Source organism: Acidovorax sp. KNOB132, assembly GCF_057541515.1.
Genome location: NZ_BAAJYT010000020.1, coordinates 1 through 40895, shown reverse-complemented (window position 1 = coordinate 40895; position 40895 = coordinate 1). Strand labels below are relative to the sequence as shown.

Annotated in this window: 48 protein-coding genes, 2 tRNA genes and 5 pseudogenes; 42 read left to right on the top strand and 13 right to left on the bottom strand. The window is 63.2% G+C overall.

Annotated elements, in window-relative coordinates; translation table 11 throughout:
* On the top strand, window positions 1-214 hold a 214-nt coding region (locus tag AC27IO_RS05710), incomplete at its 5' end, for a hypothetical protein (RefSeq protein ID WP_498737793.1).
* A 108-nt stretch (window positions 215-322) separates the two neighbouring features.
* Here the strand turns inward: AC27IO_RS05710 and AC27IO_RS05705 are convergent.
* The 4 genes and pseudogenes from AC27IO_RS05705 to AC27IO_RS05690 all read right to left on the bottom strand — a co-directional run bounded on the left by AC27IO_RS05705 (window position 323) and on the right by AC27IO_RS05690 (window position 2522).
* Entirely contained in the window at window positions 323-1123 is an 801-nt protein-coding gene (locus AC27IO_RS05705; protein WP_498737791.1) for a hypothetical protein, read from the bottom strand.
* Window positions 1117-1533: a hypothetical protein gene (locus tag AC27IO_RS05700; protein ID WP_498737799.1), complete on the bottom strand. Its 417-nt coding sequence runs from the start codon at window positions 1531-1533 to the stop codon at window positions 1117-1119. Before AC27IO_RS05700 ends, AC27IO_RS05705 begins: the two co-directional genes overlap by 7 nt.
* A gap of 297 nt (window positions 1534-1830) precedes the next feature.
* Window positions 1831-1977: pseudogene (locus AC27IO_RS05695) on the bottom strand (helix-turn-helix domain-containing protein); the annotation flags it as partial.
* A 38-nt stretch (window positions 1978-2015) separates the two neighbouring features.
* On the bottom strand, window positions 2016-2522 hold the full coding sequence (locus tag AC27IO_RS05690) for a phage regulatory CII family protein (RefSeq protein WP_498737789.1): 507 nt from the start codon (window positions 2520-2522) through the stop codon (window positions 2016-2018).
* 154 nt (window positions 2523-2676) lie between these two features.
* Here AC27IO_RS05690 and AC27IO_RS05685 point away from each other — a divergent pair, with 154 nt between their 5' ends.
* A complete protein-coding gene (locus tag AC27IO_RS05685; protein ID WP_498737787.1) occupies window positions 2677-2892 on the top strand; it encodes a hypothetical protein in 216 nt (71 codons plus the stop codon).
* Between the two features lie 56 nt (window positions 2893-2948).
* Here the strand turns inward: AC27IO_RS05685 and AC27IO_RS05680 are convergent, their stop codons facing one another.
* A complete protein-coding gene (locus AC27IO_RS05680; protein ID WP_498737785.1) occupies window positions 2949-3203 on the bottom strand; it encodes a helix-turn-helix domain-containing protein in 255 nt (84 codons plus the stop codon).
* Between the two features lie 73 nt (window positions 3204-3276).
* Here AC27IO_RS05680 and AC27IO_RS05675 point away from each other — a divergent pair, with 73 nt between their 5' ends.
* The 5 genes from AC27IO_RS05675 to AC27IO_RS05655 all read left to right on the top strand — a co-directional run bounded on the left by AC27IO_RS05675 (window position 3277) and on the right by AC27IO_RS05655 (window position 7125).
* Entirely contained in the window at window positions 3277-3972 is a 696-nt protein-coding gene (locus AC27IO_RS05675; RefSeq protein ID WP_498737783.1) for an XRE family transcriptional regulator, read from the top strand.
* Complete coding sequence (locus tag AC27IO_RS05670; protein ID WP_498737781.1) at window positions 3948-4418, top strand: hypothetical protein; 471 nt, start codon at window positions 3948-3950, stop codon at window positions 4416-4418. The genes AC27IO_RS05675 and AC27IO_RS05670 overlap by 25 nt, the downstream gene beginning before the upstream one ends.
* A 356-nt stretch (window positions 4419-4774) precedes the next feature.
* Window positions 4775-5224 carry a hypothetical protein gene (locus AC27IO_RS05665; protein WP_498737779.1) on the top strand — a complete coding sequence of 150 codons (450 nt, stop codon included), beginning with the start codon at window positions 4775-4777 and terminating at the stop codon, window positions 5222-5224.
* A 27-nt stretch (window positions 5225-5251) separates the two neighbouring features.
* A complete protein-coding gene (locus AC27IO_RS05660) occupies window positions 5252-6094 on the top strand; it encodes a DNA/RNA non-specific endonuclease (RefSeq protein ID WP_498737777.1) in 843 nt (280 codons plus the stop codon).
* A 125-nt stretch (window positions 6095-6219) separates the two neighbouring features.
* Window positions 6220-7125: a BstA C-terminal domain-containing protein gene (locus AC27IO_RS05655; protein ID WP_498737775.1), complete on the top strand. Its 906-nt coding sequence runs from the start codon at window positions 6220-6222 to the stop codon at window positions 7123-7125.
* Window positions 7126-7135: 10 nt separating this feature from the next.
* Here AC27IO_RS05655 and AC27IO_RS05650 read toward each other — a convergent pair whose 3' ends face one another.
* Entirely contained in the window at window positions 7136-7807 is a 672-nt protein-coding gene (locus AC27IO_RS05650; RefSeq protein WP_498737773.1) for an SOS response-associated peptidase, read from the bottom strand.
* Between the two features lie 192 nt (window positions 7808-7999).
* Between AC27IO_RS05650 and AC27IO_RS05645 the strand changes: the two genes are divergently transcribed.
* From AC27IO_RS05645 to AC27IO_RS05600, 10 genes are all read left to right on the top strand, one after another.
* Entirely contained in the window at window positions 8000-8401 is a 402-nt protein-coding gene (locus AC27IO_RS05645; protein ID WP_498737771.1) for a hypothetical protein, read from the top strand.
* A gap of 5 nt (window positions 8402-8406) precedes the next feature.
* Window positions 8407-8613, top strand: coding sequence for a hypothetical protein (locus AC27IO_RS05640; protein ID WP_498737769.1), 207 nt, complete (start codon window positions 8407-8409; stop codon window positions 8611-8613).
* 790 nt (window positions 8614-9403) lie between these two features.
* Window positions 9404-9979: an Lcl C-terminal domain-containing protein gene (locus AC27IO_RS05635; protein ID WP_498737768.1), complete on the top strand. Its 576-nt coding sequence runs from the start codon at window positions 9404-9406 to the stop codon at window positions 9977-9979.
* 42 nt (window positions 9980-10021) lie between these two features.
* Window positions 10022-10432, top strand: coding sequence for an Lcl C-terminal domain-containing protein (locus AC27IO_RS05630; RefSeq protein ID WP_498737766.1), 411 nt, complete (start codon window positions 10022-10024; stop codon window positions 10430-10432).
* A 27-nt stretch (window positions 10433-10459) separates the two neighbouring features.
* Window positions 10460-10921 (top strand): four helix bundle protein, encoded by a 462-nt coding sequence (locus tag AC27IO_RS05625; RefSeq protein WP_498737764.1) that lies wholly within the window; start codon window positions 10460-10462, stop codon window positions 10919-10921.
* 236 nt (window positions 10922-11157) lie between these two features.
* Window positions 11158-12186: an RNA-directed DNA polymerase gene (locus AC27IO_RS05620; protein WP_498737762.1), complete on the top strand. Its 1029-nt coding sequence runs from the start codon at window positions 11158-11160 to the stop codon at window positions 12184-12186.
* Window positions 12187-12227: 41 nt separating this feature from the next.
* Entirely contained in the window at window positions 12228-13010 is a 783-nt protein-coding gene (locus tag AC27IO_RS05615) for a YfbR-like 5'-deoxynucleotidase (protein ID WP_498737760.1), read from the top strand.
* Entirely contained in the window at window positions 13007-13228 is a 222-nt protein-coding gene (locus tag AC27IO_RS05610; protein WP_498737758.1) for a hypothetical protein, read from the top strand. Before AC27IO_RS05615 ends, AC27IO_RS05610 begins: the two co-directional genes overlap by 4 nt.
* A 102-nt stretch (window positions 13229-13330) precedes the next feature.
* Window positions 13331-14287, top strand: coding sequence for a recombination-associated protein RdgC (locus AC27IO_RS05605; protein ID WP_498737757.1), 957 nt, complete (start codon window positions 13331-13333; stop codon window positions 14285-14287).
* A 287-nt stretch (window positions 14288-14574) separates the two neighbouring features.
* Window positions 14575-14925, top strand: coding sequence for a hypothetical protein (locus AC27IO_RS05600; protein ID WP_498737755.1), 351 nt, complete (start codon window positions 14575-14577; stop codon window positions 14923-14925).
* Here the strand turns inward: AC27IO_RS05600 and AC27IO_RS05595 are convergent.
* On the bottom strand, window positions 14922-15632 hold the full coding sequence (locus AC27IO_RS05595) for a hypothetical protein (protein ID WP_498737753.1): 711 nt from the start codon (window positions 15630-15632) through the stop codon (window positions 14922-14924). The genes AC27IO_RS05600 and AC27IO_RS05595 overlap by 4 nt on opposite strands.
* Before the next feature lie 106 nt (window positions 15633-15738).
* On the opposite strand from AC27IO_RS05595, the gene AC27IO_RS05590 reads away from it, so the two are divergent.
* The 11 genes from AC27IO_RS05590 (at window position 15739) to AC27IO_RS05540 (ending at window position 22439) form a co-directional block, all read left to right on the top strand.
* Window positions 15739-15927 carry a hypothetical protein gene (locus AC27IO_RS05590; protein WP_284415086.1) on the top strand — a complete coding sequence of 63 codons (189 nt, stop codon included), beginning with the start codon at window positions 15739-15741 and terminating at the stop codon, window positions 15925-15927.
* Between the two features lie 194 nt (window positions 15928-16121).
* A complete protein-coding gene (locus tag AC27IO_RS05585; protein ID WP_498737751.1) occupies window positions 16122-16856 on the top strand; it encodes a hypothetical protein in 735 nt (244 codons plus the stop codon).
* A complete protein-coding gene (locus AC27IO_RS05580; protein WP_498737749.1) occupies window positions 16849-17613 on the top strand; it encodes a hypothetical protein in 765 nt (254 codons plus the stop codon). The genes AC27IO_RS05585 and AC27IO_RS05580 overlap by 8 nt, the downstream gene beginning before the upstream one ends.
* On the top strand, window positions 17610-17828 hold the full coding sequence (locus AC27IO_RS05575; RefSeq protein ID WP_498737747.1) for a hypothetical protein: 219 nt from the start codon (window positions 17610-17612) through the stop codon (window positions 17826-17828). The genes AC27IO_RS05580 and AC27IO_RS05575 overlap by 4 nt, the downstream gene beginning before the upstream one ends.
* Window positions 17829-18104: 276 nt before the next feature.
* A complete protein-coding gene (locus AC27IO_RS05570; RefSeq protein ID WP_498737745.1) occupies window positions 18105-18860 on the top strand; it encodes a hypothetical protein in 756 nt (251 codons plus the stop codon).
* 220 nt (window positions 18861-19080) lie between these two features.
* Complete coding sequence (locus AC27IO_RS05565) at window positions 19081-19488, top strand: hypothetical protein (RefSeq protein ID WP_498737743.1); 408 nt, start codon at window positions 19081-19083, stop codon at window positions 19486-19488.
* On the top strand, window positions 19485-19811 hold the full coding sequence (locus tag AC27IO_RS05560) for a phiTE_015 family protein (protein ID WP_498737741.1): 327 nt from the start codon (window positions 19485-19487) through the stop codon (window positions 19809-19811). Before AC27IO_RS05565 ends, AC27IO_RS05560 begins: the two co-directional genes overlap by 4 nt.
* A 31-nt stretch (window positions 19812-19842) precedes the next feature.
* Complete coding sequence (locus AC27IO_RS05555; protein ID WP_498737739.1) at window positions 19843-20100, top strand: hypothetical protein; 258 nt, start codon at window positions 19843-19845, stop codon at window positions 20098-20100.
* Window positions 20101-20563: 463 nt separating this feature from the next.
* A complete protein-coding gene (locus AC27IO_RS05550; RefSeq protein ID WP_498737737.1) occupies window positions 20564-21124 on the top strand; it encodes a hypothetical protein in 561 nt (186 codons plus the stop codon).
* Window positions 21121-21342: a DUF4224 domain-containing protein gene (locus tag AC27IO_RS05545; RefSeq protein WP_498737735.1), complete on the top strand. Its 222-nt coding sequence runs from the start codon at window positions 21121-21123 to the stop codon at window positions 21340-21342. The genes AC27IO_RS05550 and AC27IO_RS05545 overlap by 4 nt, the downstream gene beginning before the upstream one ends.
* Window positions 21342-22439 carry a tyrosine-type recombinase/integrase gene (locus AC27IO_RS05540; protein WP_498737733.1) on the top strand — a complete coding sequence of 366 codons (1098 nt, stop codon included), beginning with the start codon at window positions 21342-21344 and terminating at the stop codon, window positions 22437-22439. The genes AC27IO_RS05545 and AC27IO_RS05540 overlap by 1 nt, the downstream gene beginning before the upstream one ends.
* Before the next feature lie 74 nt (window positions 22440-22513).
* Here the strand turns inward: AC27IO_RS05540 and AC27IO_RS05535 are convergent.
* Window positions 22514-22590: transfer RNA gene (locus tag AC27IO_RS05535), tRNA-Ile, on the bottom strand.
* A 19-nt stretch (window positions 22591-22609) separates the two neighbouring features.
* Window positions 22610-23614, bottom strand: coding sequence for a heat-inducible transcriptional repressor HrcA (gene hrcA / locus AC27IO_RS05530; RefSeq protein WP_284402300.1), 1005 nt, complete (start codon window positions 23612-23614; stop codon window positions 22610-22612).
* A 28-nt stretch (window positions 23615-23642) separates the two neighbouring features.
* Between hrcA and AC27IO_RS05525 the strand changes: the two genes are divergently transcribed.
* Genes AC27IO_RS05525 through rapZ form a run of 3 tightly spaced genes read left to right on the top strand, consistent with a single transcriptional unit; the run spans window position 23643 to window position 27075 of the window.
* A complete protein-coding gene (locus AC27IO_RS05525; RefSeq protein WP_498737731.1) occupies window positions 23643-24539 on the top strand; it encodes an NAD kinase in 897 nt (298 codons plus the stop codon).
* Complete coding sequence (gene recN / locus AC27IO_RS05520; protein WP_498737730.1) at window positions 24540-26207, top strand: DNA repair protein RecN; 1668 nt, start codon at window positions 24540-24542, stop codon at window positions 26205-26207.
* A 4-nt stretch (window positions 26208-26211) separates the two neighbouring features.
* A complete protein-coding gene (gene rapZ, locus AC27IO_RS05515) occupies window positions 26212-27075 on the top strand; it encodes an RNase adapter RapZ (protein WP_498737728.1) in 864 nt (287 codons plus the stop codon).
* Window positions 27076-27115: 40 nt separating this feature from the next.
* On the opposite strand, the gene mutY is transcribed toward rapZ, so the two are convergent.
* From mutY to mutM, 3 genes and pseudogenes are all read right to left on the bottom strand, one after another.
* A complete protein-coding gene (gene mutY / locus AC27IO_RS05510; protein ID WP_284429211.1) occupies window positions 27116-28156 on the bottom strand; it encodes an A/G-specific adenine glycosylase in 1041 nt (346 codons plus the stop codon).
* Window positions 28153-30113, bottom strand: a pseudogene (locus AC27IO_RS05505) (dynamin family protein). The gene mutY and the pseudogene AC27IO_RS05505 overlap by 4 nt, the downstream one beginning before the upstream one ends.
* A gap of 108 nt (window positions 30114-30221) precedes the next feature.
* Window positions 30222-31036: pseudogene (gene mutM, locus AC27IO_RS05500) on the bottom strand (bifunctional DNA-formamidopyrimidine glycosylase/DNA-(apurinic or apyrimidinic site) lyase).
* A 29-nt stretch (window positions 31037-31065) separates the two neighbouring features.
* On the opposite strand from mutM, the gene AC27IO_RS05495 reads away from it, so the two are divergent.
* The 7 genes and pseudogenes from AC27IO_RS05495 (at window position 31066) to pth (ending at window position 36916) form a co-directional block, all read left to right on the top strand.
* The gene (locus AC27IO_RS05495; protein WP_498737726.1) at window positions 31066-32856 is read left to right on the top strand and encodes a tetratricopeptide repeat protein; all 1791 of its coding nucleotides are present in this window, start codon (window positions 31066-31068) and stop codon (window positions 32854-32856) included.
* Window positions 32856-33398 carry a lipoprotein insertase outer membrane protein LolB gene (locus AC27IO_RS05490; protein WP_498737797.1) on the top strand — a complete coding sequence of 181 codons (543 nt, stop codon included), beginning with the start codon at window positions 32856-32858 and terminating at the stop codon, window positions 33396-33398. Before AC27IO_RS05495 ends, AC27IO_RS05490 begins: the two co-directional genes overlap by 1 nt.
* A gap of 5 nt (window positions 33399-33403) precedes the next feature.
* Window positions 33404-34268 (top strand): annotated as a pseudogene (ispE, locus tag AC27IO_RS05485) (4-(cytidine 5'-diphospho)-2-C-methyl-D-erythritol kinase).
* Between the two features lie 24 nt (window positions 34269-34292).
* A tRNA-Gln gene (locus AC27IO_RS05480) sits at window positions 34293-34369 on the top strand.
* Window positions 34370-34414: 45 nt separating this feature from the next.
* A complete protein-coding gene (locus AC27IO_RS05475; protein WP_272548852.1) occupies window positions 34415-35389 on the top strand; it encodes a ribose-phosphate pyrophosphokinase in 975 nt (324 codons plus the stop codon).
* Between the two features lie 147 nt (window positions 35390-35536).
* Window positions 35537-36172: a 50S ribosomal protein L25/general stress protein Ctc gene (locus AC27IO_RS05470; RefSeq protein WP_272564888.1), complete on the top strand. Its 636-nt coding sequence runs from the start codon at window positions 35537-35539 to the stop codon at window positions 36170-36172.
* Between the two features lie 135 nt (window positions 36173-36307).
* Window positions 36308-36916: an aminoacyl-tRNA hydrolase gene (pth, locus tag AC27IO_RS05465; protein WP_284424693.1), complete on the top strand. Its 609-nt coding sequence runs from the start codon at window positions 36308-36310 to the stop codon at window positions 36914-36916.
* Window positions 36917-36976: 60 nt separating this feature from the next.
* On the opposite strand, the gene AC27IO_RS05460 is transcribed toward pth, so the two are convergent.
* The gene (locus AC27IO_RS05460; protein WP_498737722.1) at window positions 36977-37246 is read right to left on the bottom strand and encodes a YfhL family 4Fe-4S dicluster ferredoxin; all 270 of its coding nucleotides are present in this window, start codon (window positions 37244-37246) and stop codon (window positions 36977-36979) included.
* A 311-nt stretch (window positions 37247-37557) separates the two neighbouring features.
* On the opposite strand from AC27IO_RS05460, the gene AC27IO_RS05455 reads away from it, so the two are divergent.
* The 4 genes and pseudogenes from AC27IO_RS05455 to AC27IO_RS05440 all read left to right on the top strand — a co-directional run.
* A complete protein-coding gene (locus tag AC27IO_RS05455; RefSeq protein WP_498737720.1) occupies window positions 37558-38520 on the top strand; it encodes an ABC transporter permease in 963 nt (320 codons plus the stop codon).
* Between the two features lie 63 nt (window positions 38521-38583).
* Window positions 38584-39408, top strand: coding sequence for an ABC transporter permease (locus AC27IO_RS05450; protein WP_498737795.1), 825 nt, complete (start codon window positions 38584-38586; stop codon window positions 39406-39408).
* A 28-nt stretch (window positions 39409-39436) separates the two neighbouring features.
* Window positions 39437-40454, top strand: a pseudogene (locus AC27IO_RS05445) (ABC transporter ATP-binding protein).
* Window positions 40451-40895 (top strand): ATP-binding cassette domain-containing protein (locus AC27IO_RS05440; protein ID WP_498737719.1); only part of this gene is annotated, 445 nt, incomplete at its 3' end. The pseudogene AC27IO_RS05445 and the gene AC27IO_RS05440, both read left to right, overlap by 4 nt.

Below are 40895 nucleotides of genomic sequence, written 5' to 3'. Positions count from 1 at the left end.
CCGGCGCGTCTTGCCCTTGAAGGTCTTCTTCCGGCGGTGGAACCGGCCGAAGTCCCGCCTCGGGCGCGCACTTGATGTGGTCCGGGTTGCAGCAGGTCCGCTCATCGCACGTCCCGAAAACCCTCCAGCCTTCGGGCACAGCCTTACGGTTGACGATGTGCCAGACGGCGCGCAGCCCGCACTGGGTTGTCATTCCGCCATGGCCCGGGTGTAGTCCGGGCCATAGATGTTGGGGGCGGCCACCCTCGCGCCGCCCCACGGCGGAACAGCCAGTGGCCGTCATCGGTGATGCCGCAATGCGACTTGATCTCTTCCAGGGTCTTCATGCATTCGCTCCGGCATGGTTGGTATGTTTTTCCCGCAGGGCCTGGTCCACGCGGCGCTGCGCTTCGGCCTTGCGACGCTGCAGCTCCTGCTCCTCCGCCCGTTGTCGCTGCTCATGGCCGAGCCGCCGGCGCTCGGGCGCCGAGGCGAGCTCCTCACGGAGTTGCGCCAACCGCTCGCGCACGTCGGGCGGTGCGTCGATCGCGGCCTGTACATCGCCGGCAAGCAACGCGATCGGCTGAAAGCCGGGCGTGAAGCCCAGGGCGGGCATGTGCTCGGCAGCCTTGTCCGCTGCGAGGTAGCCGAGCTGCACAGCCTTCTCGATCGCTGGCGCTCGCAGCTCGCCATCCCATCCGACCGAAACCGTCACCTCGGGCAGCCGCCGCTCCTCGCGGGCGGTCCGCACCAACCGCTCGTAGGCGCCGATGAAAGCCATGCGCGCGCCGACCAGATCGCCCTCAGCCGCGATCCCGCGCGCCACACCCCAGGCCTCGGACATCTCCACAGTCCACACAACCGTTTTGCGCTCGTCCAGGGCGTCCAGCGCCATGGCCCAGGCCTCATTGGCGCCAGGGCGGCCCATGGCTTCATCGATGCGATCGAGAATGGCCTTCGGCGTGAGGCGGCCGGTGTGCTCCGTGCGCACGCGGGACAGGGCCCGCGCCAGCACGTCGCGCGGGAAGCTGCTCAGGTCATCGGCCAGCATGGCAGCCGCCGTGGGCGACACCTGCTGGCCCAGCAGTTCGGAAGTCCCGATCAGCTGCTTGATCAGCCAGTCCAGGTCGTGATCGCTCAGCATGCCGATGCCTCCGCCCGGCGCTGGCGCAGGATGGCCATGGCCTCGTCCGCCGCGTCGAAGTTGGACTGGGATTGGTCGATCTGCTGGGCACGGGTGCCGGTCATCGCCGCGCCAGCGAACCACTGCGTGCGGTAGCCCTCGGCACCGGACAGCAGCAGGCCCACGTCGTGCATCTTGCGCACCACGAACGCCTCGCTCACGCGGTCCACGTAGAACGCGGCCACCAGTGGCGACTCCTCGAAGCCGATGCGCTGGACGAACTGCTTGATCTTGCTGTTCACCGCTTGGTTGCGCACGGGCTTGGAGCGGTAGCGGCGCTCGTAGGCGTTGCTGTACGCCGCCCAGGTGTGCTTGCAGGCGGCCTGCAGGGCGGTCTCCCTCTCGTCGACAGGCTCGGACTTGACCTTCACAGCGGATGGCGAAGCCGGCCGCAATGGTTCACTGACGGTTCCCTGATGGTTCAACTGATGATTTGGGTGCGCCATCTGCACCTCTGGAGGTGCGCCATTTGCACCACCCGGTGCGCCATTTGCACCACCCGGTGCGCCATTTGCGGGGGGTGCGCCATCTGCACCCGGTGCGCCATTTGCACCCCTGGCTCTGGCCCGAGAGCGGGGCTCGGGCGCCTTCGATGGATCGAAGCGCGATGGGCTGATGGTGTAGCTTGTGCTCGTGTTGGCCCGGTAGGTTCTGAAAATCAAGCCGACCGCCTGCAGCCACGCCAGGGCGTCCTGCACCGCGCGCTCGGAGAGACAGGTGCGCTTTGCGATGGTGCCTATGCCGGGCCAGCACACGCCATCGTCGCTCGCCTGGTCAGCCAACGAGACGAGCACGGCCTTCTGCGAGGCTGACATTCCCGTTAGCGGCCAGCAGGCCGCCATGATGATGGTGCTCACAGAACCCCCGCGATTACCGGCAGCACCAGGTGGTCGCGCGGCTTGCTGGCTGCGTTGACTGCCCGCGCCGCGGTGCGCAGGCGCTGCAGGACCAGCTCCGCCTGGTTGCACTCCCGCTCGATGCGGGCCAACTCGTTGTCGGTCACAACTCCGTCCTGCATGGCCTCGATCACGACCGACGTGACATCGGAGGTCTCGCGCATCAATTCAGACACCCGCTGTACCGGGTCCCGATGGCCATCGGCCACCGCGGCGTGCGCTTCGAACCGGCCACCGCACTCCGATGCGACGTAGGACGCGTAGTCCTGGGCATGCGCCGTGCCGGCCTCAATGCACAGCACCGCAATGCCCAGGGCATCCACAGCCCCCAGTTTGTGGGTGCTCGCGCCAGAGAGCTCCTTGCGCAGCACCTCGTCTGTCTTGCCCATGCGGACTGCAACGACGGCCCGGCCGCCAGGGAATTGGTCAACAGCGCGCCGCAGCGCATCAAGGATGGTGCTCATGTCCGACTCCAGGATTTATGGACGTTGCTGCATCGCAGCAGCGGAAGGAAGATGGCGGCCATGAGGGAGAACTACATGACCAAACAAAGGGGCGCCCGCCCTCACTGCCTTACGATGGAAGTCGCTTACACAACCATCAACAGAAAGGGCAGGCATGAACACGAAACTGACAATCGAGAACTTGGCCAGTGGCACGCTGCTGTGCACACTGGAAGTTCCCATGGGGAAAACCGAGGCCATCCGCCTCACCCTGGAGCATCCAAAGGATCTGAGGCGGACGACGTCTCAGCTGGAACTGCAGTTGCTGCAGGCCGCCCGGGACAGGCTGAGCGAGATGTGCAGCCAACATCCCGAGAGCAAGGGAACCTGACGGAGTCCTCTTCCAAAAATTGGAACGAGAAGCAAGGGATGGGTTGTTTCAGCTGCTCATCCATGGCTCACCTCCGTCTTGGAGGGGGCCTGCTCCGCGCAGGGGGCGGTGGTGCGACGCGGTGCCGTGGCCTGTGCCAGATCAATGCCGGACAGCTCCTTCCGCTTGGTGGCGCGGAGGAACATCATTCGAGCCGCTGGGATGCCATCCTTCTTCCAGTCGCTCACGCTCGGCATGGCAACTTGAAACAGGCGGGCCACGGCGGCCGTGCCGCCCAAGGCTTCGATGACTTTGGTTGCTTGGCTGTTCATCTTGCCAATTATTAGGACAAGCTAAGTGCATGTCAATAGCCAGTCCTAATTCGCAAACTGTTAGCCTTTCCTAATGACTCTTGCAGACAGACTTTCCGCCGCGATGGAGCATGCAGGGATGAGCCAAGCGGCTCTTGCTCGAGCTTGCAAGGTGTCAGCGCCCAGTGTGAATGGTTGGCTCAGTGGCAAGTCCAAATTTCTGCGCGGGGAGAATTTGCTTTGCGCCGCATCCGCCCTTGGGGTAAGGCAGCAGTGGCTAGCAACAGGTGACGGGCCAATGCTGCCCGGTGAAATGGAAAAAATAGGCCCCGCCAGGGATAGCGATTACCTCCCTGGCTTCGAGCAACTCAGCATTCCTCTATTGGCCAATTCCGGCTCAATGGGATCAGGCGACGACCAACTACATGATGAAGTGGTCGTTGGCCGACTCACTGTGTCGCCACAGTGGGTGCAGCGCACATTGAAACCGCTCACAAAGCCCGAAAACCTGCGCTTCATCCACGGCTGGGGGGACTCAATGGACCCTACCTATGCTGACGGAGACATCTTGCTTGTTGATATTGGAGTCGTCTCGCCGAAGATCGACGGGATTTACGTCCTTGAGGCGAATGACCGGATCTACATCAAGCGGGTTCGCCAGCGCATGGATGGGAAGTTTGAAGTGAGCAGCGACAACCCGACAGTCAAGACAGTGGACGTATTGGATGGCAATCATCCGGTTGCAATTCGCGGCCGAGTTGTGTGGTGCTGGAACGGCAAGAAGATCTGAAGGAGACAGGGATGCGGATTCACCTATGGGCGCTGCTGCTCTGCCCAGCTATTCTGTTCGCTCAGCCGGCAGATGGCGCAAAATACGCCAGCTGCGCTGGCAGCTTGGAGCTTCAGAAGTGCAAGGCCCGAATTGACACCTTGGCGAGCGAGACCCCGCAAGCCAAGCGCGCACGCATCGAAGCGCTTGAGCGGGACCGCCGCGCATCAGCCGAAGAGGTGGCCAAGATTCCAATCACTGCCAAGCAGCCCACGCAAAGGGCTGTGGCGACAGATCCAGCGATTGGGATGACCCAACAAGAAGCTGTTCAGACCCTGTGGGGCCAGCCTGAGTCGAAAACCCGTACAGTCACCGCGTCCGGCAGTAGGGAACAGTGGGTGTATGGCGAAGGGCGATACCTCTACTTCGACAACGGCCGAGTTTCAGCGATTACAAGCCGGCCCTGAACGTCGGATCGCAATGTCAGAGTCACGGGGGCGGTACTGCCGCTAGGCAGGTGGCATCCGGAGTAGTCAACATAGGGGGGGAGATCAGATGAGTAGCTTTGCATTGCTGCTTGAAGGCGAGCCAGGTGTGGCGGCTCAGGAGCGCACATGCCGATACGGCCATGGGCGGCTAACCCTTATCGATAAGCTAGAAGGTCGCCAGAGTTTTCTCGCTATCGCATGGGGCTTCGTTGATGCAACTCATGCAGCTCCGAAGTGGGTTGGCCCGCTCCAGTGGCACCTTTGCAGCACCTGCGGCTACATGGAACTTATCGACCCTACCCCCACAGGCTCAATCAAGCATATGGATGCACCTCATGGCTGAGATCGTTTCCCTGAAGCCAGCAGCTTCTATGGAGGGCATGGGGTCAGGATTTTGGGAGCCGCCCCATAATGAGGGCATGAGCGCCGTAACCCGCGAAGAACTGGACGCAAAGCTTGATGCCCTGCGCAGCGATATGCGCGCGGGCAATGCTGAGTTGCGCGCCGACTTCCATGCAATGCGCGCGGATGTGGCCAACACTCGAACAGCCATGGCGCAAGAACTTGCCAGTGTCGCGACCACAGTGGGAGAGCTCAAGGGATCCATCGACGGGGTGAAGACCGGGCTGACCACAGTTCAATGGCTCGTAGGGACCTTGATGGCAGCCGCCGCGCTCTATGTGGCAGTGGCGCAGTTTCTCGCGCCGCCCCCTGCGCCCGCTCAATCTCCCCCTGCCACCACCGCCGCGCCGGCCGCCGCGACGCCGGCGCAGCCAGCAAAGTAGCCCCGTCATCCGGGTTCTAATCCCCGGATGACATCGAAGCGCAAGAAGAAGCCGGCCCGAGCGCCGGCAGCCACCCTGATACATCGCACCTCCGGCAAGGCTCGGAGGTTCCTGATTTCCCTGTTCACCGCCGGCGTGGTCGGCATGCAGGTCACCAGCTGCGGCGTGGCACCGGGCGTAGCGCCCGCCCAGGCCCGGCCACCATCCTCTACCGGCACCGGCTTTGCGGCCTGCCCCCAGCATTTCGCTGGCGGCGTGCCGCCCGTCACCCCGGCAGCGCCCAAGCTGCGCGAGCTGTGCTTCGACTCCTTCGCCGTGCTGCACTCGGGCAACACGAAGACCCCAGTGTATGTGGCGCAGAGGCTCAACCGAGAGATCCTCGGCGCAAAGGGAGTCAAGCGGACGGACCGGTTTTACGCTGAGGCTCGCCTCCCAGCGGACGAGCGCTCGACGCTGGCCGACTACAAGGGCTCCGACTGGACCAAGGGCCACATGGCCCCGGCGGGCGACATGCGCACGCCGGAGGCAATGGCACAGTCGTTCAGCCTGGCCAACATGGTGCCCCAGGACCGTGCGCAGAACAGCGGGCCGTGGGCGAAGATCGAAGAGGACACGCGGCGCTATGTCATGCGCGCGCGGGGCGACGTCTACGTGATCACCGGGCCGGTGTTTGAACCTCCCTACAACTACATTGGGGTTGGCAAGGTCGCTATTCCATCGCACCTATTCAAGCTGGTTTACGACCCGATGACGGGGAAGAGTTGGGCGCACTGGCAGCAGAATTCGCTGGATGCTCAGGTGGGACGACCGATCTCCGCCGCAGAACTGGCGACGCGAACGGGAATCAACATGCTGCCCGTAGTGCATTGATGAGTCGGGCAAACCCTCGATGAACCACCGATACGGAAGAGTACATTAAAACCGCAGAGGGACGGCAAAAAGTCAGGTTTGGGCCCACCCTCGAATCCTTATAAATCAAGCACTTAGGAGGGAAAATGGCATCTTTGGTCCCGGCCCAGCAACAACTTTTCCAAGTTGAAAAGCAGATTGAATTCGATGGCGTGGAGATGGGGGTTCTTGAGAATGGACTTCCTTTTCTTTCCGAGTCTGGGCTTGCAAGAATGTGCGGCATTGATCGGAAGGTGCTAAATAGACTGGCAATCAATTGGCTTGAGGAACGACATAAGCCAAGAGGAAAACAAATAATTCAGCTTCTGCAATTGCTGAATTACCATGACGATTCTCTTTTCTTAAAATGCCAACACAACGGCAGCCAAGTAAACGCGTATACCGAACCTGTATGCCTTGCCTTGCTTGAATATTATGCATTCATATCAGAAGAAAAAAGGCAAGAAGCTCAGCATGCATTTCGAACGTTAGCACGCACAACATTCAGAACATTCATATATCAAGCGGTTGGCTACTCCCCAGAACAGAAGGCGCTTGATAGTTGGAAGCACTTCCACGACCGGATTGATATCACTGCATCTGCGGTCCCACAGGGATATTTCGGAGTTTTCCAGGAAATCGCAGTGATGATTGTTCCCATGATCAGGTCTGGAATATTGATTAGCGATCGAGTAGTCCCAGACATATCTGTAGGGAAAGCTTGGAGCCAGCACTGGGAAGGACAGGGTTTTACCGGTCGATTCGGAGAGCGAGTTAAGTACCCACACTCCTACCCGGACTACTATCCGCAAGCGAAGTCAAATCCTCAGCCATCATATGCTTACCCGATACAAGCGCTGGGTGAATTTAGAAACTGGCTGCAATCAAACTATATTACCTTGAAGTTTCCCAAATATCTTACCGGGCAAGCCAGCAAGGGAAATTTAGACCCAAACACCGCCACCCTGGCCCTCAGTTCGTTCGGCGTGACGCAAATAGGAGTGAAAAAGTAGGCGTGCTTTTTCACGCCTCCACAGGCCCAGCGTCGTAAACCTCAGCCGGCGCAAGCCTAAGCAGCGCCTGCGCGTCCTTCACAGTGCCGGCCAGCCACTGGTCGTAGTCGGCGGGGTCCAGCGGGATGACGCTCCGCTTGTCCTGCTGGTCGGCCGGCTTCTTCGGGTTGGGTTTGTGCATGCGGCTCATGAGCGGGTCGGCATCGGCGTTGATGGTGAGCATCGTGTAGCTCTCGTGCATCTCGCCCGTGGCTGGGTCGCTCCAGGTGTTCCAGAGGCCGGCCAGGCCCCACAGCTGTCCGTCGGCGCGCCGGAAGCGCCACCAGACATTCCGCCCGGTCTCCCAGTTGGGCTCGTCGAATGATTCGGCCGGGATGATGCAGCGCTGGCCGCGGGCCCAGGGCTGCTTGTAGCTGGCCTTGGCCGCCATCTCCTCTGACCTGGCGTTGTTGGTGGGGTACGGCAGCTTGGCAGCCTTGGCAAACCAGGGGATTAGGCCCCACTGCCCCACCACCAGCTCGCGCGAGTAGCCAGCGTCCTCGCGGCCGCGCCGCAGGAATGGGCCCAGGCCGCGCGGGTACAGCACGTCATCCCACCATCGGCCGTTTCCTCGGCCATTGCTGATCTCCCAGCCCTGCTCGATCGCCTTCAGGTCCGCGGGTGGCTTGTAGGTGTTGCACATGTGGGCAGCATGCCGCCGCTCGCCCGCGCCGCCTGTCGGATCATGCGCACTTTCCACGCTTCAAGTTTCGGAGCATCGACCAACGGGCGCCACACGCTTGGCCCTCGATTTCGCCCCCAGCCCGGCATATCGCCACCCCTTGCCCACACCCCAAACCACTGTTTAAATTAACAGTGTTTATGGGAGTCATAGGTGATTGTGCAGGTCTATCGGATGCGGCAGGAAGGGCGGCGGATGTACCGCTGCAACCAGCAGTTGATGCAGGGGGTTGAGGGCTGGCTGGCGTTTCGGCTCGATGACTGGAGCCGGACGATGCGCGCCCACCTCCTCTCTGGGCCTGGAAGCCACAGGGAACTGCTGCCCACGCTGCTACGCGCCCGCATCCTGCGCATCGAGGGTGCTATCCATATCGTCGGCACCGAGTATGTGGGGCGGCCCAGCACCAAGGCCCGTGCGACGGCCTACCGCCAATCCTGGCTGTGCGCCAGCACCGCCGAACAAGCCCATGCGCTGCTACAGCGCATCCCAGTCGTTGACCCGGAGGCAGACCCCATGGACGACGACGTGACCCCAGACCCCGAACTCGACATATGACCGCCATGGCACAGCAACACCCAACCCTGCTCAACATGCCCCAGTGGGGCTTCCAAATCCCCTCGGTGGAAATCCTGCCCCTGCCCGCTGACGCGTACGAGGTGCGCCAAGTGCAGACCGATTGGTTCGAGGTCCGGGAGCGCGAGAGCGACCGGCTGATCTGGTCAGGCATCGGACCAGTCAGCGTCGAGGTTTCGCCGGCGCCTTTCTGACATTTCAACGCTGTCTAATAGAAAAGTTAGCTTCTCCTATTGACACAAAACTTAGCTAGTCCTAATATTTACCCATCGCTCCACAGAAGCCACCGCGGCCGAGTTGAGCGATGGGGCCAATCCATCGAGAGCCGCCCGACAAGCTCATGCAGCAGGCACGGCTGGTTAAACACAGATCCCTCGCGGGTGGAAGCGGGAAACAAAAGACCACAGGCGCTCTACTGCTGACCAGCCACCCCGGACGGGGAATCGCGCGAAGGCTGAGATCCGGGAAAGGCCCCTCTAAATCCATCCGCTGGGATCAATACGGCGGTGAGGCATTCAGGGAGGCCAAGAACAGAAACGCCCAGCGCGCAAGCGCTGACCACCTCGGGAAAGAAGCGAGGACCATCAAGCGCAGGCACTGCAAAGCACGAGGGTGGCGACCCCGTTGGACCCCGGTAGAGCCGGGCAAATTCGCGTCAGTGCCTGCCCTTGATGGTGAATGCGCTGTGCAGCGGGTTGGCGCCGCTGCTCACCAAAAACCTGCACCGCTGCCCCATGCGAGCCAGCGCATTCGCCTCAACCTTTTCAGCCGGGCTTGGGACTTTCCTCCTCCCTCCCTCTCTTGCTTCCCCAGGCACGCCCGCACGGGCGCCGGCTCCTTTTTCCGCCGCGTCAGGCAAGCCGCAGGAACTCCAGTCACCACCCGCACTGGCTTTCGCCTGACATGCCCCACGGGGCAGCGGCCTCTCTTCAGCCCACCAGCCACCTCCGGGTGGCTTTTTTTCGTCCTCAACCAGGAGCAGCCATGCACATCACCATCAACAATCCGGTCTTCAACTTCCACACAGCGCAGCATGCCATGGCAACCGCACTCTTCGCATCGCTGCTGCGCGACGGAGAGGATGAGCCATCAGCCACCGAGGGCCCAACCAGCCGCCCCTCCATCGGCGAGTACTGGGCTGGCCAGGGCGGGATCTACGCAGGCGACTTCCGCGGCGACGACGGCGTGACCTTCGGCCTGATCGTCGCTGCGGAGCAGGACGTTGGCCGGGCCCGGTGGGCGCCCGATGGCGAACGGGACCTGTCCGACTGGGACGGGCTGGAGAACACGAAGCGCATACGCAAGGAGTGCCCCGCCGCAGACCTGGCCGCCAAGTACGAGCGCGATGGCCACAGCGACTTCTACCTGCCCGCGCGGCGCGAACTGAATTTCGCCGGCGCCACGCTGCACAGCAGCTTCGGGAAGGACAGCTGGTACTGGACCAGCACGCCGTACTCCGAGAGCTACGCGTGGGCGGTCGATTTCGAGGGCGGCAGCGCGAGCCACGGCGTCCGGGGCCGCGAGTTCCGGGTCCGCCCCTTCCGCAGATTCATTTATTGATCCCTTCGTCCCTTTTCTTTACCACTCCACAGGAGCATGCAAATGGAAGCAGCAGTACAGACCGGCGTTCCCGCCATCAACCAGCCGTGGCCCGCTCAGGGCGGCATCTACATCGGCTCACGCCTCATCAACGGCGTTGTGCACCACGTCGTCATTCCCGGCGGCGTGGAGTTCGACCACGTTGATGTGCCATTCAGCCGCGTTCAGAAAGTCGTGGCCGAGGGCGATGAGCTGAACGGATTCAGCGACTGGCGAGCCCCAGACCAGGAAGACCTGATGCTGGCCTACATCAATGCGCGTGAGCACTTCGCTCCCGAGTACTACTGGAGCCGCAGCGAGCACCACGGCTATCCGTGGGCGGTCGATTTCGAGCACGGCGACACGAACTGCAACGGCCGGGACGACGAGTTCCGGGTCCGCCCCTTCCGCAGTTTTCCCGATTCACCCCTTTAACCATTCGCGGGCGTAGCCCGCCTCGGCATGGCACTGCACACCGACACTGAGATTTACAAGGCGACCTATGACCTGTGCAAACTGGTCACGGAGTACGTCGCCAACATGGAGCGGAAGTACAAGGCGGACTTCGGCGCCGAGCTTCGCAAGCGCTGCATGGCCCTGGTCATGCGCACCTACGAGGCCAACACCGCCGAGGACAAGCCGCCCATCCTCTGGCGCATGCGCCAGGAGGTGGAGGCGGTGAATCTTGCCCTCCGCCTCGCGGTCGATCTCCGGCAGATCTCGGTCAAGCAGTACAGCAGAGCCATAGCCCTGACAGGGAGCATCGGGAAACAAGCCACAGGGTGGCAGAAACATTCGGAGAGTGCGCTTGCCGCCGGTCTGTCAAGGCAGTCCGACCAACGCGCCATGGAATCTGGTCGAGCCGCTGGGCCACAAGCCCACCGACAGGCGCAACAGGGATATCGGCGGCAAGGGCCGCAGTGATCCCGCGCAGTTTTCCCGCTGAGCCATTCGGCGAGCCGACGTGACAAGTTCGATAGACCGTGGGCGGTCGATTTCGAGAACGGCAACACGAACAACAACAACCGGAACAACGAGTTCCGGGTCCGCCCCTTCCGCAAAATCCACCGAGAGTTTTTATGGATCCTGGCTATTCATTCGAAAAGCTGGTGCAGGCGTATTACGACTGCCGCCGGCACAAGCGCACTACGGCGAGCGCCTTGCGTTTCGAGCAGGGCCTGGAGCACAACCTACTGGCTCTGCATGAGGAACTGGAAAGCGGCAGCTACCGCCCGGGTCCATCGATCTGCTTTGCCATCAGCCGGCCCCGGCCGCGGGAGGTGTGGGCCTCTGGCTTCCGCGATCGGGTGGTGCACCACCTGCTTTACAACCAGATCATGGATCGGTTTCACGCCCGGTTCATCGCAGACTCGTGCGCCTGCATCCCAGGCCGGGGCACGCTCTACGCCGCCGAACGTCTGGAGGCCAAGGTGCGCAGCCAGACGCAGAACTGGAGCATCCCCGGTTATTACCTGAAGGCCGATCTCGCCAATTTCTTCGTGTCCATCGACAAGCGCGTGCTGTGGCCACTGCTGATGCGGCACATCCCGGAGCGCTGGTGGCTCGGCTTGACGAAGATGGTCCTTTTCCACGATCCGCGCCTGGACTATGAGCTGCGCGGCGATGCGGCAACGCTGGCCGCCGTACCCGCGCACAAGCGCCTTACGAACGCCAGCCGCTATCACGGGCTACCGATCGGCAACCTGTCATCGCAGTTCTTCGCGAATGTTCTCCTGAACGAGCTTGACCAGCACATCAAGCACCGTATCGGCGCCCGGCACTACACGCGCTATGTCGATGACATGGTGCTGTTGCACGAGTCTGCGGATTGGCTCAATGGCGCGCTCGCCAGCATCAATGGCTTTCTGCCGGGCCTTGGTCTGGCCCTCAACCCGCGCAAGACGGTGCTGCAGCCAATCCATCGTGGCATCGACTACGTGGGCCATGTCATCAAGCCCTGGCGCCGCGCCACCAGGCCGCGCACCTTGCACTCGGCCCTTGCGCGGCTGGAAGACATGCCCGCAGCCGATGTGTACGCAAGCGGCAACAGCTACCTGGGGCTAGCGCGCCAGGCCAGCCACAGCCACCACGCGCAAGCCCTGATTTGCCGCGCCCTGCTCAAGCGCGGCCATGCGGTAGAGGGCGCGCACCTGAGCAAAGCATTCCGAAGGTCAGACATCGCCGTCTGACCGCCCCGCCACCGTGCGGGCTCCTTCAAGAAGAGGACCTCATGAACACCGAAACCCTCGCACAACTGCAGGCGCGCGATCTCGCGATCGGGCCCACGATCCTCCTGGCCAGCGGCCGGTATTTCAGCTTCGAGCGACCCGAGGAGACGCCCATTAGCGTTGAGGACATCGCGCATGCGCTGTCGCACCTGTGCCGCTTCACGGGCCACTGCCGGGGCTTTTACAGCGTGGCGCAGCACGCTGTGCTTGTGTCGCACCTGGTGCCCCCTGAACTCGCATTCGCGGCGCTGCATCACGACGACGTCGAAGCGGTGATGGGCGACATGTCGAGCCCTCTCAAGCGCCTGATGCCCGAGTACAAGGCGCTGGAGCACCGCGTCGAGGCCGCCATCCTGGCGCAGTTCGGGCTGCAGGGCGCCATGCCGCCGGAGGTCAAGCAGGCCGACCTGGTTGCGCTGCGCACCGAGCAGCGGGACCTGATGCACATCGATGGCGGCCTGTGGACCTCGCTGCAGGGGATCGAGCCCAGCGACCAGCACCAGCTGCAGCCGATGGAACCCGAGGCGGCACGGCGCGCATACCTCGACCGCCACTTCCAGCTGCTGACCATCCGCGGCGCACCCCCGCCCGAGTCCGATGCGCCAGCCGATGGCGCTCAACATTACGTCCCGGACCCGGCCGCGTTCAGCTGGGTGTGCACGCGCGTTTGGAAGGGCACCGATTTCGACCGCATGCGCCTGGAGCGCGGGCTGGTGTACCGCAATCCGGAGGATGCCGAGGCTCGCGCCCGATGCATGGCTGCGCAGGGAGCATCCGCATCATGAACCACGCACTCGCTTGGATTTCGGCCAGCCTGCTGACACTGGGTGTGGGCGCGCTTGCCGGGCATGGCCACACCGAGGTCGAGGCCGACCAAGAAGACCAGGCCGCCCTGCACTCCCGCGCCTGGGCGGCGCAACGGGCATGCGGACCAGACCGTGAGCCGGAATGGCTGGACGAAAAGTCGCTGCACTGCCTGAGGCGGGTTGGCGTCGCTCAATGAGATCCGCACTCGCCGCCCTGCTCCTCTGGGCTTTCTTCAATTCCACAGCCCTGGCGCTCTTCGCGGTTTGGGTTGCTCCTCCCTTTCTCTGGGTCCCCTGACATGTTCAAAAACCTCATCATCTACCGCATTTCTCCGGGCTGGCACATCGATCTGGCCCAGGTCGAGGAGGCGCTGGCCAAGACGCCGTTCGTGGAATGCGGTGCCACCCAGGAAAGATCGCTGGGCTGGGTGCCTCCGCGGGGCGACGCCCATGGCGCCTTTGTCGAGACGATCGGCGGCCAGTGGATCATCCGCCTGATGACCGAATCCAAGGCTGTCCCGGGAAGCGTGCTGGCCCGCAAGGTCAAGGAAAAGGCCGCGCGCATCGAGCAGGAAACCGGCCGCAAGCCCGGCAAGAAGGAAGCCAAGGAGCTCAAGGACGAGGCCAAGCTCGACCTGCTGCCCATGGCCTTCACGAAGCAGGGGGCGATGTGGGTGTGGATCGACCCACAGGCCCACTGGCTGGTGCTGGACACCAGCAGCCAGTCGCGGGCCGACGAGGTCGTCACGCTGCTGGTCGAGGCGCTGCCCGGCTTGTCGGTGGCGCTGCTGCACACGGCCACAAGCCCGCAAGCGGCCATGGCGCATTGGCTCAGCACGCAGGAGCCCCCGGAGGGGTTCAGCGTTGACCGCGAATGCGAACTCAAAAGCACCGATGAGTCGAAAGCCGTGGTGCGGTACGGCCGGCACCCGCTGGACATCGAAGAGGTGCGCGAACACATCGCCCAGGGCAAGCAGCCCACCAAGCTCGCGATGACCTGGGACGACCGCGTGTCCTTTTTGCTGAGCGAAGGCCTGCAGGTGCGCAAGATATCGTTCCTGGACACCGTGTTCGAAGGCACCAAGGCCGATGACGGCGGCTTCGACACCGACGTGGCCATCGCCACGGCCGAACTCAGCAAGCTGATTCCCGACCTGATCGAGGCGCTGGGCGGCGAGGGGCGGCCCGCGCTGGGCGGCGAAGCGGCTGCAACTGCAGCGATCCCCGCGCCCCGCGCTGCACCTAGTCGGGCCTAGCCCGCCTTTCCTCAAGCGCAGCCCTGGCGGCCGCCCGGTATTCCTGGACAGCGCCGCTGTCCTCGATTGCCCGGTGCGCCCGGTCTCTGCCAGCGCGCGAGTCCACTTCCTTGCGCCACGCGGCGAGCATGCGCTGGTAGACGGGCTCATTCATTTCATCGGCCATTTCTTGCTCCTTGCAATTACGGAGCCCCCACTGTGGGCCAGAAATCTCAGATCACCTCTGCGGCTCCGTTTCGCTCTCAACAGTAGCCCGCCTAGTGCGGGCTTTTCACTTTCCGCACGCCATGACACACAACACCTACGACGACTTCCTGCGGGCCAAGGTCGCTCTGCCCGAAGAGCAAGGCTTCCCGTGCGAGCCGCACGAAGTGAACCACCTGCTGAAGCCTCACCACGTGGCCATGGTGTGCTGGGCGGTGCGTGGCGGGCGCCGCGCGCTGTTCGCGGCCTTCGGCCTAGGCAAGAGCGTGATGCAGCTGGAGATCGTGCGGCTGACGCGCGCCAAGGCCGGCGGCATGGGCCTGATCGTGATACCTCTGGGCGTGCGGTATGAGCGGCGCCGTCATCAGCACCGGCGTCAGCCCCCGCGCGCCGCCTCCGGCTTCGATGACATGAATAACGACATCCCCTTTTAATTTGTCTCGATTCGCTCGTTAAGTTGAATGCCAGTCTCAAGTAGAGTGCCAGGGAAACCGCCCGGTGGGGGAGGCTTATTTGCTGGGTAGTAGGTGACCCCATCAAGATCAAAAGCTTGAGTTGGCATGCGACTTCCATTCCGTGTGAGATGGACATCGATAGCCATCTCCGCGAAAACTAAGCGATCGATCAACGCCTGTACTCGCGCGTGCATGAGATGAGGCTGAACAGTACCCAATCTGAACGCTTTTGCAAAGTCTCGAGCATCCGCCAAAACCAGTCCAACCGCCGAGCTGGCACGCCAGTCGGGATATTCAAGCAACGGGATTTTCGCAAGCTCTTCGGACCACCAGATGGCCTCTTCTGCGTGCCGGCTCGCATCCTGCCAGCGCAAGTGCGTAACCGAATAACACGTGGCGCACCGTCGACACTGGAACAAAGCGTTTGCGATCAGCGTGACACGATCCAATCTAGTTTTCTCTGCGTGGCGAGCCTGTGATCGGGTCTGCCATAGAACGCAGCCAACTCCCACCAGGATCGCAACGACAGACCCTACAGCCTGCACCCAGGCGGGCGCTTCAACCTTTTGCGCCCACGCACCGATTGAATCCCAGCCTGGATAAATCGCCGACGTGAGCCCGCCAAGGAGGCACGCCAAGACCACCATTCCCACAACGGCACCTGGCGTGCCCAGTTCTTCCTTCATGTCTCGCTCCCGAAGTTCGGGTGTGATCGTACTTCCCCGCCCCTCGGGGCATCCCATCCCAGGCCCGCCGCCCACGCTGCGGGCCTTTTTGCTTTCTGGAGCCCCAATGGACCACACCGACACCCCCGCACCCTACAAGCCCCCAGCCAGCGACTATCAGGGCGCCGAGCTGCGCCGCAAGCCCGGGCTCACCGACGACCGCATGCGGGCATTCGACCTGCCTTCGCGGGTGGGGACGCGCCTGCACTACCGCGATGGCCGCGTGCTGCCCTTCCCCGGGAGCACGCCGGCATGACCTCCCCCACGGAGACGCTGGCCCAGCGCCGCGCCCGCCTCTCGCTGCCCGCCGTCGCCCGAGCAAACCAGCAGGCCCGAGCGGTCTGGTGGCGGGAGAGGCAAACCAATCTGAGCTGCGCAAGCTGCGGGGCTCGCATACCAACCCGGCCCGCCGAGGGCCAAGGCCTGCCTTGCGGGCATTGAGGAGGTCCAATGAGCAATACCAAATACACGCCCCGCGTTGCGCTGGATAAGGCTGAGTACCTGCTGCGCGAGGCAGCCCACGAATTGATGGACGGGATTTCGCTCAATGGCGTGCCCGACTGGGAGGGCGAGCCAGAAACCGCCACAGCGTATCAAGAGCACATTGCCGCAGCTGACGCCATCGCCGCGCTCGGCCATGGCACCCCATTGCTGCGGGGCGATGGCGAGCAACTCACGCGCTTCTGCCCGGGCTGCGGCTCGATGGGCGAGGTGGAGGCGAAGTTCCGGGACTGCTGCCCGGATGGTGCTGGAGCCCGGCTGATACCTGCGTCGCTTGCGCAGAAGTGCCACGGCCTTTTCCGGCTCGCTCTCGTCGGCGCCAGCCAGCCAGAGCTTTCGGAATCCCAGCCCAATTCAGCGCTGGCTGATGGGTGGCTCAATCCGGATGACCTAGCCGCGCTGGAGCGTTTCAACGAGTGTTCGGAGGACAGCGAAGCCGATGGCCACGATGTGCCCAAGGAACGAATGAAGCGCTTGGCAGAGTTGGGCGCAGTGCAGGCGCGGGGATTTGGCCGGCATGAGACCACGGCCTTCGGCCGCCTCGTCCTCGACTCCCAATTCGCCCGCAGGCCGTTGGAGACGACAGACGAGTGCAACGCCCGCCTTGGCCGCGAACACCGCGCCAAGCTGGAGATGCCCGCCCCTCCCACCCTCAATGCAAGCAAGGAGGGGAGCCATGGGTGAAGGTCGCATCCTCGCCCAATTTAGCTGCGGCGCCGCTTCGGCGGTGGCGACAAAGCTGGCATTGGCCCAGTACGGTGACCGCTGCGAGATCATCAACGCATACCTGGCGAACGAGCACACCGACAACCGCCGGTTTCTGCACGACTGCGAGAAGTGGTTTGGCCGCAAGGTTACGGTGCTGCGCGATGAGAAATACGGCGCCGACGTGATCGAGGTGTTCCGTCGCACGCGGTACATCAAGGGACGCCAAGGGGCGGCATGCACCCTGAGGCTGAAGCGCGGCCTACTGCGCGAGTTTGAGCAGCCCGGGGACGTGCTGGTGCTGGGCTACACATCTGATGAGCAATGGCGCCTCGACGACTTCCAAGATGCGTACCCAGATCGCCCGGTAATTGCTCCGCTGATTGAGCGCGGACTCACCAAGACCGACTGCAAGACCATGGTCGAGCGCGCCGGCATCACGCTGCCGCTCATGTACTTGCAGGGCTACCAAAACGCAAATTGCATCGGTTGCGTCAAGGGCGGCATGGGCTACTTCCGCGCAATCCGCGAGGACTACCCCGATGAGTTCAAGCGGCTGGCCGACGTGGAATCCGAGATTGGACCCGGTGCTTACATCTTGCGGCACCGCTCCGGACCTCTCAAGGGCCAGCGCTTCCCCCTTCACCAACTGCCCGCAGGAAAGGCCGACCGCAAGGAATGGCTGCCAGCTTGCGGAGTCACCTGCGAGATCGCGGAACAGGAATATTCATCATGACCACCACCCCAACCGACCACACCGCTGCGCGCACCACTTGGATAGAGCAATGCGCGGACAGGTACTTCGCCTGGGCCGGCTGTCCCGCCGATGAAGCACGCCAATACGCCTCGGCATGCGCCGAGTATCAGACCGAAATCTACGGCCAGGACCCGGCCGAATGGGAGCCGCCGGCGGACGCCGCCGACGAAGACATGAGCTACTGGGGAGACTGACCATGACCACCACCCAACACCCCGCAGCAGCGGCAGACCTGCCGGAGGCGCTGCGCCTGGCTGATGAGATTGATCCATTTACTCGCAAAACCGCCCCAGACCACCTCACAAGCAAGGTTGCAGCCGACAAGCTGCGCCGCCTGCACGCCCTGACCGCAGCCGCGCCGGCCCAGTGGCGCAGCGAGCAGGAACGCGCCTGGGCGCTCGCCGAGGCCTGGGGCACAGCGCCGGCCGCCCCCCACTGCGCCCCAGGCAGGAGCAGAGAGCTATCCGCCGATGCCGGAGCCGACGTACAACGCAGGCGGCCCGGACTTCGAACGCTACTACAACGCCGCACAAATGCGCGCCTACGCAGACGCCACCTCCGCCCTGCGCGCCCGTGGGGCCGTGCCGAGCGATAACCTGGTGCGAGCAACCATGATTGCGTCTGCCGTGTGCCGCACAGTGGCAGAGTTGCCCGACCGGGATAGCCCCGCCGACTGGCCTGAAGCCATGCTGGTCACATCGCAGGAACTGCTCTGCATCGTCCGGGAGGCTGTGATCGACGCCGCCCCTGCTGCACCAATGAGCGCACAGCCGAGCGGGTGGGCCCAGGGCGTTGAGGCGGTCGCAAAAATGATCGAGAAGAAATACAAGGACTTTGCGGACGAGTACGGGTACGACGACATGGGCGGGCTGTCATTCGGTAGTGGCGCCCACGCCGAAGCAAAAATGGACTGGCACAGTGGCCTTGTGGAGTTGGAGGAAGAAGTCCGCGCCATGCTCGCCGCCGCCCCACAGCCACCGGCAGTGCTGCCAAGGGGGCAGGATGCCGCGCTGACCGACGATGTGATGTGCGGGCTGCAGGCAGCCAGCGACGCGCTGGAGTGGATCGCAAAGAGAAAGCGTGTTGTGGGTGATGTGATCGAGCCGGTGAATGACATCCGCCACGCTTCACGGCTGGCAAGCGATGGCTTTCGCCGCATCAATCTGGCCATGAAATCCATTGACGCAGCCATGGCCGCCAAGAGCCAAGAGGGCGGTGCTCAATGAGCTGTGTATCAACCCGCGGAGCTCATGCGCTGCAAGACATCCATGACTCTGGAGAAGATGGCTGCGGGCTGCGCAGGATCGTGCGCTGGTGCTCGGCTTGTGGCGCCATCGTCCGCGACGTGGAGGTGGACGGCAGACTGCTGCCAGGTGGTTCCATGCCGATGAAATTCCCGGGGCTCGCGCTGGCAGCAGCCAAGGGGCGGGCAGAGGGAGGTAATGCATGATCTCGTCGCACGAAAAACCACAAAAGGTGACGCACAAGGGCTTACGCCACGCCTACGCTGGGCTGAAGACCGAAGATTTTTTCATGCACATCGATGCCCTTGGCGGATGGCCGCTGGACTACCCCTACGTCGGTTTCGCGCATTCCGATGAACGCGAGGCCGCCTTCACCATGGAACCCACGCACAACGGCTGGTGGACAACGCTCTACCACCGCGACGACTATCTGATGTGGAAGCTGAGCCCTGCGGCATGGGGGCGAATCTTCGATGGTGTGCGCGAAGATTTGATGGGTCGGATGAGGCATCAAAAACCATTGGCAAAAGGCCCTCAAGTTCAAGGTTGGGGAAGGGGTGTAACGCCCCTGTCTAGCGCTTTTTCCGCTGCCGCAAAGGAGCAGCAATGACCGCTGACACCACACTGGCGCCCTGCCCGGCCGAGCGTGAGCAGTTCGAGGCATGGGCGCGTACCGAGGAGCCAGCAATACGGCTGGAACGCAGTGGCGACGGATACCGGCATTTCCTGGCACGCGAGTGGTGGGGCGCTTGGCATGCGTCGCGCCGCGCCCAGGCCGCACCACAGGGGCCGGCACTGGTGCCGCTGACGGCAGAGAAGATCGCAGAAATCTGGGTTGAGCACGGCCTGGACGATTGCGATCCCGAGGGCTTCGCGCGACGCATCGAGGCCGCCCACGGCATCACCGGAGCCCGCAATGACAAGGCCCGATAACTGCCCGGTGGGCAACGAGCCTTGCCAGTCCATGTGCGATGAGCCGTGCAGCTGGCAAGGCTCCACGCGCAGCGCGTTGCTCGCGGAACATGAGGAGGCTCTGGCCTTCCTTGCCGGCCTACACCCGTGCCTGACCATTGACGGCCCGCCCATGGCTGTGGCCGAACGCATCTTCGAGTCCGTGATGGCTGAGCGCCAGGGCCTGCTGGATGAGATAGCCAACCAAGAGCGCAACCTGGAATGGATGCGCCAACACCTTGCAAAGGCCAAGCATGGCAAGCCGACGTAGCCGCGAGCGCAGCACCCTGCTGTATGGCGACCCCGCCCACGAGCTGAACGGGCCGGCGTACCAAACTGGGCGCCCATGCATCACGGCGGGCTGCGACAGGCCTGCCGGAACCTGGTGGTCCCCGAACTGGTGTCAGGCATGCAACGCCGCCCGGCTCGCGCGATTGGAGAAGTCCATGGACTTCGCGATTCGCGGGCGGAGACGGCGCAAGTAGGCCCCACCCCACAACCCCTGCCCCGCCACCGTGCGGGGTTTGTCATTTCTGGAGGGTCTCCCGTGCCCGACTGGAACGCGGCCGACAAGGCCTACCAACTCCACCACGCCAGCTGCCGGGCATGCATCGGGGCTGGCGCCAACCCAAACGCCCAGCAGCGCTGCCCAGAAGGCCTCGCGCTGTGGGACGCATACATCAACGCGGGCGATCCGCCCCACTTCGCCTGGCTGGCCAGGGAAAGGAAACTGCATGAGCGACACACCCGACAAACACAACCAGGTCGCGGTCACAGCCGCGGTCCGTGAAGCCATCGTGCGGCAGGTGGCCACCCTGAACGGCACGGCCCGCGAATGGCTGATCGCCGCCGGCTGGACGCCGCCCACCGAACAGCCAGCACCATCACCCGAGCGAGCCACCGCAGACCGGGGCGTCACGCTGGAGAGCGCCCCAATCGGGACAAGAGCACCCTCAAGAGAGGGCGGCGCTTGGTGCAAGACCGCCAGGGGCTGGAAGTGGAACGGCCCAGCCGGCAACGGCAGCACGCTCCCGAGACCGGGGCCAGATTGGGACGGACGCCTGCTGGTGCCAGTGGGCCACTTGGCGCGCCAGCCATCTCTTGATCCAGTCGGCAAGCGGCAGGGCAAGCCGAAGCCCCAGGGGCCAAACCAGCAGATGCCCCATTCCAAAGCGGTGGATCTCATCAACGGCGCATCTTGGGCCCGCTCTCTCAGTATCCATACCCTGGATGCGCTGGAGCTGGTCCGGGAGGTCGAGCGTTACTACGGACGCACGGAAGGAGGATCAACATGACGACAGAAAAGCTCTTCCTAGATGACGAAGAACTTGCCCAACTCACCGCGCGCCGCATGAAATCGAAGCAGGTGGAATGGCTGCGCACAGCGGGGATACCATTCCGTGTGAGTGCTACTGGACACCCGGTGGTCACACGCGCGGCCATTGAAGGCCGCATCCCTGAACCTGAAACCCGGCGCAGCACATGGACGCCGCGTGTCGTTGGAGCGCACTGATGGGCCGCAAACCGACTCGATGGTCGAATCTGCCGGTAGGCATGCGCGCCCGCGAGCGCGGAAAAAAGGTGCACTACTACCTCGACACCGGCGGCAAGCCGAGACGCGAAATCCCGCTGGGCTCCGACTACGTTCTCGCAGTGGCCAAGTGGGCAGAGCTGACAATCAAGACCACGCCTGAGGACGGGGTGCTGACGATGCCCTACCTCGTCCAGAGGTACTTCGCCGAGGTCGTGCCCAACAAAGCCGCTGCAACCCAGACGAGCGACAAGCAAGAAAAGGGGTGGGTCCTAAAATTCTTCGGCGATCCGCCGGCGCCACTAGAAAGCGTGGAGCCCCAGCACATCCGACAATACATGCGCTGGCGTGCAGCAGAGGCGCGTGCTGCTGCAGTCGAAAAGCAGCGCACTCGCAAGAGCAGCGGGTCCACCAGTGAGATCCCAGCGGCCTTTGGGCAGGTCCGCGCCAACCGATCGAAGGCCCTCCTGTCGCACATGTGGAACTGGGCCCGGGGCGAAGGCATCACTGCTTTGCCCAACCCTTGCGCAGGCATCCACCGGTTCAAGGAGGCGGGCCGGCAAACAGCCCCCGACACCGACATGGTGGCGCGCGTCATGGCCGTGGCGGACAAACCGCTGCAGTTCGCGATGCGCCTGGCCGAATTGATCGGCCAGCGCCCAGCCGACGTGCGCAAAATCACAGAATCCGACATTCGGGATGGCATCCTGCACGTCCGTCAAGGGAAAACCGCCGCTCGACTCCGGATCGAAATTGTTGGGGAGCTGGCGGTATTGATCGAAGAGATCCGAGCCTACAAGCGCTCATTCGAGGTGCACGCCATGTCGCTACTGGTCAACGAGACAGGTCAGCCACTGCGGGCTGACGCGATGCGCTACCGGTTTGACCAAGCCCGAGAAAGAGCAGGGATCGCGAAGAGTGAGTTCCAGTTCCGGGATTTCCGCGCCAAGGCCGCCACGGAAGCGGACGATGCCGATGGCACCCGGGTTGCGCAGGCACTGCTGGGCCACACGACGGAAGCAATGACCGCCGAGTACATCCGCCACAAAATCGGGAAGAAAGTTAGGCCGCTGCGTTGATCATTTTGCGGAACAGTGCCTATATTTGCGGAAGTTTCACTATACTTTTTATAGCACGAAGCCCGCTTGAGCCATGGTAGGGCGTGAGGGACTTGAACCCGCGACCAAAGGATTATGAGTCCTCTGCTCTAACCAACTGAGCTAACGCCCCCCGCGCCAATTGTATGTGCTTACTTGCGGTAACTCAGCGCGTTGGAAACCAGCTTGGACGTGATGTCCACGATCTGGATCATCCTGTCGTACGGCATTCGGGTGGGGCCGATGACCCCCAGTGTGCCTACGACTTGCCCGTCTATTTCATATGGAGAGGTGACTACCGAAAGCTCCTCAAAAGGGACGATCTGGCTCTCTCCCCCAATGAAGATGCGTACGCCATCTGCACGGTTGGAAACATCGAGCAAACGCAGGATCTGCGTCTTCTGTTCGAACAGGTCGAAAGCACGCCGCAGGTTGCCCATGTCGTTGGAAAAATCACTCACTGCCAGCAGGTTGCGCTCGCCGGAAATCACCACATTGTCCTGAGACTCCGCCATCGCTTCGGACCCGACGTTGACAGCCGCCTGCATCAGCGAGCCGATTTCCTCCCGCAGCTGATCCACCTCCGTCTTCAAGCGCTCGCGCACCTGCTCCATGTCCATTCCGGAATAGTGGCTGTTCAGGAAATTGGCCGCCTCCACGAGATGCGATTGCGAGTAGTCCACATCGGTGAAGATCACGCGGTTCTGCACGTCTCCTTCAGGAGAGACGATGATGACCAGAAGCCGCTTTTCGGACAATCTCAAGAATTCGATGTGCCTAAACACCGAGGCACGTCGGGGCGCCATGACAACGCCCACGAACTGGGACAGGCTGGACAACAAATGCGCCGCGTTGGCAATCACCTTTTGCGGCTGCTCTGCAGCCAGTTGCGGCGAATACAGCTGTTCGCGCTGCACTGTCAACATGGTGTCAACGAACAGGCGATACCCTTTGGCCGTCGGAATTCGGCCGGCAGACGTGTGCGGGCTTGCGATCAGTCCGATCTCTTCGAGATCGGCCATCACGTTACGGATGGTGGCGGGAGAGAGGTCGAGACCGGACGCGCGCGACAGCGTACGCGAACCCACGGGTTGGCCATCGGCTATGTAGCGCTCTACGAGCGCCTTCAGCAACAACTTGGCACGGTCATCAAGCATTGAATCATTTTAATGATCTAATTTCCCAATGAAGCTCAGGTTCACACGGGTCGCACTCTTCGGCAAGTACCAGCCGCTCACTTCCAGCGTTATTTCTGACAGTTCGCGCAATGCCGTACAAGAGGTTGCCCAGTTCCTCAGAAATGAAGGCTGTGAACCCATTCTGGAACAGGAAACGGCGAACAACACCGGCATTTCTGACTATCCTGCGATGCCGGTGGAACAGATCGGCAAGGAGTGCGATCTGGGGATGGTGATCGGGGGAGACGGCACGATGCTGGGCATCGGTAGGCAATTGGCCCCCTACAAAATTCCGCTGATCGGCATCAATCAGGGAAGGCTGGGCTTCATCACCGATATCCCTTTGGACGAGCACGCTTCAGCACTGAGGCCGATGCTCCATGGCGAGTACGAAGAAGACGCCAGGCCCCTCATGCATGCCTGCGTGATGCGTCAGGACGAATGCGTATTTGAAGCCCTGGCGCTCAACGACGTCGTCGTCAATCGTGGATCCACTTCCGGCATGGTCGAATTGCGGGTGGAAGTGGGTGGGCATTTCGTCTCGAACCAAAGGGCAGACGGGCTGATCATCGCTTCGCCCACTGGGTCCACGGCCTATGCGCTCTCCGCGGGAGGCCCAATGCTGCACCCTGCAATTCCTGGTTGGGTGATGGTCCCCATCGCACCCCATACGCTGTCCAATCGACCCATCGTGCTGCCGGATTCGACGGACATTGCGGTGGAAGTCGTAGGGGGCCGGGACGTCAGCGCCAATTTCGACATGCAGTCGCTGGCATCGCTCCAGCATGGCGATCGGATTGTGGTTCGGCGGTCGGAGCACTGCGTGCGCTTCTTGCACCCTCGAGGCTGGAACTACTTTGCTACGTTGCGCAAAAAATTGCGCTGGAATGAAGGGGGCTCATAGATGGCGCTCAAACGGATCGCATTGCGCGATTTCGTCATAGTGGATGTCCTGGACCTGGATCTTCACAAAGGATTTACGGTGCTGACCGGAGAAACGGGTGCAGGCAAATCCATCCTGATCGATGCCTTGCAAATGCTGCTGGGCGGCCGCGCCGATGCCGGGGTGATTCGCGAGGGAACCGAGCGTACGGACATCTGCGCTGAATTCGATTGCCCACCCAGTTTGTCTGCATGGCTTGATGAAGCAGGCATACCGCAGGAGGAAAGCCTGCTGCTTCGCCGAACCATCGATCGGCAAGGAAAAAGCCGTGCGTGGATGAACGGCATTCCAGCAACCGCTACCCAAATGCGGACCGTGGGGGCGCATCTCCTCGATATCCATGGCCAGCACGCATGGCAGAGCTTGACGCGCCAGGATGCCGTTCGCAGCCTGTTGGATGCCTATGGCGGCATCAGCACCGCGGCGCTGGAGCCGCTTTGGACTCGCTGGCGTGACGACCGCAAAGCGGTAGTGCAAGCAGAAGCGGCCAGACATACCCTGCAACAGGAGCGGGAACGACTGCAGTGGCAGATCAGTGAAGTCGAAAAGCTGGGCCCGGCATCCAGCGAGTGGGAAGAACTCAACACCCAGCACAGCCGCCTTTCTCACGCCCAAGCCTTGCTGGACAGCGCGCAAACGGCCCTGTCCGCGCTGGAGGATGAAGAGTCCGGTGCACAGACTCAGTTGAGCCGCGCCTGCCATCTGCTGCAGGAGCAGCAAACCCTTGATCCCGAATTCAAGGCGATGGGAGAGGTGCTTCAGTCGTGCATGGACCAAGCGGCCGATGTGGCTCACTCCTTGCAAAGCTATCTCCGGCACACGGAACTCGATCCCGAGCGACTTGAACAGTTGGATTCACGCCTGTCGCTGTGGATTTCGTTGTCACGCAAATACAAGCGGACGCCATCGGAGTTGCCGGCACTGCTGGAGGGATGGAAAGCGGAACTCTCCAAACTGGAGACGGCAGCAGACCTGGAAGCGCTCAATGCGGCCGAACAGGCCAGTGGTACAGCCTATCGCAAGGCGGCGCAGGCTGTGTCCCGGCAGCGGACAACCGCAGCACCAAGGCTTGCCCAATCAATCACACAAGCCATGCAGGGCCTGGGCATGGTGGGCGGGCGGTTTGAGGTGCTTTTGGAACCGACACCGGAACCCGGCATTCAAGGTCTCGACAGTGTTTCTTTTCTGGTCGCAGGGCATCCTGGCGCCACGCCCCGGCCTGTTGGCAAAGTCGCTTCGGGGGGGGAGCTGTCTCGCATATCGTTGGCCATTTCCGTGACGACAAGCCAGTTGGGCGAGGCCCCTACCCTGATTTTTGACGAGGTGGACTCAGGCGTCGGAGGCTCCGTCGCCGAGACGGTGGGTCGGCTGATGCAGCAGTTGGGACGCGATCGACAGGTGCTGGCCGTTACCCATCTTCCGCAGGTGGCAGCCTGTGCAGATCACCATCTGATCGTGGCAAAAACCAGTCAGGATCAGCACACCATCAGTCAGGTGACCGTGGCGAAGGGAGAAAAACGCGTGATCGAAATGGCTCGGATGTTAGGAGGGGAACGCCAGTCAAAGGCGACCATGGCGCACGCACGCGAAATGCTCAGCAGCAACCAACCTGCACAGATCAAGGCATGACGAAATGACGCTAGAGGTCGTATTGATCACAGGCATGGCGGGTTCCGGCAAATCCGTTGCCTTGCATGCATTGGAAGACGCAGGCTACTACTGCGTAGACAACCTGCCACCGGAATTGTTGGCCGCCTTCGTGGCGCTGGAGCATCAGCACCATGGCAACCGGATTGCCATCGCAATGGATGTTCGGAGCGCCACCGCGTTACCGCTGGTTCCGCAGGAACTGAAACGCCTGCGCGGCGAGGGCGTGGTCGTCCATTCGCTGTTTCTGGATGCCACCACCGACACATTGATCCGGCGATTTTCGGAAACGCGCCGACGCCACCCCCTCTCCAGAGACGAATGGACGGAAGGCCAACGCGCATTGCTGCAAACCATCGAACTGGAACGTGAACTGCTGGCCGAGTTGCGTGAGCAGTCCCATGTCATCGACACGAGCGCCATTCGAGCAGCGCAATTGCAGGGTTACGTCAAAAGCCTGATGCCCGCCCTGCCCGGGCAATTGACGCTGGTCTTCCAATCATTTGCATTCAAACGCGGGGTGCCTGTCGATGCGGATTACGTCTTCGACGTGCGCATGCTGCCCAATCCCCACTATGAGCCCGCGTTAAAGGCATTGACAGGCAAAGACCAGCCTGTCATTGACTATTTGCAGCACCAGACTGATGTGAAACTGATGCAGGAGCACATCGCGCAATTCCTTTCTCACTGGCTGGAGCCTTTGGCGCAGAATCACCGAAGCTACGTGACCGTGGCCATTGGCTGCACGGGGGGGCAACACCGCTCGGTTTATTTGGTGGAGCGCCTAGCGGTGCACTTCAGCCAGCGTTGGACCACCCTGCGGCGGCATCGTGAGCTGGACGGCCTGTGACTTTCACGTCTCGCCACAGAGTGGCGAGACGTGAAAAAAATCAGGATAGGTTCAGCAGCAATTTTCGGATGGGCGTTGGCATACCCAAGCGGTCCCAGTCGGAAGCACCGAACCAGGCACCGTCCACCGGAAGGCCCCAATCCGCCTGCCACGGGATTCGCACGGGATGGAGGTGCAGATCCCGATGGGTCAGGACATGAAGAAAGCCCTCCAAATCCTGAAGCGGCGCAGGCCGTGATGCCAATGACGCTTGCAGTGCTGCGCGCTCCTCGAACACCGGCAGGCAATGCAGACCTGCCCAAATGCCGCTCGAGGGACGCGGCTGGAGCAAGACGCGCCCATTGCCGTCCTGCAGCAGCATCAGCCACCACGACTCCGCACGACGCGACAATTTGCGGGTCCGCACGGGATAGCGTTCGGGGTCTCCGTCGCGGCGGGCTTTGCACTGCCGGTTCAAAGGGCAGACCATGCAGGTCGGCTTCTTTGGCGTGCACACCGTCGCCCCGAGATCCATCAGACCCTGGGTATAGCGCGGCATCGCATGCTGCAGATCACTGACTGGCAGCAAGGCACAGGCCTGATCCCAAAGAAGACGTTCATTCTTGGCGATTGCCAAATCGGCCGTGAAGCCAAGCACTCGCGTCAGCACCCGGCGAACATTTGCATCCAATATGGGAACACGCTCGGAAAAGCAGAAGGCGGTTATCGCACCTGCCGTCGAGCGGCCGATTCCCGGCAACTGTGCCAATACCTCGGCGGTCCGGGGAAACTCGCCCCCGTGCAAATCCACGACTTTCTGAGCACAGCGGTGCAGATTTCGTGCACGACTGTAGTAGCCCAACCCGCTCCATAAAGCAAGCACCTCGCCCTCCGTTGCCGCTGCGAGCGACTGCACATCCGGAAATCGAGCCAGAAAGCGTTCGTAATAGCCCAAGACGGTGACGACCTGGGTTTGCTGCAACATGATTTCCGACAGCCACACCCGATAAGGATCACGTGTTTGCTGCCATGGCAAATGGTTGCGGCCATGCACCGCCTGCCACCGAACCACATCGGTGGCAATTTCCGGGATGTCGCTCATGCCAGGGCCGTTTGCGGGCTGACCTGGGGCGGCTCGGCGCGCGGGACGGCTGCGAGCTGCTCCGTCATCTCATTCAAGCGCGCCTCCATCTGCCCCAACTCCTGCTCGGCCATTTCAATCTCTGCAATGCGCTCGACCAAACCGCTTGCTGCGTGCTGAATGCGGTCCACCGCTTCGATGCGACGCGCAAAGCTGCGTTTGCGCTCTCTTAGTTGGGCATCCAGTTGCGCTGTTGCGGATTTGCTCCACAGCTCCAAATCGTTGGCAACCGACTCGAACACCGTGCGAAGCCGCATGCCGAGCGCACGGACCAATCGCTGCGCGAACTCAGGCTGCGCCAGTTTGAGGGCATTGCCCACGCCCAGGTACTGCAAATGCCGCTGCTCAATTTGCGCGATTTCCTGCAGGAAGGGCTCCAGTTGCGGAGTCGGAGGCACTTGGAGTGAAAAGCCAAAGTCCGTGTTGAGCTGTCGGAATGTACCGCCCAACATGGCATGGATTTCAGTGCCCGAAGATTGCGCCTTGTCCACGATGGCCTGCAGCCGCTGGAAGGTCTCCGCATAGATTTTGCGCACGCCCAGCTTCAGTCCCTTTTGCTGCAATGCGTCTGTGAGCAGCGCCAGCTCAGCCTTCAGTGAACGGGCTCCGAGCTCATGGAAGATATCGCGCAGCAATTTGAGATGGACTGCACGCACCGCCTGAATCTTCGCGGTGCTCATCTCAAACTCCCGCTGCTCCTGCTCGATCCGAGTGCGCATGGAATCGATGACGGAAGCATTCTTTCCCCGCAAGCTCCGTAACTCCAGCATCTGGTCATCGAGATCGCGCCGGCGGATGTTGATCACGCGGGAGGTTTCCGACCGCAGGCCGGCAATGCCCGCTGCAACGGCAGAGCGGAGAATGGACTGGCGCTTGCCCATCACCCCTTGTGCCAGCGCTTCTTCCAAAAGAGGCAAGCCGCTGCGCTCCAGCAACAGGTCATCGCACTGGATTTTGGCGATCAATCCTTTCTGGGCTGAAACCAGCATGACGTGCTCTTGCGAGATACCCAGCATCTCAGCAGAGGTCAGGCGCTGGCGCTCCAGTTGTTCTTGAACCTGCTCAGGCGAGTTCAGGGTGTCCCACAGTGTGTCGATCTTGTTGAGGACCACCAAGCGGGCATCCGCATTTTCAGACGGGGCTGCAAGATGTTCCCGCCAGATCGAGAGATCGGACCGCGTGACCCCGGTGTCCGCCCCCAGGATGAAGACCACCGCATGCGCCTGCGGAATCAGATTGATGGTGAGTTCAGGCTCCGCACCCACCGCGTTCAGTCCGGGCGTATCCAGAATGACCAGGCCCTGCTTGAGCAGCGGATGGGGAATATTGATGAGGGCATGGCGCCACATCGGAACTTCCACCAGGCCGCTGGCGTCCGGCACCGGGTTTTCTTCCGGCAGGTCGTCGTGCCAGAAGCCCAGCGCTCGCGCTCGTCCAAGCTGACGCGCCGGACCTCGGCCACCTTCTCGAGCGAGCGGGCCATCTGCCCCGCATCATGGACATCCAAGGGAATCTGCACCCAGCGTTCGGGTTTCAGGCGCCACTCGGCCAGTCCCTGCACCTGCAGCCGGGTGTCGATGGGAAGCAGGCGCAGGCTCACAGGCACGCCGGGGTCGTAGCCCAATTCCGTCGGGCACATCGTCGTTCGCCCCGCGCTGGCCGGCATGATCCGGCGGCCATAGTCGGCAAAGAAGATGGCGTTGATCAGTTCGGACTTGCCCCGGGAAAACTCCGCGACGAAAGCCACCATGACTTTGTCGCTGCGCACTTGGCCCTCCAGTCGCTGGAGCTTCTCGCCAACGGCCGCATCCATGAGGGAATGCGACGCCATCCAGTCGGCCAACTGCTTAAGTTGAAGTGCGAATGCCCGGCGCCATGCGCCGTGCTGGTCGAACTGTTCGTTAAAAGAGGGTCCCACTTTGCTCCCGAGTGTCGCTGCGCCCGCACGTGCAGGAGCCTTCGCAAAATATAGCACCCCACGAACTTCTTGAAGGCTCGAAACGGCGTGGTGCCACCCCTCTTAACCCTATGCCTTCTGGCAACGGATGCAATAGTAGGTGCTGCGCTGACCTTGCCGGATCATTCGCACCGGAGACCCGCAGGCCCGGCACGCCTCGTTGTGCCGTCCATAGACATGCGCCTCCAGCTGGAAATGGCCCTCACTGCCGTCCGCGCTGGCAAAGTCCCGCAGCGTGCTGCCCCCCCGCTCCACCGCGCGCGCCAGCACCTCGCGAATGGCTGCGTGCAGGCGACGAACCCGCGCCAAGCCGATGGTCGATGACTTCACTGTCGGGCGGATACCCGCCAGGAACAGCACTTCCGACGCGTAGATGTTTCCGACCCCCACCACCACTTTGCCGCTGAGCAAGACCTGCTTCACAGCGCCCGGCTCGCACGCAAACCGGCAAAGAGACCAGCGACGGTGAACAGATCGGAAAGGGGTTCCACCCCCAGTGAACCCAACAGCTTCTTCGCTTCTTCGGCGCCCTCGTCTTGCGCCCAAACCACTGCGCCGAATCTTCGAGGATCCCGCAGGCGCAGGGTCCCCAAGGTCGTTTCCATTTCAAAATGGTCGTGTGGACCACGCGCTTCCAGCGCTTGCCCCAGACGCAGGCTCCCCGACATGCCGAGATGGATCAGGAGAAGCCCTCCGTCCAGGTCAAGGAGCAAATACTTGCCCCGGCGCCGCACTGCCGTGATGGTGCGGCCAATCAACCCCTCGGGCGGGCAACCAAGTGGCCACCTCAATGGTTTGCCCACCGTGGCCGACTGGATTACCGCGCCGGAAATCCCCTTCGCGATGCTGAGTCGCGTTACTTCCACTTCCGGCAACTCAGGCATGCCTGCACGCTCCACAAAGACGTTGAACCATGGATTATTATGGGTCGATGGCGCAATCACATCGACTCTGGACCATCACCCTGGCATGCGCCATGGTGACGGGAACTCTTTCTGCACAGGCGCAAAATTCGCCAGCACCGACATCGCAAGCCGGGCTTCGAGCGTCTCAGGAGACTTCCAGCGATGCAGCCGCCGCGCTCGATGCAGAACTGTTCTATGAAATCCTGCTAGGAGAGATCAGCACCACGGGGGGCGATCCCGGCACCGGTTATTCGCTCATGCTGGAAGCAGCCCGCCGTAGCGGCGATGGCCAGCTTTATCGGCGGGCCGTCGAAATTGCCCTGCAATCGCGCTCGGCTGAATATGCGCTGGCGGCAGCGAGGGCGTGGAAAAGTGCACAGCCTCAGTCGCGCGAGGCCAACCGGTACGTATTGCAGATCCTCATTGCGCTCAATCGCATCGAGGAGACATCCGACCTCCTCAAGCAGGAATTGGATCAATCGCCTGCGAATGACAGGGCCATGACGCTCCAGGCCATTCCGCAGTTGTACGGGCGGGCCAGCGACAAGACCATGGCCGCCAAGGTCGTCGAGCAGGCGCTGGCAGATCAGCTCAGCAACCCGGCATCCGGCCCCTCCGCGTGGATCACCATCGGCCGAATGCGCCTGGCCGCGGGCGACAAGAAGGGTGGATTGGAAGCCGCACGCCAGGCCCAGACCATGGATGCGCCAGCCGAAGGCGTCGCCTTGCTGGCGCTGCAACTGCTGGAAGCCGGCGAACCAGAGGCAGAGCCATTGGTTGCCCGCTATCTGGCCGGGACGCCCAAGCCGGAAATCCGCATGGTGTACGTTCGCACCCTGCTGGACTCACAGCGCTATGCGGAAGCCTCCAAACAGGCGGATCTGCTGACCCAGAGCACGCCCGACATGGCAGAAGCCTGGCTGGTCAAAGCCAGCCTGCACTTGCAGGCCAACCGCCTCGATGAGGCGTATGCGTCCCTGACGCAGTTTCAGAAACTCCTGGAGGCACTGCCTGCGGGCGATCCGCGCCGAAGTGCGATGACGCAGGCATTCCTGCTGCAAGCCCAGATCGCAGAAAAGCGGGGCAACTTGGTGGAAGCGGAGGCCTGGCTGGGCCGGATCGAGAACTCCGCTGAAATGCTGACGGTGCAAAGCCGCAAGGCGTCCCTGCTGGCTCGCCAGGGCAAGCTGCCCGAAGCCCTTGCGCTCATTCGCGCGTTGCCTGCGAAGACGCCCCAGGAAGAGCGAATGAAATTGCTCGCCGAGGTCCAGCTGCTGCGCGATGCACAGAAATACCGGGAAGCCTATGAAGCCCAAGCCAAGGCCGTCGCCTTGGCTCCGCAAGACAACGAACTCGTCTACGACCAAGCCATGCTGGCCGAAAAGGCGGGCCTGTTGGACGACATGGAAAAATTGCTGCGGCAGATCATTGCCCGCCAGCCCGACTACCACCATGCCTACAACGCCCTGGGATACTCGTTCGCGGAACGTGACATCCGACTGCCGGAAGCCAAGCAGCTGATTGCAAAAGCGCTGGAATACGCGCCCGGTGACCCGTTCATCATGGACAGCCTTGGCTGGGTCGAGTTTCGGCTCGGCAATCGGAAAGAAGCCGCGCGCTTGCTCGGCGATGCATTCAAGGCACAGCCCGATCCGGAAATCGCGGCCCATCTGGGCGAAGTGCTGTGGTCGCTCGGAGAGCGTGATCGCGCGACGTCTGTCTGGAAAGAAGGCCTGCGGCTGAACAAGAACAACGACACCCTGCGCCAGACTTTGAAGCGCCTCGGAGCCAACCCTTGATGCGGCGCGCCGCGATCAATGGCCGCTACCGCGCAAATGCCAAAAGCACCTGGCCCGCTTGGAGCGCTTGGCTGGCAACGCTGACCTTTTTGCTCCTCGCGGGTTGTGCGCAGCACGCCCGGATGGTCACGCAGGACGCAGCGCCCAGCGATGCGTGGAGCGGCCGGCTGTCGCTGCAAGTGGATGATCCCGCCGCACAACCGTTGAACGCGGCATTCGAATTGCGAGGCGCCCCTGAACGAGGAGAACTGACGCTTCTCAACCCCTTCGGCAATGTGATGGCCAAGCTGGCTTGGTCGCCCGGACTGGCCACACTGACCAACGGATCGGAAACGCGACGATCCAACTCGCTGGACGCGCTGGTCCTGCAGCTGACAGGCAGCACGGTGCCGGTGTCCGCCTTGTTCGGCTGGCTCAAACGCGAACCCATCGCGGTCGATGGCTGGGAGGCAGAACTCGACGGAATGGACCGCGGCAGGCTCGTCGCTCACCGTCGCAGCCCCTTGCCGCACGCCACACTGCGCATTGCCCTGGACCGCTGACACACATGCGGTCTTTGCACGATGTGCCGGCGCCGGCCAAGCTCAACCTCTTTCTGCATATCACGGGGCGACGCGCCGACGGCTACCACCTGCTGCAGTCGGTGTTCATGCTGATCGATTGGTGTGACACGCTCCATTTCGAACTGCGTCAGGACGGCGCAATCACCCGGGAGGACCTGTCGGAGGCGCTGCCTTCCCAAGACCTTTGCGTGCGCGCAGCCTCGGCTTTGCAGCTTGCCACTGGATGCACGCTGGGCGCGCACATCGGCATCGAAAAGCGGATTCCAGCGCAGGCGGGCATGGGGGGCGGCTCGTCCGATGCGGCCTCGACCCTGCTGGCCCTCAACCGATTGTGGAACCTGCAACTGACGCGTGGGGAACTGGAGCGCATCGGACTGTCGCTGGGCGCCGACGTGCCATTTTTTTTTACGCGGCCATAACGCTTGGGTGGAAGGAATTGGTGAGACAATACGCCCGCTTGAGAAAGCGCATGCACTGCCAAGAACACAATTCCTGGTGGTCAAACCAGAAGCGGGATTGGATACGAAATCGATTTTTTCGCACCCTTTCTTAAAACGCGATTCTGGCTGTGCTACAATCTTAGGCTTTGCTGCAGCACACTACCAATTTGGAAGTAACGATCTGCAGCCGGTTGCTCAGGCACTGTGCCCCGAGATCGGTCAAGCCCTTCAGTGGCTGGAATCGAAAGGGTTGCAAGGTCGAATGACTGGCTCGGGAAGTGCGGTGTTTGCGCAGATGCCACAGGCAGTGAACTTGCAAGACGCGCCCGGCGCGTGGCAAGTGAAGGCATGTGAAAATTTGATGATTCATCCTCTGGCAGGATGGACTTCAGATCAGGATTTCGGTTGATTACTTTCAGTGATCGACCTGTGTAGGGGAGTCGCCAAGCTGGTTAAGGCACCGGATTTTGATTCCGGCATGCGAAGGTTCGAATCCTTCTTCCCCTGCCAAATACTTTCGCACACGGGCTTTTTTTTTAGACTGCTGGGTCGCTCATGCAAGCCAATCACCCCGACTTCATGGTTTTCACCGGCAACGCCAATCCTGGGATGGCGGCGGATATTGCCCGGCACCTCGGCACCACGCTGGGTGCAGTGGACGTAGGCCGTTTCTCCGACGGCGAAGTCACTGTCGAAATCAAGCAGAACGTCCGTGCCCGCGATGTGTTCGTCGTGCAGTCGACCTGCGCGCCGACCAACGAAAACCTCATGGAACTGCTGATCATGGTCGATGCGCTCAAGCGCGCTTCGGCCGAACGCATCAGCGCGGTGATCCCCTACTTCGGCTATGCCCGCCAGGACCGCCGTCCGCGCTCCAGCCGCGTGCCGATCTCCGCCAAGGTGGTGGCCAACATGCTGCAGGCCGTGGGCGTGGCCCGCGTGCTGACGATGGATCTGCATGCAGACCAGATCCAGGGCTTCTTCGACATCCCCGTGGACAACATCTATGCCTCGCCCGTGCTGCTGGGCGACCTGCGCCAGAAACAATATGACGACCTGATCGTCGTGTCGCCCGATGTGGGCGGCGTGGTGCGCGCACGGGCCCTGGCCAAGCAGTTGAACTGCGATCTGGCCATCATCGACAAGCGCCGCCCGAAGGCCAACGTATCGGAAGTGATGCACGTGATCGGCGAGATCGACGGCCGCAATTGCGTGATCATGGACGACATGATCGACACCGCCGGCACGCTCGTGAAGGCCGCCGAAGTGCTCAAGGAACGTGGCGCCAAAAAGGTGTACGCCTATTGCACGCACCCCATCTTCTCGGGCCCGGCCATCGAGCGCATCGCCAAGGGCTCCGCACTCGACGAAGTGGTCGTGACCAACACCATCCCCTTGAGCGAAGCCGCCAAGGGATGCACCAAGATTCGCCAGCTCTCCGTGGCACCGCTGATCGCAGAAACGATCCAGCGCATCGCCAAGGGAGAGTCGGTGATGAGTCTGTTCTCGGACCAGGACAACCTTTTCTGATGACGTCCGCCCTCGGGGCGGAAGGGATGGCAGACCTCCTTCGGGAGGTTTGTTCGTTCGGGAACACAAGCAGGTCCGCTGCCAGGTGGCACGGGTCTTTTTCAACAGGGCCGAGCTGGTCGCGGCCGGCCCTCACAGGAGCTAACCATGAACTTCGTCGCTTTTGAGCGCGCCAAGCAAGGTACGGGTGCGAGCCGCCGTCTGCGCAACACGGGCAAGACGCCCGGCATCGTCTACGGCGGTGCCGCCGAGCCCCAACTGATCGAGATCGACCACAACGCGCTGTGGCACGCCCTCAAGAAGGAAGCCTTCCACTCCAGCGTGCTGGACATGGAAGTGGCCGGCACCACCTCCAAGGTGCTGCTGCGTGACGTGCAATACCACCCCTACAAGCAACTCGTGCTGCACATCGACTTTCAGCGCGTGGATGCCAAGACCAAGCTGCACATGAAGGTGCCACTGCACTACAGCGGCGCTGAAGAATCCGACGCCGTGAAGGTGGACAAGTGCCTGGTCAACCCCGTCGTGAACGAACTCGACGTGTCGTGCATGCCTTCGGACCTGCCCGAATTCATCGCCGTGGACCTGACCAAGCTGAAGAAGGGTGCATCGCTGCACCTGAAGGACATCAAGCTGCCCCGCGGCGTGAGCGCCGTGATCCGTGGCGGCCAGAACAACCCCGTTCTGGTGTCCGTGACCAACCCCGTGGTCGAAGTGGAAGCACCTGCTGCCGACGCAGCACCTGCCGCCGACGCCAAGGGCGGCAAGGGCAAGAAGAAGTAATCATCTCCCCAACTGTCGCCGTCCCGGCGGCAGGCGGAGGACAACCTCCTGGCGGGCCGCTGCGGCGGCACCGCTCCGAACGGCCCACCTGCGTGGGCCGTTTTTCTTGGGCACACACGGATAATCGCGGACACCATGATCAAACTGTTTGTGGGCCTGGGCAACCCAGGGCCCGACTACGACGCCACCCGCCACAACGCCGGATTCTGGTGGATCGATGCACTGGCCCGCGAACTGAAAACCACGCTGGTGCCGGACCGCAACTACCACGGCCTTGTCGCCCGCACGAACGTGCATGGGCAGAGCGTCTGGCTGCTGGAGCCCCAGACCTTCATGAATCTCTCGGGCAAATCGGTGGCGGCGCTGGCGCGGTTCTTCAAGATCCAGCCCGACGAAATCCTGGTGGCGCACGATGAACTCGACATCGCCCCGGGCCATGTGAAGCTCAAGCGCGGCGGCAGCCATGCCGGCCACAACGGGCTGCGCGACATCCATGCGCAACTGGGATCGGCGGATTACTGGCGCCTGCGCATCGGGATCGGACACCCGGGCATCAAGGCGGAAGTGGCCAACTGGGTGCTCAAGAAGCCATCGCCCGACCAACGCACCCTGATCGAAGACAGCATTGCCCATTCGTTGAAGGCGCACCCGGCGATGCTGGCGGGCGACATGGAAAAGGCCACGCTGCTGGTGCACACGACCAAGCCCCCGCGCCCCAAGCCGCCACGGCCTGACGGCGTTTAACTGCTATTTTGAGAGCTGCCCGCGCAATACCTTCTTGCGTGGGAGACGGAACCGCCTGGATCAGGACGCCGTGCCCTGGGCCGCCGCGGCTTGCAGGCGCTCGTACTTCTGGAACAGGGTTTCGCGGCTTTCCACGTGCTGCGGGCTGACCGGAATGCAGGCCACGGGGCAGATCTGCACGCACTGCGGCTCATCGAAATGGCCCACGCACTCGGTGCACTTAGCCGGGTCGATTTCATAGATGGCCTCGCCCAGATAGATGGCCTGGTTGGGGCACTCGGGCTCGCACACGTCGCAGTTGATGCACTCGTCGGTGATCATCAAAGCCATGGCGATCTCCTGGCACAGGCCTGGGGCGCGCGAAAGGCCGCAAGGGCACGGAGGGCGGACGTCATGCCGGGATTATCCCCGCCCCGGCAAGTCCCTGGCGCAGGCGGGGCGGTCTGCCCCCCTGCCCCATCCCTGCCCCGTCCCCGCGCGCACTGCGCCGTGCCCATCCGGCCCCGCGCCGCAACGGGTACCGGTGCACCGCACGCGCCCCGCCTCCGACCGCCGCACGGTGTTTGCCGCTATGCTGCACCCACACCGCCCTGCCCCTTTCGGCAGCCCGGACGCCTTGCGGCACCCTTCCGATCCATCCCATGGGACCCTTCCTCCTCAAACGGCTGCTCACGCTCATCGCCACGCTGGCCGGGGCGTCGGTGGTCGTGTTCGTGGTGCTGGAGATCCTGCCCGGCAATGCGGCGCAGATGCTGATGGGACCGGATGCCTCGCCCGAGGCCGTGGCCGCCCTGGCGACGAAGCTGGGGCTGGACCAGCCCGCGCTGCAGCGCTACGGCCACTGGGTGAGCGGGCTGCTCACGGGCCAGCTGGGCGACAGCTACGCCTACGGCACTCCGGTGAGGGACCTGGTTCTGGAGCGGCTGGCGCTCACCGTGCCGCTGGCGCTGATGGCCATGGCGATCACCACCGTGCTGGCGCTGCTGGCGGGCGTGTACGCGGCATCGCGCCACAACCGCTGGGGCGACGTGGGCGTGATGGGGCTGGCGCAGATCGGCATCGCCATTCCGAATTTCTGGTTCGCCATCCTGCTGATCCTGCTGTTCTCGGTGAAGCTGCAGTGGTTCTCGGCGGGCGGCTTTCCGGGCTGGACCGAGGACAGCGGCGGCAGCCCGCTTGAGGCGCTGAAGGCGCTGCTGCTGCCCGCGATCTCGCTGGCCGTGGTGCAGGCGGCGATCCTGGCGCGCATCACCCGCTCGTCGGTGCTGGAGGTGCTGCGCGAGGACTTCGTGCGCACGGCCCGTGCCAAGGGCCTGTCGCGCCGCGCGGCGCTCTGGGGCCACGTGCTGCGCAACGCGATGATTCCCGTGGTGACGGTGATGGGCCTGCAGTTCGCCAACCTGCTGGCCGGCACCATCGTGGTGGAGAACGTGTTCTACCTGCCGGGCCTGGGGCGCTTGATTTTCCAGTCGATCGCCAACCGTGACCTGATCGTGGTGCGCAACTGCGTGATGCTGCTGGCGGCCATGGTGATCGTGGTGAACTTCGTGGTGGACCTGCTGTATGCCGCCATCGACCCGCGCGTGAAAGCGAGCGACCTGTGATGCCCCCGTCCCCCGCCACGCCCTCCCAGCCCGTCCCGGCAGCGGGGGGCCGCGCCGTCCGGCCTGCGCCGCGCGCTGCGCCACCGCAGCTTCGCCATCGGCGCGGTGCTGTCGCTGCTGCTGGTGCTGGCGGCGCTGGTGTCCTTCGTGTGGACGCCCGGCTCGCCCTACGACATGGACATGGAGGCCAAGCTGTTGCCCCCCTCGGCCGCGCACTGGCTGGGCACCGATGCGTTCGGGCGCGACGTGGCCTCGCTGCTGCTGGTGGGGGCGCGCAATTCCATCCTGGTGGGGGTGATCGCGGTGGGCATCGGCCTGTCCATCGGCACGGCGCTCGGGCTGCTGGCGGCGGCGCGGCGCGGCTGGGTGGAAGAACTCATCATGCGGATGGCGGACTTCACCTTCGCGTTCCCGGCGATTCTTTCGGCCATCATGCTCACCGCCGTGTTCGGGGCGGGCGTGGTCAATTCGATCATCGCCATCGGCATCTTCAACATTCCCACCTTCGCCCGGGTCACGCGCGCCTCGGCCAATGCCGTGTGGTCGCGCGAATTCATCCTGGCGGCACGCGCCTGCGGCAAGGGCCCGTGGCGCATCACGCGCGAGCACGTGCTGCCCAACATCGCGGCGGCGCTGATCGTGCAGGCCACGATCCAGTTCGCGCTGGCCATCCTGGCCGAGGCCGCGCTGTCGTACCTGGGCCTGGGCACGCAGCCGCCGCAACCGTCCTGGGGCCGCATGTTGAGCGAGGCGCAGACGCTGATGTTCCAGGCGCCGCTGCTGGCCGTGTGGCCCGGCGTGGCGATCGCGCTGGCGGTGCTGGGGCTGAACCTGCTGGGCGACGGCCTGCGCGACCTGCTCGACCCGCGCCTGTCGCGCCAGCGCTGACGCCATGGCCCCCCACGCCCCGCCCGCTATGCCCTTGCTCGAAGTCTCCGACCTGCATGTGCGGCTGCACACGCACCGCGGCCCGGCCGATGCCGTGCGGGGCGTGGGCTTCACGCTCGAACGCGGCGAGACGCTGGGCCTGATCGGCGAGTCGGGCTGCGGCAAGTCGCTCACCGCCATGGCGCTGATGGGCCTGCTGCCGGACCGCGCCACCACACGCGGTAGCATCCGCTTCGACGGCACCGAGCTGCTGGGCCAGGACGAGGCGGCGCTGTGCCGCATCCGCGGGCGCCGCATCGGCATGGTCTTCCAGGAGCCCATGACGGCGCTCAACCCGGTGCACACCATCGGCCGGCAGGTGGCCGAGCCGCTTCGGCGGCACCTGGGCCTGCCGGCGGCCGCGGCGCGCGCACAGGCCGTGGCGCTGCTGGACCGCGTGGGCATTGCCCGCGCGGCGCAGCGCTTCGATGCGTTCCCGCACCAGTTCTCGGGCGGGCAGCGCCAGCGCATCACCATCGCGATGGCGCTGGCCTGCGGGCCGGACCTGCTGATCGCCGACGAACCCACCACCGCGCTGGACGTGACGGTGCAGCAGCAGATCCTGGGGCTGATCGGCGAACTGGTGGCCGAGCGCGGCATGGCGCTGATCCTGATCTCGCACGACCTGGGCGTGATCGCGCAGAACGTGGACCGCATGCTGGTGATGTACGGCGGCACGGTCGTCGAGCGCGGCCCCACGGCGGCAGTGTTCTCGGCCATGGCCCACCCTTACACGCGGGGGGCTGTTCGCGGCCCGCCCGCGGCTCGACGCGGCTGCGTCGGGAAGGGACGCCCACGGTGCGCGCGTGCGCCTGCCCACCATCGCCGGCACGGTGCCGGAACTGGTGGACCTGCCGCCCGGCTGCCCGTTCGCGGGCCGCTGCGGCTTCACGGTGCCCGCGTGCTACCCGGCCCTGCCGGCGCCCGTGCCGCTGGGCGACGGCCATTCGGCCCGCTGCGTTCGCCTGGACGCGGTGGCAGCGGCGGCGCAGGAGGGCCGGGCATGACCTGGGATGGCACTATCAAAAACATAGCAACCACGGCAATCAGTACTAGGGCACAAGACCGATTCGACCCCAAAGAGCCCCCGCTGCTGCAGGCCAACGGCCTGGTGCGCGAATACGCCCTGCCGCGCGAGCGCCTGTGGTCGCCGCCGCCCACGGTGCGGGCGCTGGACGGGGTGAGCCTGTCCATCGCCCCCGGCCGCAGCCTGGGCGTGGTGGGCGAATCCGGCTCGGGCAAATCGACGCTGGCGCGGCTGGTGATGGCGCTCGATGCGCCCACCGCCGGCAGCGTGCACCTGCTGGGCCGCGACCTGCACGCGCTGCCGGCGGCCGAACTGCGGGCCGCGCGGCGCGACTTCCAGATGGTGTTCCAGGACCCCTACGGCTCGCTCGATCCGCGCCAGACGGTGGCGCGCATCGTGGCCGAGCCGCTGCAGGCGCTGC

Excerpts from the sequence above, each read along its gene's own strand:
- AC27IO_RS05705 (WP_498737791.1), bottom strand. The coding sequence starts at position 1,123 with ATGCTGAGCGATCACGACCTGGACTGGCTGATCAAGCAGCTGATCGGG.
- AC27IO_RS05690 (WP_498737789.1), bottom strand. The coding sequence starts at position 2,522 with ATGAGCACCATCCTTGATGCGCTGCGGCGCGCTGTTGACCAATTCCCT.
- AC27IO_RS05685 (WP_498737787.1), top strand. The coding sequence starts at position 2,677 with ATGAACACGAAACTGACAATCGAGAACTTGGCCAGTGGCACGCTGCTG.
- AC27IO_RS05680 (WP_498737785.1), bottom strand. The coding sequence starts at position 3,203 with ATGAACAGCCAAGCAACCAAAGTCATCGAAGCCTTGGGCGGCACGGCC.
- AC27IO_RS05675 (WP_498737783.1), top strand. The coding sequence starts at position 3,277 with ATGACTCTTGCAGACAGACTTTCCGCCGCGATGGAGCATGCAGGGATG.
- AC27IO_RS05665 (WP_498737779.1), top strand. The coding sequence starts at position 4,775 with ATGGCTGAGATCGTTTCCCTGAAGCCAGCAGCTTCTATGGAGGGCATG.
- AC27IO_RS05660 (WP_498737777.1), top strand. The coding sequence starts at position 5,252 with ATGACATCGAAGCGCAAGAAGAAGCCGGCCCGAGCGCCGGCAGCCACC.
- AC27IO_RS05655 (WP_498737775.1), top strand. The coding sequence starts at position 6,220 with ATGGCATCTTTGGTCCCGGCCCAGCAACAACTTTTCCAAGTTGAAAAG.
- AC27IO_RS05650 (WP_498737773.1), bottom strand. The coding sequence starts at position 7,807 with ATGTGCAACACCTACAAGCCACCCGCGGACCTGAAGGCGATCGAGCAG.
- AC27IO_RS05640 (WP_498737769.1), top strand. The coding sequence starts at position 8,407 with ATGGCACAGCAACACCCAACCCTGCTCAACATGCCCCAGTGGGGCTTC.
- AC27IO_RS05635 (WP_498737768.1), top strand. The coding sequence starts at position 9,404 with ATGCACATCACCATCAACAATCCGGTCTTCAACTTCCACACAGCGCAG.
- AC27IO_RS05630 (WP_498737766.1), top strand. The coding sequence starts at position 10,022 with ATGGAAGCAGCAGTACAGACCGGCGTTCCCGCCATCAACCAGCCGTGG.
- AC27IO_RS05625 (WP_498737764.1), top strand. The coding sequence starts at position 10,460 with ATGGCACTGCACACCGACACTGAGATTTACAAGGCGACCTATGACCTG.
- AC27IO_RS05615 (WP_498737760.1), top strand. The coding sequence starts at position 12,228 with ATGAACACCGAAACCCTCGCACAACTGCAGGCGCGCGATCTCGCGATC.
- AC27IO_RS05610 (WP_498737758.1), top strand. The coding sequence starts at position 13,007 with ATGAACCACGCACTCGCTTGGATTTCGGCCAGCCTGCTGACACTGGGT.
- AC27IO_RS05605 (WP_498737757.1), top strand. The coding sequence starts at position 13,331 with ATGTTCAAAAACCTCATCATCTACCGCATTTCTCCGGGCTGGCACATC.
- AC27IO_RS05600 (WP_498737755.1), top strand. The coding sequence starts at position 14,575 with ATGACACACAACACCTACGACGACTTCCTGCGGGCCAAGGTCGCTCTG.
- AC27IO_RS05595 (WP_498737753.1), bottom strand. The coding sequence starts at position 15,632 with ATGAAGGAAGAACTGGGCACGCCAGGTGCCGTTGTGGGAATGGTGGTC.
- AC27IO_RS05590 (WP_284415086.1), top strand. The coding sequence starts at position 15,739 with ATGGACCACACCGACACCCCCGCACCCTACAAGCCCCCAGCCAGCGAC.
- AC27IO_RS05585 (WP_498737751.1), top strand. The coding sequence starts at position 16,122 with ATGAGCAATACCAAATACACGCCCCGCGTTGCGCTGGATAAGGCTGAG.
- AC27IO_RS05580 (WP_498737749.1), top strand. The coding sequence starts at position 16,849 with ATGGGTGAAGGTCGCATCCTCGCCCAATTTAGCTGCGGCGCCGCTTCG.
- AC27IO_RS05575 (WP_498737747.1), top strand. The coding sequence starts at position 17,610 with ATGACCACCACCCCAACCGACCACACCGCTGCGCGCACCACTTGGATA.
- AC27IO_RS05570 (WP_498737745.1), top strand. The coding sequence starts at position 18,105 with ATGCCGGAGCCGACGTACAACGCAGGCGGCCCGGACTTCGAACGCTAC.
- AC27IO_RS05565 (WP_498737743.1), top strand. The coding sequence starts at position 19,081 with ATGATCTCGTCGCACGAAAAACCACAAAAGGTGACGCACAAGGGCTTA.
- AC27IO_RS05560 (WP_498737741.1), top strand. The coding sequence starts at position 19,485 with ATGACCGCTGACACCACACTGGCGCCCTGCCCGGCCGAGCGTGAGCAG.
- AC27IO_RS05555 (WP_498737739.1), top strand. The coding sequence starts at position 19,843 with ATGTGCGATGAGCCGTGCAGCTGGCAAGGCTCCACGCGCAGCGCGTTG.
- AC27IO_RS05550 (WP_498737737.1), top strand. The coding sequence starts at position 20,564 with ATGAGCGACACACCCGACAAACACAACCAGGTCGCGGTCACAGCCGCG.
- AC27IO_RS05545 (WP_498737735.1), top strand. The coding sequence starts at position 21,121 with ATGACGACAGAAAAGCTCTTCCTAGATGACGAAGAACTTGCCCAACTC.
- AC27IO_RS05540 (WP_498737733.1), top strand. The coding sequence starts at position 21,342 with ATGGGCCGCAAACCGACTCGATGGTCGAATCTGCCGGTAGGCATGCGC.
- hrcA (WP_284402300.1), bottom strand. The coding sequence starts at position 23,614 with ATGCTTGATGACCGTGCCAAGTTGTTGCTGAAGGCGCTCGTAGAGCGC.
- AC27IO_RS05525 (WP_498737731.1), top strand. The coding sequence starts at position 23,643 with ATGAAGCTCAGGTTCACACGGGTCGCACTCTTCGGCAAGTACCAGCCG.
- recN (WP_498737730.1), top strand. The coding sequence starts at position 24,540 with ATGGCGCTCAAACGGATCGCATTGCGCGATTTCGTCATAGTGGATGTC.
- rapZ (WP_498737728.1), top strand. The coding sequence starts at position 26,212 with ATGACGCTAGAGGTCGTATTGATCACAGGCATGGCGGGTTCCGGCAAA.
- mutY (WP_284429211.1), bottom strand. The coding sequence starts at position 28,156 with ATGAGCGACATCCCGGAAATTGCCACCGATGTGGTTCGGTGGCAGGCG.
- AC27IO_RS05495 (WP_498737726.1), top strand. The coding sequence starts at position 31,066 with ATGGATTATTATGGGTCGATGGCGCAATCACATCGACTCTGGACCATC.
- AC27IO_RS05490 (WP_498737797.1), top strand. The coding sequence starts at position 32,856 with ATGCGGCGCGCCGCGATCAATGGCCGCTACCGCGCAAATGCCAAAAGC.
- AC27IO_RS05475 (WP_272548852.1), top strand. The coding sequence starts at position 34,415 with ATGCAAGCCAATCACCCCGACTTCATGGTTTTCACCGGCAACGCCAAT.
- AC27IO_RS05470 (WP_272564888.1), top strand. The coding sequence starts at position 35,537 with ATGAACTTCGTCGCTTTTGAGCGCGCCAAGCAAGGTACGGGTGCGAGC.
- pth (WP_284424693.1), top strand. The coding sequence starts at position 36,308 with ATGATCAAACTGTTTGTGGGCCTGGGCAACCCAGGGCCCGACTACGAC.
- AC27IO_RS05460 (WP_498737722.1), bottom strand. The coding sequence starts at position 37,246 with ATGGCTTTGATGATCACCGACGAGTGCATCAACTGCGACGTGTGCGAG.
- AC27IO_RS05455 (WP_498737720.1), top strand. The coding sequence starts at position 37,558 with ATGGGACCCTTCCTCCTCAAACGGCTGCTCACGCTCATCGCCACGCTG.